Genomic DNA, 57671 nt, shown 5'->3' with positions numbered 1-57671 from the left:
GATAGCGGAAAAACGCATCGTCGCTGAGCGTTGAGCCGATTGTGCCGGGCGAGGTCAGCCAGTTGCCCTGGTCGTCGATGATGGCGAGGCTGTGAACGCGCTCGATGGCCTTCTTGCGCACTTCCAGCAGAGTGCGCAGTTTGGCGATCGTGGCCGGTGCAGTGCCGTCCATCTCGAGCCGGCTGACGACGCCGACGACGCCGGAGTCCAGCAGATCGAGGCTGTCCTCGGCGTGCTGGGTCAGCGAACGGGCGACGTTCGCCATCTCGGTCTCGGCACCCCTGAGCACCGCATCGCGCGCAGCCCATTCGCGCCAGCCGCTGACGCCGAGGATGGTCACGCAGGTCAGCACGACGAACGCCGCCGCGCGCAGCGGCAGACGGCTCCATCCGGCTCTTTGGGTCGCAAGGCTCATGCGGCAGAATTCTCCGATCGTCGGAAACTCTGCCGCTTCTATTATTGAACTCTGAAATCACTACTGGAATACGCAGCCATCTACCCGGTTTCCAGTAGTCCTACGGACGCCGCGATCAGCACATCGCTAACAAGGTATTAGCAAGCCGATCGGAATCCCGGCGTCGCCTTCCGCTAGCTGAAGATGGCCTTAACCTTCTCCCACAGCGAGGGACTGTCGGCTTCCGCATCGGCCTTCGAGGGCGTCGGCTGGGTGGCGCTTACGGGATCAGATGCTGGGAAGCTGTCCCTGAGCCCGGCGTCGAGCTTGGATTGCCGGTCGGCGACGAGCGCTTCACGCAGATCGTCGGCGTGCTTGTCATGCGGCGCGGGATTGAATGTCTCAGCCATGATGTCCTCCATCGGCTGGTCAACGCGGCCCGATTGCGCTGGTTCCCCTGTTCCGCTGAGGGCCGGAGCGGTGTATCAGAGGCCATAACCTTGCTCAGGACCATTCGTGCCCCAATCTGCGACGAAACCTTTCATCGACGTGCTCTCCGGCCAGCGCCAGAGCATCCCGCCCATGTGGATGATGCGGCAGGCCGGCCGCTATCTGCCGGAATATCGCGAGGTCCGCGCCAAGGCCGGCGGCTTCCTCGATCTGTGCTTCAACCCGGAGCTTGCGGCCGAGGTGACGCTGCAACCGATCCGCAGGTTCGGCTTCGATGCGGCGATCATCTTCTCCGACATCCTGGTGATCCCCCATGCGCTCGGGCGCTCGGTGCGGTTCGAGGTCGGCGAGGGCCCGCGGCTGGATCCGCTGGATGATCCGGCGAAGGTCGCAACGCTCGCCGCGCGCGCCGACTTCGGCAAGCTCGAGCCGGTGTTCGAGGCGCTCAAGCTCGTCCGCGGCGCGCTCGATCCAAAGACCGCGCTGATCGGCTTCTGCGGCGCGCCGTGGACGGTGGCGACCTACATGGTCGCGGGCCAGGGCACGCCGGATCAGGCGCCGGCGCGGATGATGGCCTACCGGCACCCGGAGGCGTTCGCTGAAATCATCGACGTGCTGGTCGAGAACTCGATTCAATATCTGCTGTTGCAGCTCGAAGCCGGCGCCAATGCCTTGCAGATCTTCGATACCTGGGCCGGCGTGCTGCCGCCGGCCGAGTTCGCGCGCTGGTCGGTCGAGCCGACGCGGCGCATCGCGGAGGGCGTGCGGGCCAAGGTGCCGGATGCGAAGATCATCGGCTTCCCCCGCGGCGCCGGTGCGCAATTGCCTGGCTATGTCGAGGCGACCGGCGTCAACGCGGTCAGCATCGACTGGACCGCGGAGCCGGGCTTCATTCGCGAACGGGTGCAAAGCAAGGTCGCCGTGCAGGGCAATCTCGATCCGCTGGTGTTGATCACGGGCGGCGCGGCGCTCGACCGCGCGGTCGACAACACGCTGGCCAATTTTGCCCAAGGGCGGCTGATCTTCAATCTCGGGCACGGCATCCAGCCGGAAACGCCGATCGCCCATGTCGAGCAGATGATCAAGCGCGTGCGGGGCTAATTCGCCCGCCCCCAACGGGGCGGAAACAAAAAACGCGAAAACAACCCCATGCACAGTAGACAAGTCATTGAAAAAACTAGGCCGGCCACGCGCGGCTCAGAGGCGCGCTCGACACGTCGGGCAAAACAGGCGCACGCCTGCATGATCTCGTGATCGCGGCCGCCTAGCGCGGCCGGCTGAGCTCGATGATCTCGGCGGCGCCCTTCGTCAGCAGATCCAGACCCACGGCACGGCCGAGCTCGCGCGGGCGATTGGCGGGGCCTGCGCGCGAGGCCTCGATGATGGTGTTGCCGGAGAGGTCGAGCACGGATGCGGTCAGCGACATCTGATCGCCCGCGATGGTCGAGAAGCCCGCCACCGGCGAATTGCAGTGGCCGTTCAGCACCCACAACACCTCGCGCTCGGCGTCCGCAGAGGCATGCGCGGCGGGATCGTCGATCGACGACAGGATCTGCCGCGTCTGCCAGTCCTGCGCCGCGCATTCGACCGCGACGATGCCCTGGCCCGCCGCCGGCAACATCTCAGCCGCGGTGAATTCGTACGCGATGCGGCCGGCGAGCCCAACGCGGTCGAGGCCCGAACGCGCCATGATCAGCGCATCGGCGGGCCCCACCGTGCCGCCGTCCGGCAGGCGCTGCTTCTCGCCATTGTCGAGCTTTCGCACGCGCGTGTCGGCGGCGCCACGGAAGTGGATGATCTCGACGTCGGGAAACAGCCGCCTTGCATAGGCCGCCCGGCGCACCGCGTTGGTGCCGATCTTGAAACCCTTGCCGTTGGACTGGCGGAGCGCCTGCACTGTGACGCCGTCGCGCAGCACCAGCGCATCACCGGGCGGATCGCGCGACAGCGTGGCGCCGATCACGAGGCCCGGCGTGTCCTCGTTACCGGGCATGTCCTTCAACGAGTGCATCGCCGCATGCAATTCGCCCGAGAGCACGGCGGCCCGGATCTGCGCGACGAAGGCGCCGCCCTTGCCGCCATGGGGCAGCAACTTGCTGGTCTGGTCGGTATCGCCCGTGGTGTCGAACTTGACGATTTCGACGTCGAGACCGGGCACGGCGGCGGTCAGGCGGCGCGCGATCTCTTCCGTCTGTGCCAGCGCCATCGCGCTCTTGCGGGTGCCGATCCGAAATCGAGTAGCCAAGTCCAAACCCTCTCAAGACGCGAAATTACCGCGCATCCTCCAATATCATGTCGGAGGCCTTTTCGGCGATCATGATGATCGGCGCGTTGGTGTTCCCCGAGACGAGGTCCGGCATGACCGAGCCGTCGACGACGCGAAGGCCCTCGAGCCCCCTCACCTTCAGCCGCTGGTCGACGACCGCGAGCGCATCATTGCCCATACGACAGGTCGAGGTCGGATGGTAGATGGTGCTGCCGCGCTCGCGGCAATATTCCAGCAGCTCGGCGTCCGTGGATACCTTCGCCCCGGGATCGTACTCATTGACCACGAATGGCTTCAGCGCCGGCGCATTCAAGATCTTGCGCAGGATCTTCAGACCTTCGACGTTGGTGGTGCGGTCGGTCTCGGTCGACATGTAGTTGATGCGGATCTCCGGCGGCGCCGTCGGATCGGCGCTTCGGATGCGCAAGGTCCCGCGGCTTTCGGGACGGAGCTGGCACACAGAGGCGGTGAAGCCGGAGAAATCGTGCAGCCTCTCGCCCATCTTGTCGGTCGAGAACGGCAGGAAGTGCACCTGGATGTCGGGCGAGGCCAGCCGCGGGCTGGTCTTGAAGAACGCACCCGCCGTGCCCGCCGCAATCGTCAGCCACCCCTTGCGGAACAGCGCATATCGCGCGCCGGCCATGGTGCGGCGGAGCGGATGATTGACGGTGTCGTTCAGCGTGATCTTCTGCGAGCAGCGCATGACGATACGGACCTGCATGTGATCCTGGAGGTCGTGACCGACGCCCGGCGCATCCAGCACGACATCGATGCCATGCTTGCGCAGGAGGTCGCCGGGGCCGACGCCGGAGAGCTGCAGCAGCTGCGGCGAGTTGTAGGCGCCGCTCGACAGCACGATCTCTCTTCGCGCGCGGGCCCGGCGCACAGCTGCGCCTTGCCGATATTCGACGCCGACGGCGCGGCGGCCCTCGAACAACACGCGCTGGCCGAGCGCGCCAGTTTCGACCTTGAGATTGCCGCGGGTCCTTGCCGGGCCGAGATAGGCCACCGAGGTCGAAGCACGGCGGCCGTTGCGCGTCGTGGTCTGGAACAGGCCGACGCCTTCCTGCGTGGCGCCGTTGAAATCAGGATTGTAGGGCAGACCGGTCTCGACCGCGGCGTCGATGAAGGCCTTTGACAGCGGATCGGTCACGACCATGTTGGACACCGGCAGCGGGCCGCCGCTGCCGTGATACTGGTCGGCCCCGCGCGACTGGTTCTCGGCCTTCTTGAAATAGGGCAGCACGTCGTCATAGCCCCAGCCGGTGTTGCCGAGCTGGCGCCAGCGGTCGTAATCCTCGTGCTGGCCGCGGACATAGAGCAGGCCGTTGATCGAGCTCGATCCGCCCAGGGTCTTGCCGCGCGGCTGAAACACCTGGCGTCCCTTCAGCTCGGGCTTCGGCTCGGTCTGGTACATCCAGTTGACGCTCTTCTCCTTGAACAATTTGCCGTAACCGAGCGGCACGTGAATCCAGATGTTGGAATCCTTCGGGCCGGCCTCGAGCAGCAGGACGCTGTGCTTGCCGTTTGCGGAGAGTCTGTTGGCGAGCACACAGCCGGCCGAGCCGGCTCCGACGATGATGTAATCAAATTCGGGATCGGACGGCGCGAGGGAGGAGTTTATGGTCATGTCTTGTCAGTCTTCTTGTTGGTTGGGGCGTTTCCGTCTGCGTGGCTTAGCACAATCATTCCCGCAGGCGCAGCGCCTCGACCAGCGACTTGAACGCACGGGCATATTCCGCGCCCGCCCTTGCGATGTCAGCGCGTCCGGCGCAGGCGACCGCGGCCTCCGTCACCGCGCCGAGCAGCAGCCGCGCCAACGGCTCGACCGGCTGCTTTGCGATGAGGCCAGCCTCCATCGCCACCGAAAGCGCCCGCGGCAGCTTGCCGCCGAAATGCTGCGCGTCGATCTCGCGCCAGCGCTCCCAGCCGAGCACGGCCGGGCCGTCGCGCAGGATGATCTGGCCGGTCGGGCCCTTGGCGGTCGCCGCGAAGTAATGCTGCGTGCCGACGACCATCGCTGCGAGCACGTCCTTCTCGGCGCGAGCCGTGCCGTCGATCTCGACGACGAGGTCGCGCGAGACCTGGTCGAACACGGCTTCGAACACCGCCTCCTTGGTCTTGAAGTGATGATAGACCGCGCCCTTGGCGACGTGGGCTGCTTCCGCGATCTCGTCCATGGTGGTGGCGGCAAAGCCTTGCGTCCCGAACAGGCGGCGCGCCGCCGTCAGGATAGCCTCCGATGTCGCCGCCCGCCGCTCCGCCTGTTTCGCCATGGCTCTCGTCTAGTCGAATTCGCCAGATGCGGCCAGTTGACTTTTCGACTACCGGTCGGTATTTACCGACTATCAGTCGGTTTTAATCGCGAGGTTTGCCATGCCGAGCCGTGACGTCGTCGAAGCTTTTGCGCAGCGGTTGGAGGCCGGGGATTTCATCGGCGCGATCGAGCAGTTCTGCACGCCCGACGCCGCGACCTATGAGAACAACGGCGCCCCGACGATCGGCCGTGACAAGCTCGTCGCCAAGGAGCGTGCCGTGTTGGCGGCCTCGAAAGAGGTCAGGGCCGTCCGCATCGGACCGAGCCTGATCGACGGCGACCATGTGGCGACGCGCTGGACGTTCAGCTTCACCAACGCAGAGGGTGTCTCACGAACGCTGGACGAGATCGCGTGGCAAACCTGGCGCGGCGACAAGCTGGTCGAGGAGCGGTTCTATTATGACCCCAAGCAGCTCGGGCGGTGATCGACCCGAGCTTTCCCGAACGCAGAAGTATGAATGCACTCCCTAGCGTGAGTTCTTTTCTCGCCTTCGTTCAACGCGCTTCAGCGTAGCCGCCTGTTGAATCGGTGCCGAGGCGTAGGGCGTTCCTCCCATGGCGGCCTCGATGCCGCGACTTCCCCGCTCGACCAGCGCAAGAAAGAGCGATTTCGCCTTCGCGGGATCACGGGAGTCACGATAGGTGCGGTGTGCCCGAATGAAGGCCACGGTCCATGTTGCCATTAGCAGGTTGGCCGCCAATTGAGCATCGGGATCGGTTACGTCTTGCCCAACGCTTTCGGCGAGCGCCACCGTCACGACTTGCGCGAATTCGTCACGGATCGCTCTGGCCCGCGCAATGAGGGTGGGGCTTTTCTCGACCGTTTCCACAAAGCGCTGAGTCTCGGGCGAGAATTGCACGTAGCGCGGCTCCTCCGAAGCGGCCCGGTGCGCGAGCAGGCGCAGCGCCTCGATAGGGCCGACACCTGCATCGCGAAGCCGAAGCGCATTGCGAAGCGCTTCGCGGCCCTCCTCGTCCCGATCGAAGAACATGTCTTCCTTGCGCGGGAAATGATTGAAGACCGTCATGCGGCCGACATCGGCGGCCTCCGCAATCTCATCCACCGTCACGTTGTCAAAGCCGCGCTCGATAAAGAGGCGGGTTGCTGCGTCAGAGATGCCCTGTCGCGTGGCGAGGCGCTTACGGACCCGTCTATCGGGGGGCATTGACAAAATCTCCAGAAACGCAGATTTGTATACTCAGTACATATTTATGGTTAGTCCATAAATATTACGCATACATAATTGGATGAAATGCATGGAAAATCAACAGGATGACCTTCATCCGCGAAAAAACGTGCTCATTTCGGGGGCGAGCTTCGCAGGACTGACCACGGCCTACTGGATGAACCAACTCGGCTACGCGGTAACGGTCGTCGAAGCCTCGAAAGGCCTCAAGAAGGGCGGAACTCCGGTGAACGTCGGCGATGAGGTCGGGAGTATCCTGAGCCGCATGGGCCTGATCGAACGGGTCGAGGCAGCCCGACTCAAGATGGAGGCGCCCGAGCGCAGGAGTACCGACGACGTTGCAGCGGGAGTGCTGGAGATGTCGCCGGAGAGCATCCAGTCCCAAATCGATTGGGAGATCGAGCGCGACACGCTTCTGGATTTCATGTGGGGCGTCGTGAAGGACGACGTGGACTTCGTTTTCGGAAACAGTATCCACGAACTGGTCGAAACGGAAAACGATGTCAGGATCACATTCGAGGACGGGACGGAGCGATCGTTCGCCCTGATATTCGGATGCGACGGCATCCATTCACGCGTCCGGAAATTGCGGTTCGGAGACGAAGCCCTGTACGCGCATTTCCTCGGCCAGTATTTTTCGATCACGATCGTCGACGAACTGCTGATCAGGGAGAACACGACGCAGGTGTTCAACGAACGCGGCAAGTTCGTGATGTTGAACGCATGCAACAACAAGACGGATATCGTTCTTTGCTTCGCCTCCGAGAACGAGATTTCCTACGACTATCGAAACGAAGCGCAGCAGCGAAAGATCATTTCAGACCAATTCGCCGGACAAGGCTGGAAGGTCCCGGAGCTCCTGGAGAAAGTCGCGAATTCGACGTCATTCTACTTCGACAAGATTTGTCAGATAAAAATGCCGTCATGGACGAAAGGCAGAGTGGCGCTCATAGGCGATGCGGCCTACTGCGCCTCTCCGGCCGCGGGCATGGGCGGGTCACTTGCGATCATCGGCGCAACTGCTTTGGCGGATGCATTTCAGACAAGCAATGGGGACTTCAGACTGGCATTTCGGCATTACGAGGGGAGCTTTCGCCCCTACATCGAACTGGTACAGGCCGCTGCCGTGAGCAATTTGAACGTGCTGAACCCGGGACCCGGAGATGTCTGAACTGCTTCAGCGCACTGAATTTGCAGGCGCCTGATCAGCACCTGCACCTGTTCGTCGAGATCAGTTCGGGTCGTCTGGCGCCATCATCGCGTCGGCGAGCTTGCGCATCAAGCGCACCAGACCCTCGACATCCTGATCGTCCCAGCTCGCAAACATCCCCCCGACAATCCGTTCGCGTGCCCTGTCGACCGCCTCCGTCATGGCCTTGCCGCTGGGCGTGATGGTGGCTTCACTGACGCGGCGATCCGCTTCGCTGGCGTGGCGCTTGACCAGACCCAGACTTTCCAGTTTCGCGACCTGCCGGCTGACCGTCGTGTAGTCCCGCCCCATGCGATCGGCGAGGTCGACGACCCCGATCGGGCCGCGCCGCTCGATGCCGACGAGCAGCGGAAACAGCGCACGATCCAGCGAGATGCCCGCCTCGCGGATCATCATGTCGTCGCCCTGCCGGCGGTTCATGACACTGATGATGTCGATCAACGCCTCGTGAAGCGAGCGCACCTGCTTTTTAATATGTGTATTTTGCACTCTTCTTGACATCCCGATGATCCTCTGCCTAATGTGTGCATATTACACATATTGAGGGTGCCATGACAAAGCAATTCACGGCGGACGTTCTGATCTGCGGAGCAGGTGCGGCCGGCCTTACACTCGCCATCGACCTCGCGCGGCGAGGCGTGTCGTTTCGGCTGATCGAGAAGCAAGCCAGTCCGTTCCATGGGTCTCGCGGCAAGGGAATCCAGCCTCGAACCCTGGAGATCTTCGAGGATCTCGGCATCATCGACCGCATCGTTGCCGCCGGAGGTCTCTACCCGCCGCAGCGCAAATACCGCGATGATGGCAGCTTCATCGAGTCGGAGATTGCAGAGCACGCAGCCCCCACCCCGGCCGAGCCCTACAACATGGCGCTGATGATCCCGCAATTCCTGACCGAGGGCGTGATGCTCGAACGGCTGCTCGAACTCGGCGGGCGGGTGGAATTTGGCTGCGAATTGGTCGGCCTGGAACAGGATGAGGACGGTGTGACTGCGCGCCTTTCAGGCCGGGACGGCGAAGAGACGGTGCGCGTGCGTTACCTCGTCGGTGCCGACGGCGGCCGCAGCTTCGTGCGTCACGCACTCGGTATTGGTTTTCAAGGCAAGACGCTCGGCGTACGAGCCGTGGTGGCCGACGTCTTGCTGACGGGCCTGGACCGCCTGGCGTGGCACCGCTTCCACGATGGCGCGATGGACCGCCAGATTTCGCTGTGTCCATTGGCCGGAACGGAGCTGTTTCAGTTGCAGGCACCCGTCCCGCTCGAAGGCGAGGTCGATCTGTCCGCCGAAGGGCTTTCGGCCATGCTTGCCGAGCGCACGGGACGCAACGATATCCGCATCCAATCCGTGCTTTGGGCGTCGGCCTATCAGATGAATGCGAGACTCGCCGATCGTTACCGGGATCGCCGTGCATTTCTGATCGGCGACGCGGCTCACATCCATCCTCCGACGGGTGGACAAGGTCTCAATACCAGCGTGCAGGATGCCTACAATCTGGGCTGGAAGCTGGCGGCCGTTATCGGCGGCGCGTCCGCAACTCTGCTCGACAGTTACGAGGGAGAACGACGCCCCGTCGCTGCAAATGTGCTCGGCCTTTCCACCGACTTGCTGGAAGCGGCCAAGCGCGGCGACATCAGGCGCGGCCGCGAGGTGCAGCAACTCGACATCGGCTATCCGGGATCGCCCTTGGCACTGGAAACACCAGCGCGCATGGCAGGCCCATCCGCGGGAGCTCGTGCTCCGGATGCGCCGCTGCGCGGAGCCGCCGGACAACCCGTACGCTTGTTCGGGTTGCTCAAGGGGCCTCATTGGACGCTGCTTGGCTATCAGGTGAAACGTGAGACCGTATCGGCGTACACTGGACTGCACATCCACTGTATCGGCCCCGATGCCGAACTCGTCGACGACAGCGAGCACTTTCGCGACGCATACGCCGTGTCGCCCGGGGATTGGGTGCTGGTGCGTCCTGACGGTTACATTAGCGCCTTCGTGGGCTCGCGGCAGATCGGTGGGCTCACGCATTTCCTGGCCGAACAGGGCCTCCAGCCGCCTCCGTAAGTGTCGAAGTCCGCATTTGTATCGATTTGTTATCGATATCACGTCACGAACACGCAGAAGTGGTCGCGGCGAACGCCGCAGTCAGGGATAATTCATAGTTCGTCAAAGGTTTGCGGCGAATTCTCCCTGACGGAGCCGACCAACGGCCCGTGCTGCTAGGCTCTGAAATGCGGACTCAAACGACCAGCTATGTCGCGCGGCTGTTCGCGGGCGATTTATCGGCCTTTGGCGGTCCCGCAACCGACGAAGCCGTGGCCGGCCATATCCGCGCCGAACAGATGTCGCTGGTGCTCGGCTATTCGGTCGGCATCATGCTCGCCAATGCCTGCAACGCCATCGTGCTCGCCATCGCATTGTGGCAATCGCCGGACAGGATATCCGCCCTGATCTGGGCCGCCGCCGTCGCCAGTGCCGCGATCGCATTCGGACTGCAATCCCGCGCGGCGCGCCGCATCACCAAGCCGCAATTCGTCTCGCGCCGCGCCATGCACAGGCTGGTACGCAACGCCTTCGGCCTCGGCGCCGCCTGGGGCATCGTCCCGGTCGCCTTCTTCGCCGACGCTTCGACCGGCGGCCAGCTCGTCATCACCTGCCTGTGCTCGGGCATGCTGGCGGGCGGCGCGCTCGCCTTCGCCACCATCCCGATCGCGGCCATCGCCTTCACGGCCCCGATCTTCGTCGGGATCGCGATCTGCCTCGGCAGGAACGGCGATCTGGCCTTTCTGCTGATCGCCTTCCTCGTCGTGGTCTACGGCAGCGTGCTGCTGCGCGGCGTGTTCGTCAATTCGTTCTCGTTCGCCCGGCGCGTGATGCGGCAGATCGAGGCGGAGCGGACGGTGCGGCTGGATCCTCTGACCCACCTGCCCAACCGCGTCGCCTTCAACGAGACGCTCGAGGCCGCGCTCAAGCGACTGGCATTGTCCGGCGAGGAGTTTGCGGTGCTCCTGCTCGATCTCGATCGCTTCAAGGAGGTCAACGACAAGTTCGGCCATCCCGCCGGCGACGAATTCCTGGTCCAGGTCGCAAGCCGCCTGCGACGCTGCACGCGCGCCGCCGAGCACGTCGCGCGCATCGGCGGCGACGAGTTCGCGCTGGTGATGGCCAATCTGGCGCGTCCCGAGGATGCACTCGAAATCGCCGAACGTTTCGTCGCGGCCTTCACTGAACCGTTCCGCATCGAAGGCCGCCAGATCGTGGGCGCGACCAGCGTCGGCATCGTGCTGGCGCCGCGCGACGGCACCACGCCGCTCGACGTCATGAAGAATGCCGATGCCGCGCTCTACCGCGCCAAGAAGGCCGGCCCCGGCACGATCCGCTTCTTCGAGGCCAGCGACGACAGGGTGTCTCGCGATCGCAAGGCGCTGCAATCCGACCTCGAGGGCGCGATCGCGCGAAACGAGCTGTTCCTCGTGTTCCAGCCGTTCCTCGATCTCGACGAAAGCCGGATCACCGGTTTCGAGGCACTGCTGCGCTGGCAACATCCTGAGCGCGGACTGGTGCCGCCGAGCGAATTCATTCCGATTGCGGAAGAGACCGGGCTGATCCACGAGATCGGCGAATGGGTCGTCCGCCGCGCCTGCGCGACCGTGGCCGAGTGGCCGGACGACATCAGGGTCGCCGTGAACTTCTCGGCCGCGCAATTTCACAACGCCGGCATCCTCCAGATCATCGTGCAGGCGCTCGCGGCGGCGAAGATCGCGCCCCACCGGCTCGAGATCGAGATCACGGAATCGATGCTGCTGTCGAAATACGGCTCGGCCGAGCCGGTTCTGAACGCGCTGCTGCAGCTCGGCGTCACCGTGGCGCTCGACGATTTCGGGACGGGCTTCTCCTCCCTCACCTATTTGCGCAAGCTGCCGTTCAGCCGCATCAAGATCGACCAGTCCTTTATCCGCGACATGCTGGTGCAGCCGGACTGTGCCGCCATCGTCAAATCGGTGATCTCGCTCGCGCGCGACCTGCGCATCGCCGTCGTCGCCGAAGGCGTCGAGACCGCCGACCAGCTCGACTATCTCAGGCAGATCGGTTGCGACGAGGTGCAGGGCTATCTGATCAGCCGGCCGGTGTCGGTGGATGGCGTGCTGGCGCTGCTGGATACGAAGAAGCTTCGGGCGACGTTTGCGGCGTAGTTTGCGGTAGATCCTGAGTGCAGGCAATGAGGGAGGTGAGCCCCCTCCCCCGCTTGCGGGGGAGGGTTGGGGAGAGGGTGTCTCCGCAACGGGACACTCCCCTAGAGGAGAAAGCCCCCACCCGGCGCTTCGCGCCGACCTCCCCCGCAAGCGGGAGAGGTTGGGGAGCCTGCCGCCCGACTTCCCTAAGCCATTCCCTCAAACCGCATCCGCGCGCAGTAAGGTATCCACCGTGATGGTGCCCCGTGCCCGCGAGACGCAGGCGCAGATCTTCTGGTTGCTTTGCTTCTGGTGATCGCTGAAGAAGACGTCGCGGTGGTCGATCTCGCCGTCGACCTCGACCACGTCGATGGCGCAGAGGCCGCATTCGCCGCGCTTGCAGTCGTACATCACGTCGTGACCGCTGGCATTGAGCACGTCCAGCATCGAGCGCTCGCGCGGGATTTCGAGCTCGACGTCGGAGCCCTTCAGCCGCACGCGAAACGTCTCGGTGGGCAGCGTGCCGCTGGAGCCGAAGGTCTCGTAGCGGAGATCGGGCAGCGGATGGCCCGCGCCGATCCAGGCGTGGCGCGCGGCATCCAGCATCCGCATCGGGCCGCAGAACAGCGACAGCGCGCCTTGCGGCAATGACGCGAACACCGCACAGAGGTCGAGCCGTCTGCCTTCATCGCTGGCATGAACGACCAGGCGATCTCCGAGCATCGCGGCGAGATCGTCGAGATAAGCGGCCTCAGCGCGCGAGCGCACCGCATAATGCAGCGTGACATCCGCGCCGCGCCGCGCCAGCGCCTGCGCGGCACCGAGGATCGGCGTGATGCCGATGCCGCCGGCGATCAGGCAATAATGTTCGCGCGCCCAGTCGACCGCGAGCAGCGAAGCGGGCTGGGTGATGTCGAGCCGCGCGCCCGGCGCGAGCTGCCACATGTAGCGCGAGCCGCCGCGGGAATCATCAGCACGGCGTACCGCGATCTTGAAGCCAGCCGAGGTGGCTTCGCCGACCAGCGAATAGGACCGCGTCTCCGGCAGACCGTCGATGGTCACGCTGATATTGATGTGGCTGCCGACCGGATAGGCGGCGGCGTCGAACTGATCCGGCCGGATCAGGAATTCGCGGATGCCGGGGGCGAGATCGCGCGTCGAAACGAGCGTTGCCGGAATCCAGGTTTCGATGAAGCGCATGGGACTGCCCTCAATCGGTTGCGGTCTTGATCAGCGCGAGCGCCGGCAAGAGGTCGAGATGGGTGCGGTTGCGCAGCGCGAGCCGCAGATTGCGCACCGCCAGCCGCGCGTGCTCGCGCATGATGGCTTCGGCGCGCGCGCCTTCGCGGTTCTCGATGGCGTCGATCACGACACGGTGGTGCTCCTGGCCGATGATCAGGATCTGCTGCGCCTCGGGAAGCGCCGATTGCGCCATCACGAAGCCGCTCGGGGATGCGAACGGCAGCGCCGAGGCGCGGTCGATCTGGCGGATCAAGGGTGGGCTGCGCGACAATTCCGTGAGCAGGGCGTGGAAGCGCGCGTTCAGCGTGACATAGGACGAGAAGGCTTCGATCGAGATCGGCACCTGGCGCAGCAATTCGTCGATCGCGGCAAGGCACTCCTTGAGCGGCTCGAGCTCGCGCGCGGAAACACCGCGCTCGGCGGCGAAGCGCGCGGCGAGCCCTTCGAGCGTACCGCGCAGCTCGATGGAATCGGAGATGTCGCGCTCCGAAAACGCCTTCACCATGAAGCCGCCGGACGGGATCGCCTCCAGCAGGCCCTCCTCCTCCAGCCGCACCAGCGCCATGCGCACCGGGGTGCGCGAGGCACCGGTGGTCTCCACCGCCTGGAGCTCGGAGATGCGCTCGCCCGGGCGTAAGGAGCCGGACAGGATCTGGTCGCGCAGCGCGAGCTGCGCCTTCACGGTCTGCGAGACGGAGCGGTCGACCTCACGTTCGGCCATGATCTACTCCGCCGCCTGAAGATGTTGCGGCCCGTTTTCCTTGGCCACCATCCGGTCGATCAGCTTGCGCGTCCACATCGCGCCGGCGTCGATATTGAGGTTGTAGAAGATGCGATCGGGGTTCTCGTCCATCGCGCGCTGCTGCGCTTCCAGGATCAGCTCGTCCTCATGGAAGATGCCGGAAACGCCCTCGCGGATCTCGCTGGTGATGCGCTGCTCGCCGAGCTGATAGTTGCGCACGAAGGCCCAGAAATAATGGCAGGTCTTCTCGGTCTCCGGCGTGATGGTGTTGAGCACGAAGCCGTTGACGCCCTGCGAGCGGTCCCCTTCCGGCGCGCCGGCGCCGGTGGGCGCCACGCCAACGTCGATCGCGATGGTGCACGGGGCCTCGAAGCGGATGATCTGCCAGCGATCGACGGGACCGGTCTTGCCGAGCTGCTTGGCCCAGAACGGCGGCGGCTCGATGTTCCGCATCCAGCGCGTCACCGTGACAGTCTTCTCGCCATGAGTGACGTCGAACGGCGCCTCCGCCACCGCCTCGTTGCCGATGGAGGAGCCGTGCACAAAGGTCTCGTGGGTGAGGTCCATGAGATTGTCGAGCACGAGCCGGTAGTCGCAATTGACGTGGATGGTCTTGCCGTCGCCGGCCCAGGCCGGATCGTGATTCCAGTGCATGTCGGGGACGAGCGCGGGATCGGCCAGCGCGGGATCGCCCATCCAGAGCCAGATGTAGCGGTGGCGCTCGACCACGGGATAGGCGCGGACGCAGGCCGAGGGGTTGATGGTCTCCTGCGAGGGCATGAAGGTGCAGCGTCCCTGCGCATTGTATTTGAGGCCGTGGTAGCCGCAAACGACGGTGTCGCCTTCGAGCCGGCCCTTGGACAGCGGCACCAGACGGTGCCAGCAGGCATCCTCCAGCGCAGTGACCGAACCGTCGGCCTTCCGGTACATCACGACATGCTTGCCGCAGATCGTCCGCGGCAGCAGCGCAGCTTTCACGTCCGCGTCCCAGGCCGCGGCATACCAGGCGTTCATGGGGAAGGGCTTTGTCATTGGTCTCACTCCCACGGCTTATGAATACGTTATGTATACAATAGCGGGGATGAAGAATGGTTCAAGCGGCAATTTTGCCGTATTAAAATACCTTTATGTGTTTGGATGTATACATACAAGGTGACGGGTCATTCCCCATGAAAGCGCGGGGAATCCAGTACTCCGCAGCGGGCATGAGGCTCACACAACTGGAGCCGCGGCGTACTGGATCACCCGCTTTCGCGGGTGATGACGGCGGTGGATGCGGCGAGCGGCCCCCTCGGAGCGGCAGGTATCCCTGCGGGCAGCAGCGAGAGCCGTAAGCGTTCGGACCCTTAAGCCGCGAACACCTTCGCCAGGCCCGCCTTGGCCTCTTCCTGAATCCGCGTCAGGTGCTCGGTGCTGCGGAAACTCTCGGCGTAGATCTTGTAGACATCCTCGGTCCCTGACGGCCGCGCGGCGAACCAGCCGTAGTCGGTCTCGACCTTGATGCCGCCAAACGGCTGGCCGTTGCCGGGCGCCTTGCTCAGCGTTGAGCGGACGGGGTCGCCGGCGAGGTCCTTCAGGCCGAGCTGCTCGGGCGTGACGGACTTCAAAATATTCTTCTGCGGCCCGGTCGCGGCGACGTCGATGCGCGCGTAATGCGGCACGCCGAACTCGGCGGTGAGATCATTGAAGAGCTGACTGGGATCGCGGCCGGTCTTGGCCATGATCTCCGCTGCGAGAAGGCCGAGGATGACGCCGTCCTTGTCGGTCGTCCACACCGTGCCGTCACGGCGCAGGAACGAGGCGCCCGCACTCTCCTCGCCGCCGAAGCCGAAGCCGCCCGTGAGGAGTCCGTCGACGAACCATTTGAAGCCGACCGGCGTCTCGACCAGCTTGCGCCCGAGCTTCTTGGCGACGCGATCGATGATCGAGCTCGACACCACGGTCTTGCCGATCGCAGCATCCCTGCCCCAGTTCGGACGATGCGCGAACAGATAGGAGATCGCGGTCGCCAGATAATGGTTCGGATTCATCAGGCCGCCGGAGCGCGTGACGATGCCGTGGCGATCGGCATCGGTATCGTTGGCAAAGGCGACGTCGAAGCGGTCGCGCATCGCGATCAGGCTCGCCATCGCGTAGGGCGAGGAGCAGTCCATGCGGATCTTGCCGTCCCAGTCCACCGTCATGAAACGGAAGGTCGGGTCGATCGCCTCGTTCACCACGGTGGCCTTCAGGCCGTAGCGCTCGATGATCGGATGCCAGTAGTGCACGGCGGCGCCGCCGAGCGGATCGATGCCGATCTTGATGCCGGCGGATTTGACGAGGTCGAGATCGACGACATTGCCGAGATCGGCGACGTAGGGCGTAACGAAATCGGTGGCATGGACGTTCGAAGACTTCAGCGCCTTGGCATAGTCGATGCGCTTCACGCCCTTGAGGCCGTCGGCGAGATAGGCGTTGGCACGCTTCTCGACCACCCCCGTGACATCCGTGTCGGCCGGACCGCCATGCGGCGGATTGTATTTGTAGCCGCCATCCTCCGGCGGATTGTGCGAGGGCGTGATGACGACGCCGTCGGCGAGTCCCGATGTGCGACCCTTGTTGTAGGTGAGGATCGCGTGCGAGATGACCGGCGTCGGCGTGTAGCCGCCGTCCTTGTCGATCATGATGTCGACACCGTTGGCGGCGAACACCTCGACGGCGCTGACCAGTGCCGGCTCGGCCAGCGCGTGGGTGTCGATGCCGATGAACAGCGGTCCGGTCAGCCCCTTTTCCCGCCTGTAGTCGCAGATCGCCTGCGTGGTCGCGAGGATATGGCCTTCGTTAAAGGTGTTCTTGAACGAGGTGCCGCGATGGCCGGAGGTGCCGAACGCCACGCGCTGCGCGGGATCCGTGACATCGGGCTTGCCGGCGAAATAGGCCGTCACCAGCCGCGGAATATTGGTGAGCGCGTCCGGCGAAGCCTGCTTGCCCGCCCCGGGATGAACATCAGCCACTGAAAATATCCTCGTCCTGTCGTACAGAGATAGCGCGACACCATAGCATCGGCCGGGCCCCCGCCAAGGGCACAACACCCGCGGTGGGGAAGGCGTTCCCTGGAGGCTACCGTAGCCCGCATGAGCGAAGCGATATGCGGGACCATCTGCCCCGGATGTCGCTTCGCTCATGCGGGCTACGGGATCGTGCTATGCTCCAACCAAAGTGGCCCCTTCGAATCGCCCCATGGCTCTCCTGCACAAGCTGCTTCTGCTGATCGCCGGCCTCGTCGTGGCCGGTGCGCCGGCGCGTGCTGCGGAGTTCTACACCGAGGATCTCCGCATCCCCATGGCGGAGACCGGGCCACAGGGGCTGGAGGCTTTCCTGGTCCGCCCGGCCGGGACGAAGCGCTATCCGCTGGCGCTGCTCAGCCACGGCTCGCCGCGCAGCTTCGACGACCGCGCGACGATGTCCGCGCATAAATATTACGGCATCGCGCTCGAATACGCTCGGCGCGGCTTTGCCGCGCTGATCGTGATGCGGCGCGGCTACGGCACCTCGCCCGGCGGACGCGTCGATAGCGTCGGCGGCTGCGCGAAAGCCGCTTACCTGCCTGCGGCCGCGGTCGCGGTTGCCGACTTGCGTGCTGCGATCGACGCGATGGCGCGCCGGACCGACGTCACAACAACAGGCATGATCGCGGCCGGCCATTCCGCCGGCGGGCTCGCCACCGTCGCGCTGACCGCGCAGGCGCCGGCCGGTCTCGTCGCCGCGATCAACTTCGCGGGCGGCCGCGGCTCGCGCGACGACGACGACGTCTGCAATCCCGATGGGCTGGTGCAGGCCTTCGCCGCCTTCGGCAAATCCTCGCGCGTACCGATGCTGTGGGTCTATGCGACCAACGATTCCTACTTCGGCCCCGACCTCGCGCGCCGCCTCCATGACGGATTTCGCGCCAGTGGCGGCAATGCAAAATTCATCGCGGCGCCGCCGTTCGGTGACGACGGCCATTACCTCTATGCGGTGGCGAGCCGTGCGCAATGGACGCCCTACGTCGACGCCTTCCTGCGCGAGCGCGCCCTCGTCAGCCGCGACATCCTGAGCCCGCCCGACCCGCTGCCGCCGCCGCGCCAGCTCAATGAGGCCGCACGGACCGAGTTCGCGCGCTACCTCGCCAGCATGCTGCCGCACAAGGCCTTCGCGGTGTCGCCGAACGGCGGCTACGGCTGGCGCTCGGGGCACATCACGGCCGACGACGCCCGGCGCGACTCGCTGGCGGCCTGCATGAAATGGTCGCCCACCTGCACGCTCTATGCGATCGACGACCGGCTGGCTGAACCTGCGCAAGCGACGTCCACCGATCAGAGCGCCCGCGCGCCCTAGCCGCCGCAGCGGAGGCCGGTTTGTTAACTCCGGAGCTCTATGACGAACCGATGCTGTGGAATCGGGCATGCTTCAATCTCGGCGCGACGTGGAGACACGTGGCGGTCGTCCTGCTGTTGTCGGCCCCGGTCTGCGCACAGGCTGGAGACGGCGATCTGGACGGGCCGCACGCGACGTCGGCGATCTCCACCGGCAGGACGGAGCTCGGCGCCGGCGAAACGCCGTCATCCCGGGCCATGCTCCGGAAGATCATCGAGCGAGAAACCGCAAACACCAATTTACCGGCCGATATCGCCGAAGCGGTCGTCTTCGTCGAAAGCGGCTACAATTCGGCCGTCGTCGGCAGCGTCGGCGAGATCGGCCTGATGCAGGTGCGGCCCGAGACGGCCGCGATGCTGGGCTTCAAGGGCAGCGAGGCGGAACTCGCCGAACCCGACATCAACATCCATTATGGGGTGCTTTATCTCAGCCAGGCGTGGCGGCTGGCTGGCGGAGACATGTGCCGCGCACTGATGAAGTATCGGGCAGGCCATGCCGAAGAAGATATGACCGCGCGGTCGCAGGTCTATTGCAATCGGGCCCGCAACCGTCTTGCCGCCATGAATTCGAAGGCTCTTGAGACCGAGGTTGCGGCCGCTCCGGATCCGGCGCCCCGGCCCACTTCCGCAGCACCTGCGGCAGCTCCGGCAAAACCGGCGAGCCGCCCGAAGATGGCGGCGCAGCCCAAAGCCGTCTATGCCCGCTATCGCCAAGGCACCGCAGCCGCCAGTCGCGCCTATTGGGCCGCGCACGAGGCCCGGGTCGGCCTCATCAAAGCCCGCATCGCAGCGCGATGGAAGCGCGTCGCATCGCGCTGACGATGATGCGTCGGGTTATGCCCTATAGCCGCTCGCTGAGCGCGAGCTTGTAGCCGACGCCGGTGACGGTCGCGATCACGGGCGTGCCGCTGCCGACGAGCTTGCGGCGCAGCCGCGCCACGAGCGCATCGACCGTGCGTATGTCGACCTCGGCCTGGCGGTTGCTGACGACCTCGATCAGATAGTCGCGGCTGAGCGGCCGTCCGTCGGCACCGACCAGCGCCGCGAGCAGATCGAATTCGGCGCGCGTCAGCGCCACCGGCTTGCCATCGCTGCCGAGCAATTCGCGCCGGGTGAGATCGATGATCCAGTCGCCGAAGGCGATCGAATTGTGGTTGCGCGCCGCCTTGCGATCGAGCGAGCGCCGCCGCAGCACGCTGCGGGCGCGCGCGAGCAGATCGCGCAGATTGATCGGCTTGGTGACGTAGTGGTCGCCGGCGATCTCGAGGCCGAGAATGCGATCGACGTCGGTGTCGCGGCGCGTCACGAAGATAATGCCGGCGTTGCTGGTCGCCTGGATCTCCTTGGCGAGCTCGAAGCCGTCGCCATCGGGCAGCTGCACGTCGAGGAAGATGAGATCGGTTCGGGCGCGCAACGCCTGGCGGCACTCAGCGCAGGAGCTGGCGCCGACCACGTCGAAATTGTTCTCGCTGAAATAGCCGACCAGCATGGTCCGCGTCACCGGATCGTCCTCGACGACGATCAGCCGCTCGCGGCCGGCGGGACGCAACTCCTTCAGTGCGGGATCAACCACGGTCTTGGGTGTCCTGTGTGCCTGGGACCCGACCTGGAAATTCAAGTCACCGCGCAATGCGCTGTCATGTGAACGGACATTCACGACTTGTTCGAGCCCCCGAAATTGCCTGCCGGAATATTAGGCGCGTTGCGACGCGCAAACAATATTGGTCGCGCAAACAATATTGGTCATGATTTCTAGGGATTAAGTATGAATTGGCCCACAATTCTCATTCCGCGCATCATAGCGCGGGACGGCCCCTGCAGGGGCCTTGCGCCGCCGATCCCTCACATTCGGCTTCGGACTCAACCGCCGGTTAACGTAAAAATGGCCTTCGGCTTCGGAAGGCCCACCTGCGCCTCTATTGTCCCGCCCGCACAATGTGAAACCACGGAGCAGACGTGATGCAGGGGCAGGCCCGGTTGGCTGCCGGTCGAACCGAGCAAGGCACGGCGCCGTTCGGCCGTTCGCACACGCTCGATGTCCTGCGCGGCCTCGCCATCGCCGGCGTGATGGCCATCCACGTCTCGCAGTCGTTTCCGTCGAATATCCACGCCGTCGACTACGCCTTCATGTGCGGCTGGACCGGCGTCAACGTGTTCTACTTCGTCAGCGCCATGACGATGTGCCTGATGTGGACGCAGCGTGTCGAAACCAGTCCGACGCGGAAGTTCTATATTCGCCGCTTCCTGCGCATCGCGCCACTGTTCTGGCTCGCGATCCCGATCTACCTCGTCATCAACGGCACCGGGCCGAGCGACAACGCGCCCAACGGCATCGGGCCCGTTCAAGTGATCCTCACCGCGACGTTCCTGCACGGCTTCTGGCCGGACAGCGTCAACAGCGTCGTGCCCGGCGACTGGTCGATCGCGGCCGAGATGACCTTCTATCTCGTCTTCCCGCTTCTGATCACCGCGTTCGGGTCGCGCCGCCATCTCTATCTCGCGCTGGCGATCGTGCTGCATCTCGTCAATGTCTGCCTGTTCAAGCCGTGGGCTTTCGCGCTGTTCTCCGCCTATTACGGTCCCGGTCACGAAGCGTTCGTCTGGACCACGCTGCACATCAGCTTCCTGAACCAGCTTCCGGTCTTCCTGGTCGGATGCGCGCTGTTCTTCGCGCTACGCGACGGGTTTGCCCGGACGGACGCAGCGTTCTACGCGGTCTTCATCGCGCTGTCCTTCCTCGCCAACCGCATAACCGGCTCGCACGAATTCAACTATCTCATGATCAACCTCGTGCTCGGCGCACTGGTTGCCGGCTGCATCAAGCTTGCGATCCGCTTCCAGCCGCTCGAGGCGCTCGGCCGCAATTCCTATTCGATGTACCTGTCGCACTTCGCGGTGATCTACAGCCTGCATCAGATCTGGCCGCTCGCCGATGGACTGGTCTCGCTGCTCATCGCCTATGTCGTCACCGCCGCGCTGAGCTATCTCGTCGCGCGCGCGACCTGGAATCTGGTCGAGCAGCGCGCGCAGGATCTCGCTCACCGTCTGACGTCGGCGGGATCGGACCGATCGATCCTCCCGCCGACCATCGCCGCCACTGCGGCCGGCACGCGCTGAAGCCCCTGCTCCGTCCCTGCCGCCCCGATGCGGCTTGCTTCATTGCCGCCTTAAACTCTACTGTGGAGACTCTTCACGCTGGAGTAGGCACCATGGAGGTCATACTGCTCGGCACCGGCGGCCCGCGGCCGGACCCGCGCCGCATGGCGACGACCACGCTGATCAGGCTCGGCGACGAGAATATCCTGTTCGACGCCGGCCGCGGCGTCGTGGTCCAGCTCAGCAAGGCCGGCGTTCCGCTCGGCGCGATCAACACGGTCTTCCTCACCCATCACCATTTCGACCACATCGGCGATCTCTACGATGTGATGCTGAATTCATGGATGCATGGTCGCAAGGACGATCTGCGCATCTATGGACCGCCGGACACCGAACGGCTCGTCAACACGCTGATCACGCAGGTCTACGACAAGGACATCGCCTGGCGCGATAAGGGCGAGCCGGCCTTCGGCGGCTGGAAACCCGTCGTCGCGACGGACATCATCCCGGGGCCCGTTCTCGACACCGGGCGCTGGAAGATCAGCGCCGGGCTGGTGTCGCATGGCGACGGCCTCGACATGCCGCCGGCATTTCTCGCGCGATGGATGTGTCTCGGCTACCGCTTCGAGGCGGAGGGCAAGATCATTGCAATTTCGGGCGACACGGTCCCCTGCCCCGGGCTCGAGCGGCTGGCTGAGGGAGCCGATTTGCTTGTCCAGTGCTGTTTTCTTGCAACGCCGGAGATCAACAACGAGCACCTCCGCCGCCTTGCGAAATTCACGATCGCCTGCGGCGACACCGTCGGCAAGGTTGCGGCCAAGGCCGGCGTCAAAAAGCTCGCGCTGACTCATCACCGGCCGCGCGCCGACGATGCCATGCTGAACGCGCTGCTTGCGGATGTCCGGCAGGATTATGCGGGGCCGGTCGTGCTCGGCGAGGATCTCACGCGCATCGAGGTCTGAGGGCCGACGCTCAGCTCGCCCTTCGGCCTCAAGACGATCCGACCTCGATCCGGAACGACAAGCGCTCTTCCGCACCCGGCGCGATATGCATCAGGCCCGGCTTGTCCGTGAACTCGCCGTCAAAGCCGGCGGGACTGGCATAGCCGCGCCAGGGCTCGATACAGAGGAACGGCGCGCCCGACGGTTTCGACCAGACGCCTAGCTCGCGAAAGCCTCGCCAAGACATCTTCAGCCAGGGGCCGGAAGACGCAGCATAGCGGACCGCGTTGCTCTCGATCCGGTCGAAGATGATGGCGTCATCGACGAACAGGGACTCGGACAAGGTCAGCTGCGTACCCTTGACGGGACCAGGCTCCGCGGCCGCGCGCAGCAGCCCGCCATCAAGACGGCGGACGGGAGACGATTCCACCTTCGCAAAGGTCAGCGCGTAGTCCTCTTTCGCGCTTTCGGGCTGGAGGGGCCAATTGAAGGCGGGATGGCCGCCGATCGAAGCCGGCAATGTCTCCTTGCCGGTGTTGGCGATCGTAAGTGTCAGATCGAGGCCGGCGGCGTCGAGCTTATAGATTGCGGTCAGACGGAACGCGAACGGATAGAGCGCGCGGGTCGTCTCGCTGTCTTCGAGCACCAGCGTGCAGCGGCTTTCGCCACGCTCCGTCCATGCAAAGCGGCTGTCGCGCGCAAAGCCATGCTGGGTCATCCGGTATGTCTTGCCCCGGTGCCGCAATTCGTCCCCGGCGAGGCGCCCCACGATCGGAAACAGCAGCGGCGCATGGCGCGGCCATTCCGGCCCGGCCTGCCAGACGAACTCGGTGACATTGTCCTTCAACGAGCACAGCTCGGCGCCGTGCGCCTTGATGGTCGCGGTCAGCCCTCCGCTGCGGAGGGAGTGGGTATCGTCACTCATGGCGGACATCTACACCGCGACCTCACATGCAGCAAGGCAGCGCCAGCCATGCAGGCGGGGCGTCTCCACTGTGCAAGGCTGCGTCATATTTCTGTACCTAACGGTTGCTCCTTTGCGGTTCGTCCCCCGCCTGCTTGTTGCAGGGTCGACCCGGACTCCGATCAACCATTGTGGTAGCCAATTGAAATTCTTCATCAACGGCCGCTTTCTGTCGCAAAAGCTCACCGGCGTTCAGCGTTATGCCGCCGAGATCGTCAAGGCGATCGACGTGCTTTTGGCGTCGGAGCAAACTCCCGCCTCGCTACGGAACGCAGACTGGCAGTTGCTGACGCCCGTGGATGCAAGCGAGCAGCTCCAGCTGGAGCGAATCAAGATTCGTGCCGTCGGCCGCTTGCGCGGGCACGCCTGGGACCAAATCGACCTGGCGCGCGCCGCTGCGGGAGGCCGCTTGATCAGTCTCGCCAATTCAGGCCCCGTGTTCCATCGCGACCACATTGTGGTGATCCACGACGCACAAGTCTTTCGCAGGCCCGACTTCTTCAACTGGCGCTATCTGGCAGTTCACCGAACCATGGGCCGGCTGCTCGCCCGGCACGCAAGCATCGCAACCGTATCGGCATTTTCGCGCAAAGAGCTTGCCGAGGTGCTGAATCTGTCAGCAACGGCGATCCCGGTTTTCCCCAATAGCGCCGAACACTTCGCCAGGACGAAGCCTGATCCCGACATCATTGCCCGGCTCGGCATTCGGCCGCAGAAGTTCTTTCTCTATGTGGGCTCCAGAACCAAGAACAAGAATCTTTCGGTCGCGATCCGTGCCATCCAGCTGCTCGACCGGACTGACGTTCCCCTGGTCATCGTCGGCGGCGACAACAGCAAGGTCTTTCAAGACAATTCGGGCGAGAGCGCTGCCGGCCTGCTGCTCGCCGGGCGTCTAACGGACAGCGAGATCGCCGCTCTCTATGCGCATGCATCGGCGTTCGTGTTTCCTTCGCTCTATGAAGGTTTCGGCGTGCCGCCGCTCGAAGCCATGATCTTCGGTTGCCCGGTCATCGCCTCGACGGCCGATGCGGTCGTGGAGACGTGCGCCGACGCCGCTGCGTATTTTGACGCCAATGATGCCGAATCATTGAAGCAACTGATGCTCGAAAGATTGGCAATCGGCGCCATCTCCGATCAGGAGCGCCGGCGGCAGCAGGAACGCGTTGCGTTCTTTTCGTGGCAGAAGTCGGCGAAGTCGCTGCTCGATCATCTCACACCATCGGCAAACATTGCCAGCGCTGCTTGAAGTTCGATGCACTTCGCTCATCGCGCGCATCGGTTTTCGCACAAACAATTTGCAACTGGCTGCAACTCGCGCACGTGCATATGGTTCCACGAATTGTTTTCGTTCTTCCTATGACAATCATGCGCGCAAAGAGCTTGGCGCAACATCACCACATCGCTGCCCCAATATCGCTACGTATTCGAGGAACTGTCTCTCGCACTAGCGAACACTAGCGAACTCAGAACAGGGATACAGGATGTCCGGCTCTCCAACGCCGCCCTACGGAAGGCAAACGATGAAAGTGCTGCACATCGCCGAGACGATCCGGGGCGGGATTGCCAGCTACCTGAACGAGTTGCACCCACAGCAACAGGCGAGCTTCGGCGCCGGGAACGTGCACTACGTCGTGCCGTCGGATCATCGTCGCGATCTTCCGGCGATCGATGACAACCAGATTACGACGTTCGAACGATCCGGCCGCGGCATCGCCGGGCTATTCCAGATGTTGCGCGCAAGCATGCAAGCGCTGGATGCTTTTCGTCCTGATGTCGTCCACCTGCATTCCTCGTTTGCAGGCCTCGTGCTGCGCCCGGCGCTGGCCGCCCGCTCCGACGGTCCGCGCGTCGTCTATTGCCCGCACGGCTGGGCGTTTTCACGCGAGACCGGCCGCCTCAGTCATCTCGTGACGAAAGCGGCGGAGAACCTCCTTGCCCGCACGTCGGACCGAATCATCTGCATCTCGAGCGACGAGTTCAACGAAGCCGTTCGCGCTGGAATTCCCGCCGAGCGCCTCACCCTCGTCCATAACGGCATCTCGAAGAGCCGCACGCCGCAGCCTGTCGCGGCCGACTGGACGTCCAAGAAGGTCAAGGTCCTGTTCATTGGACGCCTGGACCGCCAGAAGGGCTTTGATCTCCTGATCGAAGCGGCACGCTCGCTCGAGGATGTGCTGGAGATCCGCATGATCGGCGCCTCCGTCGTCAATAAGTACGAAGGCCCGAGCGTCCCGTCCAACGTGTCCCTGTTGGGCTGGCTCGATCGCCCGACCATCGAGACCCAGCTTGAGGCTGCCGACCTCGTCGTGATCCCGTCACGATGGGAAGCCTTCGGCCTCGTTGCCCTGGAAGCGATGCGTGCGGCCAAACCCATTCTGGCGTTCCGCAGCGGAGCATTGCCCGAGATCGTCGTCGATGGCGTGACCGGCGTGCTTTGCGAGCCCGTCGCGGTCCAGCCGCTCGTCGACGGCTTCCGGCGAGCACTCGATCTCGACCTCAAGGTGCTGGGACAGCGCGGCTACGACCGGTTCAAGCAGTTTTATGACGTTCAGAAGACGCATGGGCAATTGCAGCAGGTCTATGCCGAGCTGCTCCATGACGACCGGACACCGATCGACGCGAAGGCGGGGCTGCAGTCGGACCTCTCCAAGAATTTCTGATGGCCTGGGCGGCTCGACGTTCACACTTGCCCTCGCAGATGCAGGAGATCGCGATGGCGATGTCATTGACCGGACTGGGTGCCACCGCGAACGCAGCACGCGCGAGCATGAACTAGCCGATGATATTCTCACGCACCTTGGTTCGCGGCAGCTTCCGCCTCGCGGGCCTCATCGCATCGATTTTTCTGCCGGTCTCTGTCTGCGCACAGCAGGCGCAGCCGCTCGATGCCCGATTCCTGCTTGGCGTCGGCACCCATCAGGGGCTGGGTGGCCCGGTGAGCGCACGCGGATACGTTCCTTCGGAAAACGTCGCGCAGATCAAGCAGCTCGGCCTCAACGCCTTCCGCGATGATTTTCCCTGGTCCGATTTCGAGGTGGGGGGACGCCGGATGGGCTTCACGCCCAGGCTCGGCAGGCTCGAAGCGCAAGTCAGGTCCGGCGTCGCGCGCCCCCTCCTGATCCTCGCCTTCGGCCATCATCTGGTTCCGAATTCCTCGCCACCGACCACCGATGAGGCACGGCAGCGGTTCGCCGATTATGCCGCGGCGGCGGCGCAATCGGTCGTGGCACAGCATCCGGTCTTCGAACTCTGGAACGAATGGAATCTGGCGGCGAAGAAGGATCCGGCGTTCTCGCCGGAGAACTATCTGGCGCTCGCGCAAGCCGCGCGGCCGGCGGTGAAGCGCGTTGCACCGCATGCGCCTTTCCTGGTCGGAGCTCTCGGCGACGATCCGGGCTGGACATGGACGGAGAAGATGCTGCGAACCGGCATTCTTCAGTATGCGGACGGTGCTTCGATCCATCTCTACAATTTCTGCATGGGCCCGAGCAAGCGCACGTCGGCCGAGATCATCGACCGGCTCACGGCGTTTCACCGTATGGTCGGCCAGGCCAGCGGAAATCCTGACTTCCCGATCTATGTCACCGAGACGGGCTGGACCACGGCCACCAACAAATGCGGCGTCAGCGAGCAGGCCCAGGCCGACAATACCGCGCAGCTGATCCTGTGGGCGTCGACCGCGGCGCGCTGGCTCAAGGGCATGTGGCTCTACGAGCTCAAGGACAGTGGAAAGAACCCGTCGGAGCTGGAGGATAATTTCGGACTCTATCGTTTCGATAATTCGCCAAAGCCGGTTGCCTGCGCGGCCCAGGGGGCCTGGGCCTTCATTCGCCCCAGCCTGAGTGCCGAGCGCCGCGAGCTCGCCAGCGGCGTCGTGTCGATCAATGCATCGACGGCTTCCGGCGGCAGAGTTGCGGTCTGGTCCGAGGCCCCGGACCGACGTTACGAGATCCGGCTCAAGGGCGATCAACAGGGCACAAGCTTTGCGATGCCGTGCGACCAGGCGGCAAGGCCTGCGTCCGGGGTCTGGATCCCCGTTTCGAGCACACCGGTTCTGATTGCAGCCAATGACAGTGCCGTTCCCGCCCTGGAGATAAGGCCGGCGCGGTAGACGCGATTTTGCAGACATGAGGTTGACGCGATGAAAGTTCTTTTGACGTCCACGCTTTATCCGACGCCTCAGGCCCCAAAGATCGTCGGCGGCGCGGAGATTTTCGCCCGGCGTTTCGCCGAAGGCCTGGTGCAGCGCGGTGACGAGGTGGAAGTGATCCGGGCCGCATCCACGCCTCATCAGGCTCCGGAAACCTGCGACGGCATCAACGTCTATTCCGCGCCGGTGCGAAACGTGTATCTGCCCTTCACGGAGCAGAAGAACGTCGCGCTGCGTAGCATCTGGCACGCGGTCGACGACTGGCAGATGCAGGCCCCCCTGATCGCGGAACGCATCCGGGCCTTCAAGCCGGACGTGCTGCACTCCAACAATCTGTCGGGACTCACCACCGCGGTCTGGCGCGTTGCCGCCCAGCTCGGGGTCCCCGTGCTCCATACGCTTCACGACTATTACCTGACCTGTCCGCGCTGCTCCCGCTTCGAGAATGGACGGTCCTGCGAGCACACTTGCAAGAGCTGCGGAATTCTGAGCTTTCACCGCAAGCGCGCCACGCATTGGCTCAGCGCCGTGGTCGGCGTGAGCGAGCGCGTCCTGTCCATTCATACCGACATGGGCATGTTCTCGGAGACGCCGATCCGCACCGTGATCCGCAACGCCTCGACCGAGCCGCCGCACGAGCCCTATCCCCGCCCCATCTGCACCACGGAAGTGACGTTCGGGTTCATCGGCCGTCTCACGGAGGAAAAGGGCATCGAGAACCTGATGCGCGCCCTAGCCCTGCTGCCCCGCGATCGCATCCGCATGATGATCGCCGGCCGGGTCAGCGACGAGGAACAGCGACGCCTCAGGACGCTCGCGCCGGATGCGCGAATAGAGTTCATGGGCTTCGTGGCGCCGGACGATTTCTACAAGCAGGTCGACGTGGTGGTCGCGCCCTCCATCTGGCACGACCCCGGTCCGCTGGTCGTCGCAGATGCCAAGGCGGCGGGCAGGCCGCTGCTGGGAACGCGCTTCGGCGGCATGCCCGAGGTCATCCAGCACGGGGTGACCGGCTGGCTGACCGAAGCCGATCCACAATCCCTGGCCAAGAGCATGCTCGCGGTCGCAGCCGATCCGCACAAGATCGACGAGATCAGCCGGCGCCTGATCGCCGATACCAACAAGTGGATATTCTCCGACGTGCTGTCGTCATACAAGAACCTGTATGAACAATTGCGCGAGCAGCGGATGTCGCACGTGCGCGCAGCAACGGCCGAAGCGCCACACGGACCGTCCGTCGTCGGCAAGGAGCGCCTCATTCCGCGATGACACGCCTCCTCGCGATGGCGGGCTATGTCTACCAGAGCGCCGCGGCGATCATCCTGATCTTCGCGATCAGCCATCTGTTGCCCGCCGCCGACTACACCAACTTTTCCCTCGCGCTGGCCTCGAGCCAATTGCTCTGCGTCCTGATGTTCGAGTGGCTGCAGCTGGCCGGACTGCGGTTTCTGGCGGCAGCCAAAGAAAACGAGGCGGCGCGGCTGAGGTGGTCGCTGTTTGCAGCAGGCCTGTCGAGCGCAGCCGCGCTCGTCGTGGTCGGGAGCTGCGCGTCTCTGGCCAGCGTGCTCCCGACGGGGATCGTCGCGTTGGGCCTCGGCATATCCGTGCTTCAGGGCTTAACGGATCTTTACTTCCTGTCGGTCCGCCTGTCCGACCGGCTGGGCATCGCATCCTTTCTGCTTGCGTTGCGTGCCACCGCCCTTCTGATCGGAGCCGCCGCGGGGGCAATGATCTCGGGAACGGCCGAAGCAGCGCTGCTCGGTATTGCCTCGGGTCACGCCCTCGGCCTGCTCGCCGGCCTTGTCGCCTATCGCACCCCGATGGAGCGCGTCTCGCTGCAGGCGGTGCTGGCCGACTGGAAGGATTTCTCCCGCTACGGCATGCTCGCGGCGGGCGCGTCCGTCATCCATCTGTCGGTGCCGGTGCTGCTCCGTGTCATCGTCCTCGGCCGGCTGGGCGCGACCGGGGCCGGGGCTGGATTTTCGATTGCGCTCGACCTCCTGCAACGTCCCTTCTGGGTCCTCAATGCCGCGATCCACACCGTGAGCTATCCCGAAGTGGTCAACGATTTCGAACACGGAGGCAGCGCAAAGTCGGTGCAGTCGGCGCGGCGAATGTTCGAATTCATGATCTGCACGACCCTCGTGCTGCTCGGTGGTCTCATTGGATTCATTCCAGATGCCGCCCGTATCCTGGTGCCGCAGGCGAGCCTGGATGGCTTTCTGGAGACGGCGCCAACGGTCGCCGCCTTCTATTTCCTGCACACCCATTTGCAGGCGACGATCGCGGTCGTTCCCCACCTCGAGAAGCTGGCGACGAGGCTCGTCGTCGTCGCGGCCGGCCAGCTCGCCCTCGTCGTGTCCTTCGCCGTGGTCGCGGTATCGGCCGGCCTGCCGCCGCGAGCGGCGGTCAGCTGTGCTTCGCTCGCCACGCTCGCGACCATACTGGTCGCACTCGGTCCTACGCTGCGGTTTGAGGCGTTCCCGCGCTGGCCGTTGGTCATGCAGGCGGGGGTGGCCGCAATCCTGATCGGATCGCTCGGTTCGATACCGACGGAGCCCGCGGCATGGCTGGCCGGCAAGATCGCGATCGCCGCGATTGCAACGGCGGTCATCGGATGGCGCGGAGATTTTCTGATGCTGGCCCGCCGCGGCTGATTGGTCGCCCAGCGGCGTGCGAAGCAGATCTGGTTCCGATCCGGAACCAGGTCTTCATCAACAGATCCCCCGGCGAACGCTGCACCATCCCCGAGCAACCACAACCATTACGAGTAAATTGATTAGCTTAACCGCCCATGGAAGCGGCATCTGCGAACTTCCCGTGCAGGAAAGCGCGAGCTGCGCGAGGAATGAGACGAAGATACTTCGATTGACGGCCAGCGAGAAAATGTCTTGCTGCTCCTTGCCGACCTCGCGCGCCGCGAGCGCGCCGACGCTCGTTCAAAATCTGTCATATAGAATCCAATTCGCGCGCCTGCGCATACATTCAGCAGTGCAAATCGCGAAAATCTTGAAAGCGCCTTCCTCACGCCATGCTGCCCGGGCATCGCATCAATATTCTGCTGCAACACAGAGCAAGTCTGTTCCTGCACAAGGAACCTCGTTTCGCTCACGATTTGTAGCTTCCATTTTTATCTGAAATTCACACTCGACAGAGAAGCTTGAACGCAATCCCTGCGAGCAATTTCGTTCGCGCTGAAACTCGAGTGTGCAATGTCCGATCAAACCATCCTGTCCGCCAGCGGCTTCATCGACTCCATCGGCGTCAACACGCACGCCGGCTTCGGCTGGACCGGCTACAACAATCTCGCGCTCATGGTCGATGACCTCGAGTATCTCGGCGTCACCCACCTCCGCGACGCCATGGGGACCAGCCCGGCCGCGCAACCCGTCGTCGAGGGTCTGGCCGCTGCCGGCTACAAGTTCGACTTCCTGGTGTCATCCGCGCTGCCCCAGACCGGCACAACCGGGCTGCAGAACTACATCGCCTCGCTCCAGAAGTTCGCGGCGAGCCACCCGGGCAGCATCAGCGCCATCGAAGGGCTCAACGAGGCCAATCACCAGCCCTTCAGCTACAACGGCAGCTCGAGCCTTTCCGCCGCAGCTCAGTTCCAGAGCGCGCTCTATCAGGCCGTCAACGCCAACGCCGCGCTCGGCAGCATCCCCGTCTACAATCTGTCACTGGCCTACAACGATCCGCAGGGGTACAGCCAGCTCGGCAACATGTCGGGCTCGGTCGACTACGCCAACGCCCATGCCTATGTCAGCACCAGCCTGACGACCAGCAGCTCCATTGCGGCGACACTGAGCGCAGTGATGACCGCGGCACCGGGAAAGCCGGTCGTCATCACCGAAACCGGCTACACCACGCAGGCCAACACCCAATATCTCGGCGTCAACGAGACGGTGCAGGCCAAATCGATCCTGAACACCTTGGTCGATGCCTACAAGGCCGGCGTCAGCGCGACTTATCTCTACGAGCTCTTCGACCGCGACTCCTCCGCCGGCAATACCAATCCCGAGGCCAATTTCGGACTGTTCAATTCCGACGGGACGCCGAAGCTCGCCGCCACCGCCATTCACAACCTGACGACCATTCTGGCGGACGACGGCAAGGGCAGCCTGCAGCCGACTGATCCGTTGAACTACACCCTCAGCAACATGCCAGCCACAGGCAACAGCATGGTGCTCGGCAAGAGCAACGGCGCCTACGAGCTCGTCGTGTGGGCCGAGCCGAAGCTCTGGAAGGACGCCAACGACACCGAGATTTCCAATCCGACCGAGACCGTCACGGTGAACCTCGGCGGCGTGCATCATTCGGTGAAGGTGTACGACACGCTGACGGGGACCACGGCGATCGCCAGCTACACCGACGTCAGCACGATCACCATCCCGGTCAGCGATCACCCGCTGATCATCGAGATCGACGCGCCTCCAACGACCACGACTCCGCCGGATACAAGGACCACTGTCAGCGGCACGGCCGCCGAGATCGTGCCGCAACTGTCCGACCTCAGCGACTCCACGGCCCTGCAGACCATCACGCTGAGCGATTCGCACGTCCTGCCGGTCGCCTCGAAGGCGACCATGGACTACATGATCGCCCATTACAGCAGCGCCCTCTCCAAGATCCAGGGCGGCTACTCGTTCTCGGTGACGAACTCGGCTGCGACCTGGAGCAGCACGAAGACCTATAATTCCAGCGGAACGCTTGTGTCGAAGTCGGACACCGGCCTGAATGCGAGCGGACAGCCGACCTCGACCACCGTCGCCTACACCGATGGGTCCAAGGACCTGATCAGCTACACCGGCGGCGTGAAGACGAAATTCGTTCATGTCGGCACCGACGCAACCAGGACCACCGACACCTACAACACGGCCGGAACCCTTCTGAGCGAAGTCGTCCAGAAGTCCGACGGCTATTACTCCACCACGCTCTACACGAGCGGCGTGAAGACGGCCGCCTACGTCAAGAATGCCGACGGCTCGCAGGACAATTACACCTACGGCATCACGGGCAAGAGCTTCACCACCCAGGTTCAGCATCTCGATGCATCCGGAAAGGTCACCTCGGTGACCCGCAGCCATGCCGACGGCTCGCTGGACTCGACGCAGGTCTACAACGCCGACGGCAGCAGCGTGATCACCACCTATAGCGCCACCGGCGTCAAGCTGGTCGAGACCGCCTATCATGCCGACCACAGCAAGGATGTCTGGACCTACAACATCACGGGCCAGAACTACACGACCGAGCACGACGTCTACAATTCGACCGGTTTTCTCACCAGCCTGACGCGGCTGCACACCGACGGCAGCCTCGCCTTCAAGCTAACTCAGACGACCGACGGCACCAAGACGACCGATTGGTACAATGCGGCCGGCAGCCTCACCAGCGAGGTGATCCAGAAGGCCGACGGCTTCTCCTCAACCACGCTCTACAGCAACGGCGTCAAGACCAACGCCTATGTCAAGAATGCCGACGGCAGCCAGGACAATTATGCCTATGGCATCACCGGCCAGAGCTACACCACGCTGATCCAGCACGTCGATCCGTCCGGCAAGGTCACCGCCGTGACCCGCAAGCATGCCGACGGCACGCTCGACTATACCCAGGTGATCAACGGCGACGGCAGCAGCGTCGTCACCAATTATGATTCCGCGGGAACGCGGACCAAGGAAACCGACTATCACGCCGACGGCAGCAAGGACGTTTTCCTCTTCAACATCACCGGCCAGACCTACACGACCGAACACGACATCTACGATGCGACCGGCTTCCTCACCACGCTGATTCGCAAGCACGCCGACGGCAGCATGGCGTTCAAGCTGGTGCAGAGTGCCGATGGGGCCAAGACCACGGACTGGTACGATGCCAGCGGCGTGCTCACCAGCGAGGTCGTCCAGAAGCCGAGCGGTTACAGCTCGACCACAGTGTACACCAATGGCGTCAAGACCGCGGCTTACATCACCAACGCGGACATGAGTCACGACAACTACAGCTACAACATCACCGGGCGGAGCTATACCACGCAGTATCAGCACCTCGATCCATCGGGCCAGACCACCGAGGTGACCCGCTGGCATGCCGACAACTCGCTCGACTATACCCAGGTCGTCAACAGCGACGGCAGCAGCGTGGTCACCAACTACGATGCATCAGGCGTCAAGAAGACGGAAACCGACTACCACGCCGACGGGTCGAAGGACGTCTTCCAGTTCAACGTGGTCGGCCAGAACTACACGAACGAGCACGACAGTTACGATTCGACCGGCTTCCTCACCGATATCGTTCGCACCCACGCGGACAACAGCCTGGCCTTCACGCTGGAGCAGAGCGCCGACGGCACCAAGACCTCCGACTGGTACGATGCCAACGGCGTCATCACCAGCGAGGTGACGACCAAGAGCGATGGTTACAGCTCCACGACCGTCTATGCCGGCGGCGTGAAGAGCGCTGCCTACATCAAGAACGCCGATGGCACGTCCGACAACTGGAACTACAACATCACCGGGCAGTCCTATACGACCCAGCATCAGCACCTCGATGCCTCGGGCAAGATGGTCGAGCTCACCCGGACCCACGCCGACGGCACTCTGGACTATACCCAGGTCATCCATGACGACGGCAGCAAGCTGACCGACATCTACAACAGCTCCGGGACCAAGACCCAGGAGATCGCCAACAACGTCGACGGCTCGAAGGACGTCTTCCTGTTCAACTTCAACGGACAGACTGGCACGACGCAGCACGAGAACTACAACTCGGCCAGTGCGCTGCAATTCTTCGATCAGAGCAAGGCCGACGGCACCCACAATGTCACGGCCGTCGCCGGCGGCGTGACGATCCAGGGCGGGTCCGGCAATGACGTGTTCTCGGCCGCGCCAAACTCGACAACGGTTGCCTACGATCACGGCCAGGACCAGATCCTCAACTTCCAGGCCGGTGACGGCACAACTCACGACGTGGTCCAGATCTCGAAACTCCTGGCCGCTGACTACAGTCATCTGCAGATGACGCAGTCCGGCACGAATGCGCTGATCACGTTCTCGGCCAATGATTCGATCCTGCTGAAGAACGTGTATGTCAGCAGCCTGACGAGCCACGATTTCGTGTTCGTCTGAGCACGGCGAACTGACCACAAGACCGCATCAACGTTGACACGGGCCGGGACCAGCCAAGGTCCCGGCCCGCTCAATAGGCGTCTGCCTCATCAAGAGGCAGAGCTAGGCGATGAAGACGTTCACTCCTTGGCAAGATGGTTTCGAGGAACTCGAGGCCGACCGATCCGCGATCACGCCACCTTCCCCGCTCCATCCAGCGAACTTGCGTCACAATTCGTCTCTAGAAGCGAGACGAACCGCGCAAGGACTCCGAGGCCCGATGGAAGCAAGTGAAGCAAGACGTTTTGTCGTTCTCGACTTCTACCGCTTCGTCGCCGCGCTCGGGGTCTTCATCTTCCACCTGAAGCTGATCGACACGGGCATTTCGCCGGCCTGGAACGGGTCCTACGGCCTGTTCGTGGACATGTTCTTCATCCTGTCCGGCTTCGTGATCTCCTATTCTTACCCGTCCGACGCGCGTGGCGTGGCGGCCTATTCCCGGTTCATGATTCGGCGTATTGCGCGGATCTATCCGCTGCATCTGCTGAGCTTGCTCATCTTCGTGGTGCTCATCGGCGTCGGCCTGGAGCGCACGGCTCGCTCGACCCCGCTGGACTTCCTGTACAACCTTCTGCTGCTCCAGGCGTGGGGCGTCACCGATCATCTCAGCTTCAACTCGCCGTCCTGGTCGATCAGCGCGGAGTTCTTCTGCTATCTGATCTTTCCACTGCTGATGCTGCTTGCACGCAAGGTGCAACCGATCGTGCTCGGCGCGATCGTAGCCGCGCTCTATCTGGTCCTTGCCCACGGCCATTTGCCGCTCTGGCAGGAACGGTCGCAGATGTATGGCGCCAATTTCGACTACGGGATGCTCCGCGCGCTGCCGAGCTTCCTGAACGGTATCCTGCTCGCCATTCTATTCCGGATGTCGCATCCCTACCGGCACAAGCGGATGATCTTCGCCGGCATCGGCACGTTCGGCCTCTCCGTGCTCGTCCTCAACGTCTTCGCCAAGCCGGACCTCGCCATCCTGCTGTTCTCCTGCGCCATCCTGCTCACGGCGGTCGGCGAAAGCGCCTTCAAGGAGTTTCCGGGCGCCCGCCTGCTCGGACGGCTCGGCAACACCTCATATGCGATCTACATGCTACACGATGCCATTCTCATTGCCGTGTTCAAGCCGTTGTGGATTTGGCTCGGACTGCGTCCTGATCAGTTCGGCCTGTTCGCCCTGGCGTGTTGCGCGGTCCTGACCATCGCCGCGGACCGCACCTACGCCTACTTCGAAAATCCGGCGCGGCGCTTCATCAACCGCTGGGCCGACATTGGTGCCACGTCCTCGCGCAAGCCGGCCGCAGCCGACACCCCCGTGCGCTTTGAAAACACCGAGCGGGCGGTCAACTGACGCCTGCCGGCGACATGAGGGCGCTCAGGCGACCTTGCCGCCGGCCTCCTGCACCGTCCGCATCGCGCTCTCGCCCAGCAGCGGTGCGATGTTGGCGCGGGACAGCTCCATGACATCCGGCAGCATCTGACGTACCTTCTCACCGACGGCTTCGTGCGTGCCAAGGAACTGCAGCACAAACTTCTCAAAACTGTCGTCGACCAGGAATTGGGCCGGCGACAGCAACAGCGATTCGCTGACGCCAAAGTGCGCAAACAGGCCCTGGAACTTGTCCTGATAGGTAATCGCTGCGACGGGCGTTCCCCGCCCCAGCGCCGCAATCGCCAGATGCATGCGGCCGGTGATCACGCCGTCGACCAGACCGACTACGGCCTTGATCTCGCCCGCCGACAGCGCCTGATCGATATGATGCACGTGATCGCCGAGCGTGGGCTTCAGGCGGTCCGCCAGCGGTCGTAGGCAATTGTCGTCGGCGATCTCGGGGCGGTAGTCGTGAGCGAGCAACAACCAACTTGCATTGTGCTCGCGAGACAGCCGCTCCATGGCGCCCGCGGCGAGCTCTATCATTTGCCGCAGCTTGGCCGGTTCCGGCTTCTTGAACAACATCGGATGAATGTTGAAGACGAAGACCTTGCGACCCTGCTCGCGCTGTCGTGCGATCGTCGTCGCGATCTGCTTCACTGCGGCCGTATCCGCCCGCGGCGTCAGCATGAACGCCGCATCGGCGACCAGACGGGCGCGTTTCCGCGCGAAATCGTCGAAACGCTGAAGAGATACTGTATCGCGCAGATTCAGGACCACGCCCGGGTCCAGCAGCCGGAACACCTCGCGTAGCGCCTTCGCCGGGCGGGAGTTGAAACTGAAGCCGAGCACGCTGACCTTGGCGCCGAACGCAGCCATCAGGTCGGCCACGAGCAGCATGCGCGCGGCATCCACCGGCGAATAATAGCCGTCGAGCACGTCGGCCCCCAGAACCAGTCCGAAATCCGGCTTGGTGAGCGACAGCTCCTGCGCGACCGTCTCGTATGAGAACGGCTGACGCCAGAGTTCGAGGGGCTTGAAACCCATCGCGCGCACGTCCGCACTGGCCGCTGCGGTAGCGGTGACGATGTAGACCTCGAGGTTCGGATAGGTCTTCTTCACTTCCCCAGTGGCCGCTTCGATCATCGCCTCATCGCCGCGCGATTGACGAACGCTCCAGGGATCGGAGGGGAGCACGACGAGCCGGCGCGGAGTGTTGCGCGGCGCGGCGTTGACGCCGACGTCCCTCCGGGCGATCTGCCATCTGCGCAGCTCGAGCAGATCGAGTGCCAACGGCGTATTCTTCGCGCTGTTGAGCCAGCCTCGGAGCTGCCTGCGTACGGGCACCGGGATCAGTTGCTTCACGACATCCTCCTCGTCTTCATCAAGCGGTCGCACCGCGCTTCACGACGAAATCAATCAGGGAAAGGAGCTGCTTCCGCCAGAACAGCAGAATGCCTGTCAGGTAAGTCGCGCCAAAACAGGACGACAGCAGTCCAATCCGCAAGTACGGGTTCATGCCCGGCGTCGCCTCCCGGCACAGCACGACCGCGCCGTAGGCCAGAGCGATGGCGCAAAGGCATCCCGCAATGGGACGCAGAAACTGACGCCAGCTCAAGCCCAGCAGCCGGAGCGCCAGCGCAAACGTGACGGGGGTCACCACGAGCTGCGAGAACGCGAAGATCGTGGCCAGTTGACCAATGTCGCGCGAGGGAAGCAGGAACATTGCCGGCACGACCGTAGAGAATTTGAGAATGTTGAGTAGAAAGACGTAGTTCGGCTTGCCCAGAGCGCCAAAATAGGCGCTGTTGACGAACTGCACCGTCTGGACCGCGCCAATCAGCATCAGCGGCCGCATCACCGCTTCGCTGCCACCCCACTTCGCACCAAACAGCAGCAGGGAGAACTCGGGCGCGATCGCCGCGAGGAGCACGAAGACCGGAGATCCGATCAGTGCGCCGAGACTGACGCTGCGCAAATAGGCGCCGGCGATGCGGTCCCGCTCGTGCGCGATTTTGGACAAGGCGCTCAGCGCCACGTCCATGACCGCCTGGGTGAGCAACTGCATCAGGATGATGTAGACCCTCGCGCCGACCGTGTAGATGCCGAGCGCGGCGACGCCATAGAGCGACAGGATGATCATGTCGATCGTCCGAACGATGGCGAAGTCCAGCAGCCTGTTCAGCATGACGTGGATGCTGTAGCCGGAGAGCTCGCGAAAGCTCTTCAGATCGTAGCCGCGCATCGGCAACCATCGCGGTTGGCTCCAGAGCCACAAGCCGCTGATCGCGCTCTGAACGACCACCTGGATCACGAGGCTGAGGGCGCCGAACCCTGCATAGGCACAGGCGATCCCCACGACGCCGGAGATGGCTGTCGCCACCATGGTCCTGACCGCGAGCACCCGAAAATCCATCTGGCGCTTGTAGAGCGCCTCCTGGAACAGGGTCGCGGTACCGATCGGAAGCGAGAGACTGGCGGCCGTCAGCAGCGGCGCCAGCCCCTTTACGTCGAACCAATGCTCGATATGCGTCGCGAGCAATGCGATCAGAACGGCCAGGAGAACTGAGGCTGCAAACGAGCAGAAGAACGGCAGCGTCACATCGGCGGGCTCGAGCGTCCGCCGCTGGATCAATGCATCACCGAAGCCGAATTCCGCGATGGAGCTCAAAAGCAGCAGGATAAAGGCGACCAGCGCCGCAAGACCGAAATCCGCGGGATCGAGCAGCCGTGCCAGCACCAGGAACAGCACGAACGACAATGCGCGGCCGCCCCAATTCTGCGCGAGCGACCAAAACAGCGCCACCACGACCTGATGTTGCCTGCCTCGAGTGACATTCATCAACAATTCGACCCAATTCCGATCCAGACGACGCGACAATGATGATGACACGCCACCGCTTGTCGCCGCTCACAACGGCGACTGATTGCTCGCTACAATACGACGGAGTGATGGCAATCAGATGAGCGCCATCACGATTCCGATTTAGAGTGGAAGTGAGTTCAAATCGTGGACTACACTCCAATCGCTCTCTGCGATGTGATGCAAAATGGATGCCTTGATGAATTCGCCGGCCCCGCGTTCTATCCCCAATTCCAGGCGCTTGCGTGTGGCGATCTACGCACCGCATTTTGCGGAATATTCCTACCGCCTCGCGTCGGGATTGGCTCATCATTGCGACGTCAGGCTCGTGCTCAACCGCAAGGACGCCAATCAGCAATGGGAACTGGCCGACATCGCCGTGGCGGCTCCCTTCGAGACCCGGGTTCGCGATTTGAGCCTGCGCCGCGGCGGCGTGATCGGCATCCCGGCTTCTTTCCTCGACATAATTTCGTTTCGTCCGGACGTCGTTCATTGTCACGAAGTTCCGGAGATCTATACGTCCAAGCTGATTCAGTTCCTTCGACCCCTCGGCATCCCCCTGGTGCTCACAGTTCACGATGCTATTCCGCATTCGGAAGGCGGCTCCGGCACCTCGCCACGTGAAGACGGTTGGCGCGAACACATGCGCGCCGCCGCGTCGATCGTCACGACCCATGGCGAGAGCTGTATTGCGGATTTTCGTCGCGCCTCGCCCAACTTCAAGGGCGGAACGGTCTCAAGCATGCACGGCGTGCTCATGGTTCCACCGGCCCGAGATGCGGTCACCGCGCCCGAAGCCGCTCGCATCCTGTTTTTTGGACGAATGTGGGCCTACAAGGGCCTCGACGTCTTCATCGACGCGATCGACATGTTGGCCAAGCGCGGTGTGGCGCATGAGGCGATCGTCGCCGGGCGCGGACCCGAGATGACACGGCTCGGCGCGCGGATGGAAGCGATGCCGACGGTCAAGACCATCAACGCCTACATTTCGCCTGCGGACACCGGACAGCTGTTTCAATCCGCCACCGTGGTCGCCTTGCCCTACAAGGATGCAACGCAGAGCGGCGTGCTTGCCTCCGCTTACGGCAATTCTCGTCCCGTCGTTGCAAGCGCCACCGGCGGCATTCCCGACGTCGTCACCGACGGCGTTAACGGGCTGCTGGTTCCTCCAGGGGATGCCACTGCATTGGCCGATGCACTCGAACGCGTGCTGACCTCCAAGCCACTTGCCGCGACATTGACGGATGGCGCACAGCAGACCGCGGCCGGCATTTTGAACTGGGACCACATCGCCGAACAGCTGCTGGGGTCCTATCACAAGCTCGCAGGCCGTACCGTGAGCTGACCGCGACCCGATGTCGGCAATGGAATAGTCACCAGCGACAGGGCACGCGGTCGCTCAAACCGATTGCCCGACCTTCAGCGGTCGAAAGAACATGCCGCGGATCGCACCGTCCAGCAGGCGCCTCAGCCTGACCTCGATCAGCTCATAGCTGATCGCGCTTGCGACCAATGACATCACCAGCCCGAGCACGATGAAGGCGGCCCACAGCAGCCAGCGATCGGCGCCCGCGGCAACCAGCTTCAGGCCGATCACCTGCAACGGGAAGAGCACGAAGGGATGCACGAGATAGAGGCTGTAGCTGATCTTGCCGACATATTGCAGGGCCGGGGCGCTCAGAGCCCTGCCAAGGCCCGACTCCGGGGCAAGCACCATGCCGAACAGCAGGAATCCGGGAAGAAGCCCCACGAACGGGTGAAACAGCACGAGGCTCGCATACAGGGCAGCTCCGCAGACGAGGCCCGCGAGCAGGCCGACCCGTCCGGGAATGGAGATGCGAAACCCGGTGGCGCTGAACAGCATGCCGATGCAGAAGAACGCCGTGATCGGCCAGTGCATCAGGCAGGCCAGACCCAGCAGGATCAGCGGCGCCGCCAGCAGCTTGCCCCCGCCGCGCCACATCGAGAATGTCAGCGCAAACCAGATGTAGAATGCCCATTCATAGGTCAGCGTCCAGGCATTCTGCTGGGCAATGGGCAAGCCAAGCGCGTCCTGCACGAAGAACAGATTGGCCGCGAAAATCCCGAGATAGCTCGTCAGATCGATGCCCCGGAAGAACTTGTAGCCGACGATCGGACCAATCGCGAACAGCGCAAGATGCAGGACGACGAACACCGGCATGATGCGCAGGACGCGGTCGAAGAAGAACCGCGGCAGCGAGCCGTGCCGCACCAGGCTCGCCGGGATCAGGAAGCCGCTGATCATGAAGAACAGCTCGACGCCATGCCCGCCGACATTGATCACCGATTGCAGCCAGAGCCAGAGCGGCGGCAGGAAGCCGGGATCCGGGATGTCGTACATGCCTCCCTTCGGCATGTCGTAGAAATGATCCATCAGCACGCTCAGCGCGGCAATCCCCCGAAGCCCCTGGACCGAGGGAACGAACGATCCGTCGTAGGCGGCGCCCGGCTGGTGCAGCGCGTTACTCACTCTGCAGCACCCTGAGTACTGAGGGCGGGCTCAAGAACGACTTTCTTTCGCCGTGCTGATCGGAACCTTTGTCCGAAGGCGATGCTGGGCTTCTCGACGAATGTAAACGTCATCCAGCTGACGAGGATCGACAACGCCAGGATCAGGGCCATGAAGATCGACCATCCGAGCGGCCCGTCGCCGAACCACACGAGGCGATGGATGAAGACGAGCACGAACGGCGACATCAGGTAGACCGAATAGCTGATCACGCCGACGAATGCCAATGGCCGCCACGCCATTCTCTCACCGAACACGGCAAAGCCGATGAAGACGAGCGCCGCGCAGACATAGGCCGATGCGATCGAATAGCTGTAGAAGAAGTTCTCGTGGTACACGCCTCCGAATCGCCGGTCGGCCAGGGTGATGGCGAAGATCGCATACAGGAGCGTGCAGACCGCCACGTGGGACCATCGCAGCTTTCCGCCGATGACGGTGTCGCGGATGATCTTGCCCAGGAACATCGCCGACAGATTCAGCCCGACCTCCATCACCGAGGAAACCGCCCTGTTCTCCACCGCGAGAGCAGCAGTGGTTCCGACCAGCGCGGCCGCAACGACGATCGTCACCGCCGTGAGGCGCCGGTTCAGCAGCCCCATCGCAAAGAGAATGGTGCATCCGACATAGAACAGCAGCTCGATCGCCAGCGTCCAATAGAACACCCAGAGGTTCGGGACGTTCACGAAGGTCTGCAACATCGTCACGTTCGCGGCGATCTGCCCGAGCGGATAGATCTTCGAATCCATCAGCTGCATCGTCACGAGCCCGACCACGAGCGAAGTCCAGTAGGCCGGGTAGAGCCGGAAGAAGCGGCTGATCGAAAAATCCCGCACGGGCGTGGCGCTGTCCGGGAAGCTGAACGGAATGACGAAGCCGCTGACGAAGAAGAACAACACCACGCCGAACCGGCCAAAGTTCATGTAGTAGCCGAACAAATCGTGGATGGGCCAGTAATAGGCGCCCGTCGGGTGCTTCTCGACGATCACCTCGAACACATGCTGGACCAGGACCGACAACACGGCAATGCCGCGCAGCGTGTCGATGAATGCGAGCCGTTTATGCATTATTCGTTCTCACCTGCTTCCGCTCGCCGCCGGTATGTCCGGGCGGAAGCCTTCCAATGACGGCATCGGCGGCCGCATGACGATCGGCACGGCGTCGCCCGCCCGTGCGGAGGCCGCGCGGCGCGAAAACACGTCGCTGAAGCTCAATGCGATGATCAGGAGGCCGGACGCCGGGCCGTAGTTCAACACCGTGATCGTGAACAGGTTGACGACGAAGATCAGCGTCAGCTTGTACACGTCCGTCGCTCCGAATGTCGCCCTGAACACCATCACCATGAACGCGACGAACGGCAGACCGAACATCAGGTAGGTCCCGATGTAGAAATTGTCGACGGGCACCCAGAAGTGCGCGAGCGGCGAGAACAGCTTCTGCGGATAGTTGAAGCAGCCCGCGCCGCAGCCCGTCACCAGACCGATCGGCATGAGCTGGTTCATGTAGACGAACGGCAACTGCCAGCTGTTGTTGATGCGATCGACGATGCTGAACAGGGTCGAGTGCGGGACGGCGGCGGTGCCGGAAGCGATCACGATCATGAAGAACGGAACGAAGATCGCGGCAAAGGACCATTGCGCGATGCCCCTGATTGCGGGAAAGCGCGACTTCTCCGGCAGCATACGCACGAACACGAGCAGGAGCAGATAGAGCACGAGGACGATCATCGTCGTCTTGCTCGTGGTCAGCTTGATGACATAGACCGCGAGCGAGCCGAACAGAAGGCACCACGTCGTGCTCTTGCGAATCGAGGTGATCGCGAACGACACGAGAATGAAGAAGGCGGCCATGGTGTTGTCGGCCGCAAAACCCATGAGGCGCTGATCGTCGCCGCCATAGGCCCACCACAGCCGGCCCGCCTCCCGAACCGCGCCAAAGGACTCATATTTATACCCGACCCAGGGCATGAGGTAGAATTTCGTCAGCAACACCCCGATGACCGAGAGGTAGAAGGTCACGGCGATGACCGAAAGCAGCTTCTTGTACGAGCCGAGACTCGAATCACAGAAGCAGAAGCCGACGAACACCGGCAGCATCATCTTGAAGGACGAGATCGCCGCGTTTGCCGTTCCCATCATGAAATAGCCAAGCACGAGCGACAGCATGATCTGGACCAACACCAACAGGGCCAGGGTGCTGCGATTGCGCAAGATGCAATGCACGATGAACTGGATCAGGCACGCAAGCGCGACCGCATCGGGCAGATACCAGAGCGCATCCATGTGATAGATGCTGGTGTAATAGCGGATCACGCCGCCAAAGGCGTCGCGGACCAGATAGACCCCGAGCGCGATCGCCTCGATGCTGAGGCTGATCAGGATCAGCCGCGGCCGTTGCAGTGCGAGGATGCTCATGACCGACTCAGTTCGTCAGCCGCGCCGATGGCGCGGGGGATCGCGCGAAATCCCGACGGCTTCCGAGCACATTTCGCATGAACTTGCCGCCGGGAATTTCGATGTAGAGATAAGTGAAGTGCGAGACCGCTAGCACGGCAGCCAGCGAGACGACGAGATTCAGCGTGGCCGGCAGGCCCGCCCAGACCGAATCCAGAACGGCGATCCGCCCCGCCCCCACGGCCCGTACGAAATATTCAGCGAGTAGCACCACGAGCGCGTGCACCATGTAGATGGAGTAGGAACGTTTCCCGAGCCAGACCAGCGGCCCGGCCACCAGCATCCGCGGCACCAGCAGCGCATTCGGAAAAGCCAGCAGGCTGCCGAGGAAGATCGCGAACGTCACCGGCGCGAGGAAGGTTGCCGCGGGATTGGTCTCCGCCAGGGACACCAGAGCGATGCTCGCGATCATGGCGGCGAACTGCAGCACGCCCTGCACGGCAGGGCCCGGCTTGGCCGGCAGGCGATCGACGATCCTCACCGTCAGCACGCCCAGAAAGAAGCTCACGAAGCAGCGCAGGATGCCGAAGTCGGTCTGAAGCCCGAGGCTCCTCTTGTCCAGCACGAAGATGATGAAGACCAGACTGCCGATCGCAAGCGCCCCGCAGAGGACGTAGAACCAGAGCAGGGAACGCATGCGTTGGGCAAGCAGCACGATCAGGCCGAACACCAGATACGTGTAGAACTCGACGCTGATGCTCCAGCTCGGCGCATTCCAGCTGAGATAGTCGATGAACCCCATCGAATGCAGCAGCAGGACGTTGAGACCGAAGGAATAGGCATTGTTCACTTCGAACGCCGCCGGCGCGGCCACCACGACACCCGCCATGACCAGACCGATCCGCAGGAGGCGAAACAGAAGATTTGCCATCAGCATGACGATGTGCAGCGGATAGACCCGCGCCAGGCGCCGCACCATGAACTCGCGCAGCGAGAAGCGCCCGAAGTCGCTTTCGACGTAGCTGAGCGACATGACGATCCCGCTGAGAACAAAGAAAAGATCGACCAGCAGCCAGGAGCTTCTGAAGAACGAGCAATTAATCCACGCATTGTGCGGGAACGCCGCGAGGAAAGTCGGCATCAGCAGGAGATGGTGAATCACCACCGACGTCGCGGCGATCCCCCGAATGCTATCGAGCGGCAGGACATGCGCCTTCTCACGATGAACCATCTCCGTCACATCAACATTCCGTAGCTATTGCACCGCAGCAGTGTGTATCAGGTCTTGCGCGTGTTCAATCTCTGCGATCGCGGACTCGCATTCGACGCATGAGGGTCGACGATAATTTCAAAGCTCGCAGATCATTCGGACATGCGAGCGCCAAGTTCACGCCACTTTTTGCTTGAGATCGAAGTGCGTCGGCGCGCAAATCAATTCGGACGTGATGATTGCGAGTATTTGCGTGCAAAGTGTGCGCGAAATTCGGCGCTGTTGCGATCAAGTCGACCGCGAAGGCGTTGATCTCTCCGCGTGCACGATGCCGCACATATTGCACTGATAATTTTTCGCAAGCGGGGAACAATGAGTCGCGTGACGACTTGTGTCGGTTTTGCGACGCGTGCTCGCTACACTTCGACTTTCAACGCCTCTTATGTTTTCAGTTTGCAACATTCCTAGGCGCGCGCATGCCGATCTCGCAGGCATTGCATATCTTCATTTTGCAACCGACCGGGAAACAGGCAATGCACGCGTTGTCGTCGAGCACACGCACCCAGCTTTTGCGCCGCACAAAAATTGACACAGTTGCATGCCAGGTTTCGGGTGTTCTCCTATTGCAACAGGGAGGAAGGGACACGGATGGGTTGCGGACTAAGACGTCGTCTTGCGAGATCGCGATGGCTACCGATCGTCTTGGCAGGTTCTGCCTTGATGGTGTCGAGCATCGATGCTTGCCGCGCCCAGTGCGTCGAATTTACGGATCGTGCCTCGCAGCTCCAACTCGACACGTTCGTAAAATCGCCCTCCTCGCTTCTGGAGCAGCTGCGCAATGACAAGGAGAAGCTGAGATATCGGCTCGCCACCTTTATCGCCACGAACCCGTCGGTGTTGCCGTCCGTGCAGACCCTCATCTCGGCGTCGACTTCAACCGACCGTTCAGCCATTGGCGCCGCGTTGAGGATCGCCGAAGGGCGGTGCACGTCGACGAAGCCAGACGCTGCGCGCAAGATCAGGGATTTCACGCAGCGGATCGGCGATCTCAACGTGCAAGCAGGTTATTCCGCCGCCGGAGAGGACGCCTCCGGCGCCCAGGCCCAATCGCAAGACAAGGGCCGTGCGCAACCGCCCCGAGGCGGGGCGCTGCTCGACGGCGAGTGGAAGACCAAGCTGGCCAACCCGTTCAAGCCCGTCCCCCTTCCGAATTGATCAGCGATCGTCAAAAGGCAGCGAATTAACAAATGTATCAGCCTAGAGAACATTTCCCGTCGGGCCACAGATTCGGCATCGAATTCGGCGGAGCAGTCCTCAGCTTCGAACGCGTGGCCGATGTCCTGCGCCGGCAATGGCCGATCATCGCGGTGTGCACCGGCGCTTCGCTGGCGCTGGTGTTCGTCTATCTGATCATGGCGCAGCCCATGTACACGGCGAATGCCCGCATCATGATGGATACCCGTCAGGCGCAGGTGCTGGACAAGGACAGCAACGCCAACAGCGCCCTCATCGATACCGGATACGTCGATAGCCAGGTTGAAGTCATCAACTCGGACGACCTGATCCTCTCGGTCGTCCGCCGCCTGAAGCTGACGGACGATCCGGAGTTCAATGGCTCCAATCCGGGCCTGCTCTCCATCGTCCTCGGCAAGTTCATGTCGCTGTTTAGCTCCGGCGAACCGGCCTCGCAGGAGCGACTCGAGCACGCCGTGGTCGAGGCAGTTCAGAAGAGCCTGAGAACTGAGCGCGTCCTGACGACCTATGTCTTGTCGTTGAACTATCGCTCGCGAAGCCCCGACAAGGCCGCGAAGATCGTCAACGCCATCGCCAATGCTTACCTGGTCGGCGCGCTGGAAGCCAAATATCAGTCCACCAAGCGGGCGACCGAATGGCTTCAGCAGCGCAGCATCGAGCTGAGCGAGCAAGCAACGGCCAGCGACCGCGCCGTGCAGACCTTCAAGGCCGAAAACAACATCGTCGGAACCAGCCGCGGCCTGATGTCCGAACAGCAATTGTCGGACCTCAACACCCAGCTGGTTCAAGCGCGGGCGTCGACGGCCGAAGCCAAGGCCCGGCTCGACCGGATCACCGCGATTTCGGACCAGGACGTCGCACAATCGACGGTGACCGATGCTCTCAATAACTCGGTCATCACCCGCCTGCGCGCGCAATATCTGGACCTCCAGGCCCAGTATGCCGACTGGTCGAGGCGCTATGGCAAGCAACATCTTGCTGCGGTCAATCTGGCCAACAAGATGGAGGAGCTGCGCAAGAACATCGCCGACGAGCTGCATCGGATCGGCGACGCCTATCGCAGCGACTATGAGATCGCAAAGAGCCGAGAAGCCTCGCTCGAGAAGAACGTAAAGGAACTCGTCGCCCAGGCCGGCGATACCGGCCAGGCTGCAGTCAAGCTGCGCGATCTCGAAAGCGCCGCGGACACCTACCGCAACCTCTACAACAACTTCCTCGAGAAGCTGCAAAGCGCCACGCAGAATCAGAGCTTCCCGCTCAGCGAGGCGCGCCTCATCAGCACCGCCGCCAAGCCGGATCGCAAGAGTTCACCGCGTACGGTCCTGGCGCTGGTGGGAGGCCTCGTGGGCGGCCTGTGCCTCGGCTTCGGCGCCGCCTTTGCCCGTGAACTGCTCAGCGACGTGTTGCGGACCCCTGGCGAGGTCGAGGACGAGCTCGGCGTGAAGTGCCTCGGAGTCCTGCCGGACATTCGTCCGCCGACGAAGACCGGCGCGTTGCTTTCGACGTCCGCGAAGACCGGTCCACCCGATCTGTCCCGCTACGTCGTCGACCATCCATTCTCGCGGTTTGCCGAGACGTTGCGCAACATCAAGGTATCGATCGACGTTGCGCGCCTGACCCGCGAGATCAAGGTGATTGGCATCGTCTCGTCCCTTCCCAAGGAAGGAAAGACGACGGTAGCGGCCAACTTCGCCCAGTTGATCGCCCTCACCGGGCATCGCACGGTCCTGATCGACGGCGATCTGCACACGCGCTCGCTCACGCGAGAGCTCGCGCCGAACGCCAAGAGCGGACTGGTAGAGGCGCTCAGCGATCCGGCCAGTCTCGGCTACCATGTGCAGCGAAGCAAGGAAACGGGCCTGGATTTCCTGCCGTCCGTCGTGGCCTCCCGCATGGTCAATTCGGCAGACGTCATTGGATCGAAGGCGATGGCCGATCTGCTCAAGGTGCTGAAAGAGCACTACGAGTACATCGTGATCGATCTTGCCCCGGTGATGCCGGTGGCGGATTCAAAGGCCGTCAGCTTCCTGATCGATGCCATGGTCTATGTAATCGAGTGGGGGCAGACGACACGAAGCGCCCTTCAGGAGTCGGTTTCCGGGTCGGAAGTCCTGCAGAAGAAATTGCTCGGCGCCGTGCTCAACCGCGCCAACCCGAAGATGCTCAAGCGCATCGAGGCGTACAAGGGCAAGCACCACAACAGCTATTACGTCGAGCATGCCTAGGCGGAGGCGCGGCGCCGCGCTCAGCCGAACTTGTAAAGACATCGGGCCCGCTGCCATTTGGCAGCGGGCCTTTTTTCTGCGTTCGTCGGAACTGTCGCCTGAAGAGCAGCGTGTGCGCCTTCGCACACGAAACGGAGGATTGCGCCAAGCCCGCCTCGGACTGCCGAGGCCTCCGTATTCGTCCGGAATCCACAACTTGCAGTTATTGCTCTAGCCAAAAGCAAGGATTGACGAAGGCGACGATGGCTAGGACAGTGCGCCAATTGGCAACCATTCATCGGTAAGACGAGACAATCCGGTCCTCGATGCTTCAAAATGCTGAAACTTTGGGCATCTTTCTTTCTGGGTTCCCTAGGGCTAACCTCGGCTGATATTTGTCGTTCATTTCCGGCGGGATCGGAATGCTGATCGTCCTGACGATTTTGACTATTTGGGTTCTGCTCAACATCCTGTTCGTGTTGATCGTGGTTCCCCCGCGCAAGCCGCGTCCCCAGCCGATGGCGACGACGCTCTCACCCGCGCCCATCGATCCGAGTCAAAGGGAAATCGAGCAGGACGAACCCTTCTCGATCCGCCATGTCATCGTTTCCGTTGCGATGGGAGCTTTCTTCGTGCTGGTGCCGCCGTTGCTTGCCTTGCGCGACGCGATCATGCGGCTCTTCAGCAGGTCGTCGAGAGACGGAACCTGATCCCCCGAGGATCCGGTTCCGGACAGTGAAGAAACTGAACGACTAGTATGCTTCTTGGAACATCACTGCGGACGCCGTCCGGGCCATAATCTTCAGGTCGAGCCAGATACTCCAGTTGCTGACGTACCAGACGTCATATTCGACCCGCTTCTCCATCAGATCGATCGTCGGCGTTTCCCCCCTGAACCCGTTCACCTGGGCCCAGCCGGTCAGGCCTGGCTTCATGTGATGCCGGTAGACGTACTTGCTGATGATCTCGTCATAGTAATTGTCATGGGCCAGCGCGTGCGGACGCGGCCCAACCAGCGACATGTCCCCGCGCAGCACGTTCCAGAGCTGCGGCAGTTCGTCGATGCTCGTCATACGAAGGAAGCGCCCGATCTTGGTGACCCGAGCATCCCGCTTGGTCGCCTGGGCAATCGTCTCGCCGTTCTCGCAGACGGTCATGCTCCGGAACTTCCAGATCTCGAACGGCCTGCCATTGAAGCCGCGGCGCGACTGGCGAAATATGACGGCTCCCGGGGAGTCCAGCTTGATCAGCACGGCAACGGTGAGCAGCAGTGGCGTCAAGATTACGAGCGCGAACAGGGCCACGCCGACGTCGAGACAGCGCTTTTGCAACCGCTCGAAAATGGTGAGAGGCGGGCGCTGGATTTCGACCGCTACGGTTCCACTGACCGGCAGGAAGGGACGAGCCACCAGATCGGCGACCGGATCGTCCGGCAGCAGGCGTATCGGCTGCGGGACGGCGCGCAGATATGGCCCGAGCTTGCGGAGCATCGGCAATTCGTTCCAGTCGATCGCAAGCAGGTATTCATCGACGTCGGACGAGCGCGACTGACGGATCACGTCGCGAATCTGCCGCTCCCAATGGCCATCATCCCGCTCGTCGCCGAGCACGAAATGGCGCATGACATCGAAGCCATTCCTCCGCAGGTCCTTGAAGCGGCTGGAGGTGAAGTCGAGCGGCTTGAGGCTGAGCAGGATCACCTTGCGATCGACCAACCGGCTTCGCGCAAAGCTCGTACCGAACACCGCCTGCCAGACGAAGCGGAGGCTGACCAGACCAAGTCCGCCGATCACGGCGAACACGATGACGGTGCCGCGGGACAGATTGTCGGTTGATTTCAGCAGGAAGGCCGCAACAGCAAGGATCGTCAGCGACGTCAGCCAGATTAACACCGCCTTTCGAAGCTGCCAGACGATGTTGAGCAGCCGGTGCGTGGCATAGACGTCCCGGAAATAGGCGACTGCGACGAACACCACGCCGACAAACAACCCCGCTCCCACCGAAGCGCCGTCGGTGGGCGAAGCGACGGCGGCGCCGTACAGCGAAGCCCCGGCGGCATAGCTCAACAAGATCAGCAGAAAGTCAGCCGCCATGACGACGATTTGAAATGGCCTCTGAAGAGCGCCACCTCGCGTCGACGACAGCGCGTGAGCGTTTTCAGAACCATAAGTTGCAACAGCCATTCGAACCTCTGCCTATCGAGAGTGTGCCTGACGCTCATCGTGATGCTGAAGACTCGTCACTGCCCCGCACGGAAAGTGTTGAGTGATCGCAGCGACATTGTGGCGTTGCACGCAAAACTTTTGCGGCGCACGGATCATGCGTCACGTTGAAATGCGCAGCGAAATTCGACGCGCTGAAAATGTCGTCACAGTGATGACATACGAGCGAACGCGTTGCCCTATTTTGAATCAAGTTCCACGTCCGCCGCGATGCTTGGCCATCGCGCGAGCACCTCTTCGCTCATCTTTCAGGCGATGCAATCCTTCGACGAAGCACAATGAGTCATTTGCGAGAATTTCGATGATTTTCTATCTGGGCGTGCGATGCGAAATTGCGCCCAGGCATGCATCTTTGCTGCACTCTCGCCTTCAGCGATGCAATTCCTGCGGACCGACCATTCGCGCTGCCGGTCGCATGACAAGGTCGGCAAAAAATGCCGCCCTTCTTTTGGCGTGATCGAGCCGGAGAACAAGGACGCTCCCTCACCGAATTCACCTCGTTCGTGTTAGATGGAAGCTCTCCGGTGCCGGCGACTTGGGGAAAATTTTTCGACCACCCGATCGATTGAGCGCCATGATATCTCTCGCCCGACCACGCCCGCCTATTCCCAAACCGCAATTGCCGGAGGGAGTCCGCATCTATGCCATCTCGGACATTCATGGATGTGCGCATTTGCTCCAGCCGATGTTGCGGGTGATCGACGCCGACGTTGCCTGCAGCCGGCCGCGCTACGCGGTCGAGGTCTTCATGGGCGATTACATCGATCGCGGCCCGGATACGCGCTCCACCCTCGACGTCCTGATCGAACGGAGCCGCCGGGGCAACGCAGTCTTCCTCAAAGGGAATCACGAGGCATTTCTGGTGAGGGTGTTCGAAGATCCCTCATTATTCGAGGATTGGATTGCCGTCGGCGGGACCCAGACGCTGATGTCCTACGGGCTTGCGCCGCCGGACCTGAAGCGCGATGAGCCGGCATCGATATTGCGCGATTTGATTCGGGCGATGCCCACCGAGCATCTGGAATTCCTCGACAATCTGCGGCTGAGCTTCAGTTGCGGGGACTTCTTCTTCGTTCACGCCGGCGTTCGCCCGGGCGTTCCGCTGGCCGAGCAGACGGAGCGCGATCTGCTCTGGATTCGCGAAGAGTTCCTGCGGAGCGAGGAGCAATTCGGCAAGTATATCGTGCATGGCCATACGCCGGTCCGTAGTGCCGAATTCATGGCGAACCGCGTCAACATCGACACCGGTGCCTATGCGACCGGCAACCTCACCCTGATGAGCATCCAGGGCAGCCGCATGCTCGCGGTATGACGTGGAGCCTTGGTTCGCGACGGCTCGCCTATCGGACTATGGCATCGACCTCGAGCGGATCTAGTTGAGCAAGCGGGGCTTTTCCAGCCGCGCACGTGTTTCAGCCATCCAATCGTTCCAGGCTCGCTCGTGCTTGACGTAAAGCTCCAGCCAGCGCTCCCCATGTCTGTCCTGGCGGACACGGCGCGCCTCGACAAGCAAGTCGGCGCCGGGGCGGGTGCTCGGATTATCCAGCGCTTCGAACTCGACCGTCTCCGAGATCGTCAGCCCGACAAGCACGCGTTGTCCGGCGCCATCGACGATGTAACGCCGCGGCGCATCCTTCTTGGGTTCGCTCATCTCGTCATGCCCCATTCGTACCAGTGAGATCCCGCCAGCGAATCGGACGTTGCCTAAAAGGCTCGTCGGGCGTGGCCGAACGTCGAGGTGGGAGTCGGTCCGGTCATTCGGCGCGAGGCGCCGCGGGATGAGCTCGCAGGGCTTCGCTGCACGCGCCAAGCGCGTAGCGCGTATCCCAAGGTGAGGCCAGCGCCGAAAATGAAAGCGGAGAGGAATGCAGAAGTCATAGGAGTCGCCCTAGATAGTCCGAGGCTCATCAAGAGCGATCAGTGTGTCGACATCATGATTCTTGCCGACCTCGGGCGCCGAAAGATTGTTCATGCCTGACCTCTTACGTGCATGCGGCACAACCTCCCGTGCATCGACCGCTGCGATCAAGATCGCTCTATGAGAGTCACTCTATATAGAGAGATGCCCTTGCGATCCCGATCTGTCCAAAGGCTGCTGCCGTCGAACGGACCTGGCACGCCTTCCCACGAACAGGAAATTTCGGGCCAACCGGCCAATCCATGGCCTTGCAACCATTCGGGACCCGTCGCATTATTTCGCATCTCATATTACGAGGGGTTCAAACCAATGACCGTCCGCGCTCTTATTCCATCCATTGCCCTGTCCGCTCTCGGCCTCGCTTTGACAGCATCCGTAGCGCCGGCCGCCGAGCTCGCACTTGCGCCGGCACATCAGCGGGCGGCCTACGCCCAAACCGGGGCCGTGCTGTGGGATGACGTCTATCCGCCCGCGGTCTACGGTCCGCAGCTTCGCTCCGTCGAGGAAGTCGCGGCGATGAAGGCGCAGGCGCGTCCAGTGTCCCAGCGCTGGTGGGGCTATTGGTACGTCCGGTGAGCGCAGGAGCGCTTAGCTAAGGGCCCCCTGAGAGGCCAGCCACCTTCGACCCAGCGACCTTCGACTACAGACCGCCGATCCACCGGAGAGCCGGTGGCGGCGGTTTTTGCTTGGGCTCGCGCGCCGATTGCTTCGACGGTTTCACTCGGGTCGGAAGCTCGTAAATCCCGGCGGTGACTGCCGGGACGACGGTTCCGGAGACAGACGGCGGGACCGGCGACGCCTGCTCCGAAGCGGGTTCCCTCTTAGGCCAACAGGAAGTTGCCGTTGTGCAGCGTGCCCGTGACATTTTGCAGGCTCACGTCCATATCGCTCGTTCCGTCGCCGTCGATATCGATCTGAAGATAGTCGTTACCCGGCCCGGAATTCTGCAGGTGAGCCGAAGCCTGGTTAGCACCGAGCAGCGCCGCATTCTCCACGTACTCGATGTGACCGCCAGCGACGCTGATGCCCGAGAACGTAAAGCTGTCATTGTCGGCATCGAAACTGTGAATGGTATCCGCGGCACCGGCGGCGGAATCCGCGGTGCTGACGAAGCGGAAGTTGTCATGGCCCGCGCTGGCGAAGATCTCATCCGCACCTGCGCCGGCAGTGATCGTCGTGTTACCTGACGCATTGCCGATCGTGATCCTGTCGAAATTCGCGGCGGCGTTGACGGTTTCGACATTGATCACCGTGATGTCATAGACATTCGCGTTGAAGTTCAGAGTGTCGTTGCCGCCGCCGAGATCGATCACGTTCGCCGGGCTGCCCTGCAACGTCAGAATGTCGTCCGACGAGCTCCCGTTGAGCAGATTCACGTTCCACAGATTGTCGAACGAATTGCTGCCTGCGGCGAGATTCAGGACGTTTTCCGTCCCTTCGCCGAGATTGACCGACACTCCGGACACGGTGTTCAGAAGCGTGACCATATCGTCCGACGGGTTGAGATTGCCGGTAAAATCACTGCCGTTGAGGTTTTCGACGCCATTGATGCTGACCGAATTCACCCCATTGGCGAGCGACACCAGATCGTTTCCATCGCCCATGTCGATGACGATGCCGTCGACGGTATTCGTCAAGCTGACTGAATTATCGCCTGAATTGCCGTTGATGTGCTCGACGCCGAGCGCGGCGAATGCCGCGAAGTTTCCGTTGAGAACGATCGTATCCTCGCCATCGCCGAGGTCGACCGCGACGCCGTTGGCCGCGGCGATCGCGCCGGTGACAGTCAAGGTGTCGTCGCTTGCGGTTCCGTGCACGTGGTTGACATCGTAGATGTTCACGAACGAGTTCGCGCCGGCGGCAAGATTCATCGTATTGTCGCCGTTGCCGAGGCTGATGTTCACGCCTGTGACAATCGTCGACAGGGTGAGCACGTCGTTGACGCCGGGCGTCACGCCGAAATCGGACCCGCCGACTCCCTCGACACCGATCAGGCTGAGCGTGTTGGCGCCGCCCGCGAGATTGAGCTGATCATTGCCACCCCCGAGGTCAACGACCAGTCCGTTGGCGGTCGTCGTGAGGTTGACGAACTCGTCGTTGCCGCTGCCGACAAGGTTTTCGACACCCGAGAGGTTGAGCGTGTAACCGTTACCGAAGATGCCGTTAAGCAGGACGGTATCGCCCGTCCCGGCGCCCAGATTGATCCCGTGTCCGAAGATGTTGGCTCCGACGCGAAGATAATCATCTCCAGCCGTTCCGATCACGGGTGCCGTGTTAGAGAACTGTTGCGCCGAGAAGTCGATCGGGCTGCCCGAAGCTCCCGACGACAGCAGCACGATGGCGTCGCTAAACTGCAGCGCTTCGACGTTGGTCAGGGTGTCGGTGCCGTCGCGGTTCGCAACATTGTCTTGAACCTGGATCGTTCCCGCCGTCGTCACGGTGTATTGCGATTGCGTACCCGAGAAGATCGCCATGTCGGAGCCGGCCTCGCCGTCGATCGTATCGTTGCCGCCCTGGCCGGTGATGCCGTCATTGCCGCCGCCTGCGTTGATCGTGTCGCCACTGCCGCCGCCGAAGAAGAACTCGTTATTCGAGCCGCCGACGAGCGTGTCGGCCTGGTTCGAACCCTGGACGCTGTTGACGCCTCCCGTGATGAAGTCTGCGCCGGCCGCACCGCTCACAAGTCCCGTCGAAAGATCGACGGAAACTCCGCCCCCGCTCGCCTGAGAATACGAGACCCGCGTATTGCCGTTGCCGGTGATGGTGTCGTTACCGAGCAGGCCTTCGAACAGGTTGAAGGTGCCGAACGATCCGGCCGAAGTCACGCCGGTGAATCCGGTGGCATTGTAGGTGTCGTTGAGGTTGCTGCCGGTCGCGCTGTTGACGCCCACATAGGTATCGGTGCCGACAGAACTGCCGCCGGCCGCGGTCCCGGCCTGCAGGTTGATCGTCACCGCGTCGGTCGCGCTTGAATAGATGATGCGGGTGTTACCGTTGCCGGTGATCGCATCGTTGCCGGCCAGGCCCTCGAACTGGTTGAAGTTGCCGTTGTTGCCGACGTTGTTGGTTGCGCCGTTCTGGAAGCCGACGGCGCCGAAATTCGTAGCCGTGAAGACATCGTTGAACGTGGTGCCCTGGGCACCCTCGATTCGGCGGAACGTATCATTGCCGATCGAACCGTCGCCGGTCGCGGTGCCCGCTGTGAAGTTGATGGTGACCGGGCCCGTAGAGAAGTAGATGTTGTTGTAGCTGATGACATCGAAGCCACCTCGGCCGTCGATGAAGTCGTCACCGGCAAGTCCGGTGAAGGTCTCCGTGGCCGTGGCGATATCGCTGCCGCTGATGGTGTCGTTGAACATCGAGGCCATCACGGCGTTGACGCCGCTGAACGTATCGTTGCCCGTGGATAAGTCACCGCTTGCAGTACCTGCCAGCAGATCGACCGTCACCGCGCCGGTGGCGTTGGTGAATGCAACGCGCGTGTTGCCGTTACCGGTGATGCTGTCGTTACCTCCCATGCCGATGAATTCGTTGAAGGTCAGGTTGGAACCGGCATTTTGGCTGCCCCCGCTGAAGCCAACGGCGTTGAAGACGTCGGCCGCGTTCGAGCCGCGCACGGACTCGACCGATCGCAGCGTGTCGGTGCCGACCGTCGCGGCGTCGCCCGTCACGGTTCCCGAGGCCAACTGAACGTTGATCCCACCCAGTGCGGCCGGATCGAGCGCGTAGTCCGCCCGGTCGAAGCCCGCCCGGCCGTCGATGAAGTCGTCGCCGGCCCGGCCTTCGAACGTTTCCACTGTTCCTGGGCCATTGGCACTGCCGAGCAGTTGGTCGCCAGATCCGGAGCCGACAACACCCGCAAAGCCCGAGCCCACCAAGGTATCGGAACCGACCGAAGCATCTCCCGTCGCCGAGTGGGCCGTCAAATCGACGGTCACGCTGCCCGTTGCATTGGCATACGAGATGCGCGTCAGGAGCGCGCCCAGGCTGTTCATTGCGCCCGTGATGCTGTCGTTCCCTCCGCGGCCTTCGAACTCGTTGAAGCCCACATTGGTGCCGGCAATACCGGTATCGCCCGCAAAACCGGTCGCGTTGAACGTGTCGGCATAGTCGCTGCCCACGATCCCCTCGACGTTCACGAGCGTGTCAGTGCCGACCCCTGGACCTGTCACGGAGCCTGCCGCGAGATTTGCGGTAATGCCTCCCGTTGCAGCGACATAGTCGGCGCGGTCGAAGCCGAGGCCGCCGTCGAGCAGATCGTTGCCGTCGAGGCCCTTTAGGCGATCGTTGCCGCCTAGACCGCTCAGGCTGTCGGCAAAGGCGGTGCCGACCAGCGTGTTTGCGCCGGCGTCGCCGGTGAGATTCACGCCCTGCCCCAGGATGAAGTCGGCAGCCGTGAGGTTCGACAGCGTCACGTTCAGCAGCGTGAGGGTGTCGCCATTGCCGAAGTTGATGACCGTGTTCGGCCCTTGTTGTGTAGAGAGCGCCTGAATGTCGGCAAGGGTTGAAACACCAGGGATCCCCGTGAGGTCGATCTTGTCGGCGTCCGTCTGCAGGAAGTCGCCGATGGTATCGGCGCCGCCGCCGGTGGCGTAGACAAAGGTGTCTGCACCGATACCGCCGTTCAGGCCGTCATTGCCGGCACCGCCGCGGAGCAGATCATTGCCGCCGTTGCCGAACAGCTGGTCGTTGCCACCAGAACCGGTGATCGTGTCGTTGAAGTTCGATCCCGCGACGTTGGTCACCCCTCCCAAAATGGTGTCATGACCTACCGAACTATCGCCGTCCACAGTACTGTTTGCGAGATTGACGGTCACGCCGCCGGTCGCGTTGGCGAACAGCAGCTGCGTGCTGCCGTTACCGGTGATGAGGTCGTTGCCGGCGAGGCCCTGGAAAGAATTGAAGCCGATGAAGCCGGTCGCGTCGTAAGTATCGGCGAAATTGCTGCCATAGACGCTGTTGACGCCCGTGAAGGTGTCATGCCCGACCGAGACGTCGCCCGTGACCGAGCCGGCGCTCAGACTGACGGTGACGCCGCCTGT

Annotated in this window: 45 protein-coding genes (1 of these 45 running past the window's edge); 23 read left to right on the top strand and 22 right to left on the bottom strand. The window is 62.8% G+C overall.

Translation table 11 applies throughout. The features are described 5' to 3' along the window. Positions 1 to 415 carry the 5' end (the start) of a sensor domain-containing diguanylate cyclase gene (locus tag RAD10_RS25315; protein WP_461619636.1) on the bottom strand. It extends 1490 nt beyond the left edge of the window, so 415 of the gene's 1905 nt are visible here — the first part of the coding sequence; the start codon lies at positions 413 to 415; its stop codon lies beyond the left edge, outside the window. Positions 416 to 588: 173 nt separating this feature from the next. Next, the gene (locus RAD10_RS25310; protein ID WP_461619635.1) at positions 589 to 804 is read right to left on the bottom strand and encodes a hypothetical protein; all 216 of its coding nucleotides are present in this window, start codon (positions 802 to 804) and stop codon (positions 589 to 591) included. Between the two features lie 106 nt (positions 805 to 910). On the opposite strand from RAD10_RS25310, the gene hemE reads away from it, so the two are divergent. After that, positions 911 to 1945 carry a uroporphyrinogen decarboxylase gene (gene hemE / locus RAD10_RS25305; RefSeq protein WP_461619634.1) on the top strand — a complete coding sequence of 345 codons (1035 nt, stop codon included), beginning with the start codon at positions 911 to 913 and terminating at the stop codon, positions 1943 to 1945. Between the two features lie 163 nt (positions 1946 to 2108). Here hemE and hemC read toward each other — a convergent pair whose 3' ends face one another. The 3 genes from hemC to RAD10_RS25290 are packed head-to-tail and all read right to left on the bottom strand — an operon-like array spanning position 2109 to position 5386. Then, the gene (hemC, locus tag RAD10_RS25300) at positions 2109 to 3089 is read right to left on the bottom strand and encodes a hydroxymethylbilane synthase (protein ID WP_461619633.1); all 981 of its coding nucleotides are present in this window, start codon (positions 3087 to 3089) and stop codon (positions 2109 to 2111) included. A gap of 25 nt (positions 3090 to 3114) precedes the next feature. Continuing rightward, positions 3115 to 4740: a GMC family oxidoreductase gene (locus RAD10_RS25295; protein ID WP_461619632.1), complete on the bottom strand. Its 1626-nt coding sequence runs from the start codon at positions 4738 to 4740 to the stop codon at positions 3115 to 3117. 55 nt (positions 4741 to 4795) lie between these two features. Further along, on the bottom strand, positions 4796 to 5386 hold the full coding sequence (locus RAD10_RS25290; protein WP_461619631.1) for a TetR/AcrR family transcriptional regulator: 591 nt from the start codon (positions 5384 to 5386) through the stop codon (positions 4796 to 4798). Between the two features lie 100 nt (positions 5387 to 5486). Here RAD10_RS25290 and RAD10_RS25285 point away from each other — a divergent pair, with 100 nt between their 5' ends. Continuing rightward, on the top strand, positions 5487 to 5852 hold the full coding sequence (locus RAD10_RS25285) for a nuclear transport factor 2 family protein (RefSeq protein ID WP_461619630.1): 366 nt from the start codon (positions 5487 to 5489) through the stop codon (positions 5850 to 5852). 42 nt (positions 5853 to 5894) lie between these two features. Here the strand turns inward: RAD10_RS25285 and RAD10_RS25280 are convergent, their stop codons facing one another. Further along, positions 5895 to 6593 carry a TetR/AcrR family transcriptional regulator gene (locus RAD10_RS25280; RefSeq protein WP_461619629.1) on the bottom strand — a complete coding sequence of 233 codons (699 nt, stop codon included), beginning with the start codon at positions 6591 to 6593 and terminating at the stop codon, positions 5895 to 5897. A gap of 91 nt (positions 6594 to 6684) precedes the next feature. Here RAD10_RS25280 and RAD10_RS25275 point away from each other — a divergent pair, with 91 nt between their 5' ends. After that, a complete protein-coding gene (locus RAD10_RS25275; protein ID WP_461619628.1) occupies positions 6685 to 7785 on the top strand; it encodes an FAD-dependent monooxygenase in 1101 nt (366 codons plus the stop codon). 60 nt (positions 7786 to 7845) lie between these two features. On the opposite strand, the gene RAD10_RS25270 is transcribed toward RAD10_RS25275, so the two are convergent. Further along, positions 7846 to 8325 carry a MarR family winged helix-turn-helix transcriptional regulator gene (locus tag RAD10_RS25270; RefSeq protein ID WP_461619627.1) on the bottom strand — a complete coding sequence of 160 codons (480 nt, stop codon included), beginning with the start codon at positions 8323 to 8325 and terminating at the stop codon, positions 7846 to 7848. 50 nt (positions 8326 to 8375) lie between these two features. Here RAD10_RS25270 and RAD10_RS25265 point away from each other — a divergent pair, with 50 nt between their 5' ends. Both RAD10_RS25265 and RAD10_RS25260 read left to right on the top strand, forming a co-directional pair. After that, on the top strand, positions 8376 to 9878 hold the full coding sequence (locus tag RAD10_RS25265) for an FAD-dependent oxidoreductase (RefSeq protein WP_461619626.1): 1503 nt from the start codon (positions 8376 to 8378) through the stop codon (positions 9876 to 9878). 167 nt (positions 9879 to 10045) lie between these two features. After that, the gene (locus RAD10_RS25260; protein ID WP_461619625.1) at positions 10046 to 12007 is read left to right on the top strand and encodes a putative bifunctional diguanylate cyclase/phosphodiesterase; all 1962 of its coding nucleotides are present in this window, start codon (positions 10046 to 10048) and stop codon (positions 12005 to 12007) included. Positions 12008 to 12205: 198 nt separating this feature from the next. Here the strand turns inward: RAD10_RS25260 and RAD10_RS25255 are convergent, their stop codons facing one another. From RAD10_RS25255 to pgm, 4 genes are all read right to left on the bottom strand, one after another. Then, complete coding sequence (locus RAD10_RS25255; protein WP_461619624.1) at positions 12206 to 13186, bottom strand: PDR/VanB family oxidoreductase; 981 nt, start codon at positions 13184 to 13186, stop codon at positions 12206 to 12208. A 10-nt stretch (positions 13187 to 13196) separates the two neighbouring features. Beyond that, a complete protein-coding gene (locus tag RAD10_RS25250) occupies positions 13197 to 13949 on the bottom strand; it encodes a GntR family transcriptional regulator (protein ID WP_461619623.1) in 753 nt (250 codons plus the stop codon). A 3-nt stretch (positions 13950 to 13952) separates the two neighbouring features. Further along, positions 13953 to 15002, bottom strand: coding sequence for an aromatic ring-hydroxylating dioxygenase subunit alpha (locus RAD10_RS25245; RefSeq protein WP_461619622.1), 1050 nt, complete (start codon positions 15000 to 15002; stop codon positions 13953 to 13955). Between the two features lie 314 nt (positions 15003 to 15316). Beyond that, positions 15317 to 16963, bottom strand: a complete 1647-nt coding sequence (pgm, locus tag RAD10_RS25240; RefSeq protein ID WP_461619621.1) for a phosphoglucomutase (alpha-D-glucose-1,6-bisphosphate-dependent) — start codon at positions 16961 to 16963, stop codon at positions 15317 to 15319. A 226-nt stretch (positions 16964 to 17189) separates the two neighbouring features. Between pgm and RAD10_RS25235 the strand changes: the two genes are divergently transcribed. Both RAD10_RS25235 and RAD10_RS25230 read left to right on the top strand, forming a co-directional pair. After that, complete coding sequence (locus RAD10_RS25235; RefSeq protein WP_461619620.1) at positions 17190 to 18326, top strand: alpha/beta hydrolase family protein; 1137 nt, start codon at positions 17190 to 17192, stop codon at positions 18324 to 18326. Positions 18327 to 18424: 98 nt separating this feature from the next. Beyond that, positions 18425 to 19183, top strand: a complete 759-nt coding sequence (locus RAD10_RS25230) for a transglycosylase SLT domain-containing protein (RefSeq protein WP_461619619.1) — start codon at positions 18425 to 18427, stop codon at positions 19181 to 19183. A 22-nt stretch (positions 19184 to 19205) separates the two neighbouring features. On the opposite strand, the gene RAD10_RS25225 is transcribed toward RAD10_RS25230, so the two are convergent. Continuing rightward, a complete protein-coding gene (locus RAD10_RS25225) occupies positions 19206 to 20021 on the bottom strand; it encodes a response regulator transcription factor (RefSeq protein WP_038951059.1) in 816 nt (271 codons plus the stop codon). A gap of 302 nt (positions 20022 to 20323) precedes the next feature. On the opposite strand from RAD10_RS25225, the gene RAD10_RS25220 reads away from it, so the two are divergent. Next, positions 20324 to 21481, top strand: a complete 1158-nt coding sequence (locus tag RAD10_RS25220; protein WP_461619618.1) for an acyltransferase family protein — start codon at positions 20324 to 20326, stop codon at positions 21479 to 21481. Between the two features lie 92 nt (positions 21482 to 21573). Continuing rightward, positions 21574 to 22422, top strand: a complete 849-nt coding sequence (locus RAD10_RS25215; protein WP_461619617.1) for an MBL fold metallo-hydrolase — start codon at positions 21574 to 21576, stop codon at positions 22420 to 22422. Between the two features lie 28 nt (positions 22423 to 22450). Here RAD10_RS25215 and RAD10_RS25210 read toward each other — a convergent pair whose 3' ends face one another. After that, complete coding sequence (locus RAD10_RS25210) at positions 22451 to 23326, bottom strand: aldose 1-epimerase family protein (RefSeq protein WP_461619616.1); 876 nt, start codon at positions 23324 to 23326, stop codon at positions 22451 to 22453. Between the two features lie 181 nt (positions 23327 to 23507). On the opposite strand from RAD10_RS25210, the gene RAD10_RS25205 reads away from it, so the two are divergent. The 7 genes from RAD10_RS25205 to RAD10_RS25175 all read left to right on the top strand — a co-directional run bounded on the left by RAD10_RS25205 (position 23508) and on the right by RAD10_RS25175 (position 36017). Beyond that, entirely contained in the window at positions 23508 to 24611 is a 1104-nt protein-coding gene (locus tag RAD10_RS25205; RefSeq protein ID WP_461619615.1) for a glycosyltransferase family 4 protein, read from the top strand. Between the two features lie 274 nt (positions 24612 to 24885). Further along, positions 24886 to 26025, top strand: a complete 1140-nt coding sequence (locus RAD10_RS25200) for a glycosyltransferase (RefSeq protein WP_461619614.1) — start codon at positions 24886 to 24888, stop codon at positions 26023 to 26025. A 119-nt stretch (positions 26026 to 26144) separates the two neighbouring features. Next, entirely contained in the window at positions 26145 to 27476 is a 1332-nt protein-coding gene (locus RAD10_RS25195; protein ID WP_461619613.1) for a hypothetical protein, read from the top strand. Positions 27477 to 27506: 30 nt separating this feature from the next. Then, positions 27507 to 28784, top strand: a complete 1278-nt coding sequence (locus tag RAD10_RS25190; RefSeq protein WP_461619612.1) for a glycosyltransferase family 4 protein — start codon at positions 27507 to 27509, stop codon at positions 28782 to 28784. Further along, a complete protein-coding gene (locus RAD10_RS25185) occupies positions 28781 to 30172 on the top strand; it encodes a hypothetical protein (RefSeq protein WP_461619611.1) in 1392 nt (463 codons plus the stop codon). The genes RAD10_RS25190 and RAD10_RS25185 overlap by 4 nt, the downstream gene beginning before the upstream one ends. A gap of 555 nt (positions 30173 to 30727) precedes the next feature. Further along, complete coding sequence (locus tag RAD10_RS25180) at positions 30728 to 34636, top strand: RHS repeat domain-containing protein (RefSeq protein ID WP_461619610.1); 3909 nt, start codon at positions 30728 to 30730, stop codon at positions 34634 to 34636. 259 nt (positions 34637 to 34895) lie between these two features. Continuing rightward, positions 34896 to 36017 (top strand): acyltransferase family protein, encoded by a 1122-nt coding sequence (locus RAD10_RS25175; RefSeq protein WP_461619609.1) that lies wholly within the window; start codon positions 34896 to 34898, stop codon positions 36015 to 36017. A gap of 24 nt (positions 36018 to 36041) precedes the next feature. Here the strand turns inward: RAD10_RS25175 and RAD10_RS25170 are convergent, their stop codons facing one another. Together RAD10_RS25170 and RAD10_RS25165 are read right to left on the bottom strand one after the other, a co-directional pair. Further along, complete coding sequence (locus RAD10_RS25170; protein ID WP_461619608.1) at positions 36042 to 37403, bottom strand: polysaccharide pyruvyl transferase family protein; 1362 nt, start codon at positions 37401 to 37403, stop codon at positions 36042 to 36044. Between the two features lie 19 nt (positions 37404 to 37422). Continuing rightward, positions 37423 to 38880 carry a lipopolysaccharide biosynthesis protein gene (locus RAD10_RS25165; protein ID WP_461619607.1) on the bottom strand — a complete coding sequence of 486 codons (1458 nt, stop codon included), beginning with the start codon at positions 38878 to 38880 and terminating at the stop codon, positions 37423 to 37425. Between the two features lie 268 nt (positions 38881 to 39148). Here RAD10_RS25165 and RAD10_RS25160 point away from each other — a divergent pair, with 268 nt between their 5' ends. After that, positions 39149 to 40246, top strand: a complete 1098-nt coding sequence (locus RAD10_RS25160; RefSeq protein ID WP_461619606.1) for a glycosyltransferase family 4 protein — start codon at positions 39149 to 39151, stop codon at positions 40244 to 40246. Positions 40247 to 40300: 54 nt separating this feature from the next. On the opposite strand, the gene RAD10_RS25155 is transcribed toward RAD10_RS25160, so the two are convergent. The 4 genes from RAD10_RS25155 to RAD10_RS25140 are packed head-to-tail and all read right to left on the bottom strand — an operon-like array spanning position 40301 to position 45052. Next, positions 40301 to 41392: an acyltransferase family protein gene (locus tag RAD10_RS25155; protein WP_461619605.1), complete on the bottom strand. Its 1092-nt coding sequence runs from the start codon at positions 41390 to 41392 to the stop codon at positions 40301 to 40303. After that, a complete protein-coding gene (locus RAD10_RS25150; RefSeq protein WP_461619604.1) occupies positions 41389 to 42495 on the bottom strand; it encodes an acyltransferase family protein in 1107 nt (368 codons plus the stop codon). The genes RAD10_RS25155 and RAD10_RS25150 overlap by 4 nt, the downstream gene beginning before the upstream one ends. 9 nt (positions 42496 to 42504) lie before the next feature. Beyond that, positions 42505 to 43842 carry a hypothetical protein gene (locus tag RAD10_RS25145; protein ID WP_461619603.1) on the bottom strand — a complete coding sequence of 446 codons (1338 nt, stop codon included), beginning with the start codon at positions 43840 to 43842 and terminating at the stop codon, positions 42505 to 42507. Between the two features lie 7 nt (positions 43843 to 43849). After that, a complete protein-coding gene (locus tag RAD10_RS25140; RefSeq protein WP_461619602.1) occupies positions 43850 to 45052 on the bottom strand; it encodes an acyltransferase family protein in 1203 nt (400 codons plus the stop codon). Positions 45053 to 45751: 699 nt separating this feature from the next. On the opposite strand from RAD10_RS25140, the gene RAD10_RS25135 reads away from it, so the two are divergent. From RAD10_RS25135 to RAD10_RS25125, 3 genes are all read left to right on the top strand, one after another. Further along, the gene (locus RAD10_RS25135) at positions 45752 to 46246 is read left to right on the top strand and encodes a hypothetical protein (protein ID WP_018323195.1); all 495 of its coding nucleotides are present in this window, start codon (positions 45752 to 45754) and stop codon (positions 46244 to 46246) included. Positions 46247 to 46278: 32 nt separating this feature from the next. After that, on the top strand, positions 46279 to 48510 hold the full coding sequence (locus RAD10_RS25130; protein ID WP_461619601.1) for a Wzz/FepE/Etk N-terminal domain-containing protein: 2232 nt from the start codon (positions 46279 to 46281) through the stop codon (positions 48508 to 48510). A 401-nt stretch (positions 48511 to 48911) separates the two neighbouring features. Beyond that, entirely contained in the window at positions 48912 to 49199 is a 288-nt protein-coding gene (locus RAD10_RS25125) for a hypothetical protein (RefSeq protein ID WP_028141809.1), read from the top strand. 42 nt (positions 49200 to 49241) lie between these two features. On the opposite strand, the gene RAD10_RS25120 is transcribed toward RAD10_RS25125, so the two are convergent. Continuing rightward, the gene (locus tag RAD10_RS25120; protein ID WP_461619600.1) at positions 49242 to 50672 is read right to left on the bottom strand and encodes an undecaprenyl-phosphate glucose phosphotransferase; all 1431 of its coding nucleotides are present in this window, start codon (positions 50670 to 50672) and stop codon (positions 49242 to 49244) included. A 613-nt stretch (positions 50673 to 51285) separates the two neighbouring features. On the opposite strand from RAD10_RS25120, the gene RAD10_RS25115 reads away from it, so the two are divergent. Beyond that, complete coding sequence (locus RAD10_RS25115; RefSeq protein WP_461619751.1) at positions 51286 to 52023, top strand: metallophosphoesterase family protein; 738 nt, start codon at positions 51286 to 51288, stop codon at positions 52021 to 52023. A 60-nt stretch (positions 52024 to 52083) separates the two neighbouring features. On the opposite strand, the gene RAD10_RS25110 is transcribed toward RAD10_RS25115, so the two are convergent. Then, positions 52084 to 52377, bottom strand: a complete 294-nt coding sequence (locus RAD10_RS25110; RefSeq protein WP_461619599.1) for a hypothetical protein — start codon at positions 52375 to 52377, stop codon at positions 52084 to 52086. A gap of 561 nt (positions 52378 to 52938) precedes the next feature. Between RAD10_RS25110 and RAD10_RS25105 the strand changes: the two genes are divergently transcribed. Then, the gene (locus tag RAD10_RS25105) at positions 52939 to 53205 is read left to right on the top strand and encodes a hypothetical protein (RefSeq protein WP_461619598.1); all 267 of its coding nucleotides are present in this window, start codon (positions 52939 to 52941) and stop codon (positions 53203 to 53205) included. Between the two features lie 245 nt (positions 53206 to 53450). On the opposite strand, the gene RAD10_RS25100 is transcribed toward RAD10_RS25105, so the two are convergent. Continuing rightward, the gene (locus RAD10_RS25100) at positions 53451 to 57446 is read right to left on the bottom strand and encodes a beta strand repeat-containing protein (RefSeq protein WP_461619597.1); all 3996 of its coding nucleotides are present in this window, start codon (positions 57444 to 57446) and stop codon (positions 53451 to 53453) included. Between RAD10_RS25100 and RAD10_RS25095 the strand changes: the two genes are divergently transcribed. Beyond that, a partial coding sequence (locus tag RAD10_RS25095; protein ID WP_461619596.1) for a hypothetical protein occupies positions 57393 to 57671 on the top strand: 279 nt, incomplete at its 3' end. The two genes, RAD10_RS25100 and RAD10_RS25095, sit on opposite strands and share 54 nt — an antisense overlap.

It is taken from the genome of Bradyrhizobium sp. 23AC (assembly GCF_054863025.1).
This window is presented reverse-complemented; position numbering and strand designations above follow the sequence as displayed.

Bases quoted from the DNA above. Each gene is read 5' to 3' on its own strand.
- RAD10_RS25310 (WP_461619635.1), bottom strand. From the start codon at position 804: ATGGCTGAGACATTCAATCCCGCGCCGCATGACAAGCACGCCGACGAT.
- RAD10_RS25295 (WP_461619632.1), bottom strand. From the start codon at position 4,740: ATGACCATAAACTCCTCCCTCGCGCCGTCCGATCCCGAATTTGATTAC.
- RAD10_RS25290 (WP_461619631.1), bottom strand. From the start codon at position 5,386: ATGGCGAAACAGGCGGAGCGGCGGGCGGCGACATCGGAGGCTATCCTG.
- RAD10_RS25285 (WP_461619630.1), top strand. From the start codon at position 5,487: ATGCCGAGCCGTGACGTCGTCGAAGCTTTTGCGCAGCGGTTGGAGGCC.
- RAD10_RS25280 (WP_461619629.1), bottom strand. From the start codon at position 6,593: ATGCCCCCCGATAGACGGGTCCGTAAGCGCCTCGCCACGCGACAGGGC.
- RAD10_RS25275 (WP_461619628.1), top strand. From the start codon at position 6,685: ATGGAAAATCAACAGGATGACCTTCATCCGCGAAAAAACGTGCTCATT.
- RAD10_RS25270 (WP_461619627.1), bottom strand. From the start codon at position 8,325: ATGTCAAGAAGAGTGCAAAATACACATATTAAAAAGCAGGTGCGCTCG.
- RAD10_RS25265 (WP_461619626.1), top strand. From the start codon at position 8,376: ATGACAAAGCAATTCACGGCGGACGTTCTGATCTGCGGAGCAGGTGCG.
- RAD10_RS25260 (WP_461619625.1), top strand. From the start codon at position 10,046: ATGCGGACTCAAACGACCAGCTATGTCGCGCGGCTGTTCGCGGGCGAT.
- RAD10_RS25255 (WP_461619624.1), bottom strand. From the start codon at position 13,186: ATGCGCTTCATCGAAACCTGGATTCCGGCAACGCTCGTTTCGACGCGC.
- RAD10_RS25250 (WP_461619623.1), bottom strand. From the start codon at position 13,949: ATGGCCGAACGTGAGGTCGACCGCTCCGTCTCGCAGACCGTGAAGGCG.
- RAD10_RS25245 (WP_461619622.1), bottom strand. From the start codon at position 15,002: ATGACAAAGCCCTTCCCCATGAACGCCTGGTATGCCGCGGCCTGGGAC.
- RAD10_RS25235 (WP_461619620.1), top strand. From the start codon at position 17,190: ATGGCTCTCCTGCACAAGCTGCTTCTGCTGATCGCCGGCCTCGTCGTG.
- RAD10_RS25220 (WP_461619618.1), top strand. From the start codon at position 20,324: ATGCAGGGGCAGGCCCGGTTGGCTGCCGGTCGAACCGAGCAAGGCACG.
- RAD10_RS25215 (WP_461619617.1), top strand. From the start codon at position 21,574: ATGGAGGTCATACTGCTCGGCACCGGCGGCCCGCGGCCGGACCCGCGC.
- RAD10_RS25210 (WP_461619616.1), bottom strand. From the start codon at position 23,326: ATGAGTGACGATACCCACTCCCTCCGCAGCGGAGGGCTGACCGCGACC.
- RAD10_RS25200 (WP_461619614.1), top strand. From the start codon at position 24,886: ATGAAAGTGCTGCACATCGCCGAGACGATCCGGGGCGGGATTGCCAGC.
- RAD10_RS25195 (WP_461619613.1), top strand. From the start codon at position 26,145: ATGATATTCTCACGCACCTTGGTTCGCGGCAGCTTCCGCCTCGCGGGC.
- RAD10_RS25190 (WP_461619612.1), top strand. From the start codon at position 27,507: ATGAAAGTTCTTTTGACGTCCACGCTTTATCCGACGCCTCAGGCCCCA.
- RAD10_RS25185 (WP_461619611.1), top strand. From the start codon at position 28,781: ATGACACGCCTCCTCGCGATGGCGGGCTATGTCTACCAGAGCGCCGCG.
- RAD10_RS25180 (WP_461619610.1), top strand. From the start codon at position 30,728: ATGTCCGATCAAACCATCCTGTCCGCCAGCGGCTTCATCGACTCCATC.
- RAD10_RS25175 (WP_461619609.1), top strand. From the start codon at position 34,896: ATGGAAGCAAGTGAAGCAAGACGTTTTGTCGTTCTCGACTTCTACCGC.
- RAD10_RS25165 (WP_461619607.1), bottom strand. From the start codon at position 38,880: ATGAATGTCACTCGAGGCAGGCAACATCAGGTCGTGGTGGCGCTGTTT.
- RAD10_RS25150 (WP_461619604.1), bottom strand. From the start codon at position 42,495: ATGCATAAACGGCTCGCATTCATCGACACGCTGCGCGGCATTGCCGTG.
- RAD10_RS25145 (WP_461619603.1), bottom strand. From the start codon at position 43,842: ATGAGCATCCTCGCACTGCAACGGCCGCGGCTGATCCTGATCAGCCTC.
- RAD10_RS25140 (WP_461619602.1), bottom strand. From the start codon at position 45,052: ATGGTTCATCGTGAGAAGGCGCATGTCCTGCCGCTCGATAGCATTCGG.
- RAD10_RS25135 (WP_018323195.1), top strand. From the start codon at position 45,752: ATGGTGTCGAGCATCGATGCTTGCCGCGCCCAGTGCGTCGAATTTACG.
- RAD10_RS25130 (WP_461619601.1), top strand. From the start codon at position 46,279: ATGTATCAGCCTAGAGAACATTTCCCGTCGGGCCACAGATTCGGCATC.
- RAD10_RS25125 (WP_028141809.1), top strand. From the start codon at position 48,912: ATGCTGATCGTCCTGACGATTTTGACTATTTGGGTTCTGCTCAACATC.
- RAD10_RS25120 (WP_461619600.1), bottom strand. From the start codon at position 50,672: ATGGCTGTTGCAACTTATGGTTCTGAAAACGCTCACGCGCTGTCGTCG.
- RAD10_RS25115 (WP_461619751.1), top strand. From the start codon at position 51,286: ATGATATCTCTCGCCCGACCACGCCCGCCTATTCCCAAACCGCAATTG.
- RAD10_RS25110 (WP_461619599.1), bottom strand. From the start codon at position 52,377: ATGGGGCATGACGAGATGAGCGAACCCAAGAAGGATGCGCCGCGGCGT.
- RAD10_RS25105 (WP_461619598.1), top strand. From the start codon at position 52,939: ATGACCGTCCGCGCTCTTATTCCATCCATTGCCCTGTCCGCTCTCGGC.